Here is a 57,122-nt window from a genome sequence, read left to right as displayed (position 1 = left end):
CCTCAGCGGTTGGCGAAGAAGTGGTTGTAGGAGACAACCTGGCTTGCCTCGTAGCGCAGGAAGAAATTGCCCACGCGCCGGCACCACTCCCGCTGGCTGTCGCAGACCTTCTTGAAGAAGGGCCCGTTATTCGGGTTGGAGTTGTCGCCCTCCAGCCGTTCGATCACCTTGTTCCAGGCGGCGAGCTGCGCATCCAGCACCGGGCGGGGCAGGGGGCGCGCCTGCACGCCCTGGCGCTGGGTCATCTCCAGCAGGTCCTTTGAATAGCGGTCCTGCAGCTTCCAGGACATGTCGGCCGAGGCCGCTTCTGCCCCGTAGCGGAGGATCGCCTGCAGCTCCTGCGGCAGCCCTTCGTATTTTTGCCGGTTGAACAGGATTTCGAAGCTTTCCACGCGCTGGTGGTAGCTCTGAATCATGTAGTTCTTGGCGACGTCGGGAAAGCCGAGCACGCGGTCGGAGGAGGGGTTGTTGAACTCCGCCCCGTCGATCACGCCGCGCTCCAGCGCCGGCACGATCTCGCCGCCCGGAAGAGACACCACCGCCGCGCCCATTTCCGCCAACAGGTCTGCAGCTAACCCGACGGTGCGGTATTTCAGGCCCCGGATCTGGTCCGCCCGCTCGATCGGCTGCTTGAACCAGCCGAAGGGCTGGGTGGGCATCGGCCCGGAGAGAAAGCCGATGGCGTTCATCTTCAGGACGTCGTGCAGCAGCTCCCTGTACAGGGCCTCACCGCCGCCATGGTAGAACCAGCCCAGCATCTGGTTGGCATCGCCGAACCAGGGCGGGGTGGTGCCGAACAGGGAAAAGGCCTTGTTCTTGCCGAACCAGTAGGCGGCGACCCCGTGTCCTCCGTCGAGCGTACCGGCATGCACCGCATCCAGCACCTGGAAGGCACCCACCACCGCGCCCGCCGCCAGCAGCTCCAGCCGCAGCCTGCCGCCGGCCATGCGGTTCACCCGTTCCACATAGTCCTGGGCGAATTCATGGAAGATGTCGCGCTGGGGCCAGGTGGACTGGAAGCGGAGCGTGGTGGTCTGGGCCCGGCTGACGCCCGGCGTGGCGAGTACGGCAGCCCCGGTTGCGCCGACCGCAGCGGCGCGCAGCAGGCCGCGACGGCCTGCCTTTCCTTTCTCGGACATGAAAACTTCCCTCGTGACGCGACTCTGCCGGCCGCGTTCACGAGGACTCTGCCCTGATTCCTAACTTGTGGGCAACAATTTCGTCATCGGAGAATTATTTTTCGACGAAGGCCTTCTCGATCACGTAATGCCCGGGTTCATGCTGGCTGCCCTCCTTCATGCCCAGGGCATCGAGCCGCGCGCGCGTATCCACCAGCATCTCCGGCGAGCCGCAAAGCATCACGCGGTCATGCTCCGGAGAGAGAGGGGGCAGGCCGGTATCGGAATAGAGCTTCCCGCTATCCATCAACTCCGTGATCCGGCCGCGGTTCGGAAACTCCTCGCGTGTAACGCTGGGGTAATAGACCAGCTTCTCCTGGACCATCTCGCCCAGGAACTCGTGCTGCATCAGCTCCTTGGTGATGTAGTCGCGATAGGCCAGTTCCTCGATCTGCCGCACCGTATGGGTCACGATCACCTTATCGAAGCGATCATAGGCCTCGGGCTCGCGGATCAGGGACATGAAAGGGGCAAGGCCGGTGCCGGTGGAGAGGAACCACAGGTTCTTGCCCGGCAGCAGGTTGTCCAGCAGCAGCGTGCCCACGGGCTTGCGGTTGATCAGCACCGTATCGCCGGGCTGGATGTTCTGCAGCCGGGAGGTCAGGGGGCCGTTCTGCACCTTGATGGAGAGGAACTCCAGCGTGTCCTCCCAAGGGGGCGAGGCAACGGAATAGGCCCGCATCAGCGGCTTGCCTTCCACCATCAGCCCGATCATCGCGAACTGCCCGGCGGCGAAGCGGAATCCCGGATCGCGCGTACAGCGGAAGGAGAAGAGCCGGTCGGTCCAGTGCCGGACCTCCAGCACCGTCTCGTTCAGGAAGGCTGACATAGCCGGACGCTTCGGGTCCGCGCTCGGATGGACAGGGGTGGGTTCGGTCGCCATGGCCGGACGGTATGGGGTCGGTGCGCGTCTTGTGCAATGCGGCACGGTTTGGTCAGGCACCTTGAGGCCGCTGCCGCGTCCCGGCAGCATCGCCGCCATGCCCGATTCCGCTCCCCTCGGTCCTCCTTTGGGCCCCGAAGTCGATCCAACCCCCCGGCCGCTGCCGGCCCGCATTCCCTTGCGCGGGGCCAGCCTGGATCTGGAGCCGCTGCACACCAGCCACGCAGCCGAGCTCTGGCAGGCCGCCCAGGCACCAGGGGCGGAGCCGGGCTGGGCCTATCTGGGCTATGGACCCTTCGCGGATGAGGCTGCGATGCGCCGTCATGTCGCCGCCTTCGCCGCCCAGCACGACCCGATCGCCTGGGCCATCCGCCCCCGCCGCACCGGTACGGTGGATGGCTGGCTGACCCTGATGGAGATCTTTCCCGCCGATTCAGCCATCGAAATCGGCAATATCTGGTTCTCCCCCCGGCTCCAGCGCAGCCGCGCCGCCACGGAAGCCATGTTCCTGCTGATGCGCTACGCGATGGATGATCTCGGCTATCGCCGCTTGGTCTGGAAATGCCACGCGATGAACCAGCCCTCCCGCGATGCGGCCGCGCGGCTGGGCTTCCGCTACGAGGGCACCTTGCGCGCCATCAAGGTGGTGAAGGGAAGGCTGCGGGACACCGCCCAATTTTCCATCCTGGCTGATGAATGGCCGGCCCGGCGCGACGCCATCGCCGCCTGGCTGGACGATGCCAATTGGACGGAGGACGGGCGGCCCAGGGCGCCGCTCGCCCGTGCGAACCACCCCCCGCTGCCCTGGGTGGCCGCTGGCTGAACACCCTGCCGCAGGGCGGCACCGGAGGCCCGGATCGCGCTTCGCCTTGACCCGGCCGCCCCTTCCGCTGCGTATGGGCCCATGAGCGAGACCAACCCTCTCCTGGCCCCCTGGACCACCCCGTTCGGCCTGCCGCCCTTCGATCGGATCCGGCCGGAACACTTCGTCCCGGCCTTCGAGGGCGCCATGGCCCTGCATCTCACGGAGATCGCAGGCATCGGAAACAACCCGGAGCCGCCGAGCTTCGCCAACACCATCGAGGCCCTGCAGCGCAGCGGCCGCGTGCTGACGCGGGTGAGCGAGGTCTTTTCGAACCTCGTCGTCAGCCTGGGCGGCCCGGCGCTGGAGGCTCTGGACCGGGAGATGTCGCCGCGCCTCGCCCAGCACGGCATGCGCGTCTCGCTGGATCCGGCGGTCTTCGCGCGGGTCGATGCCCTCTATCGCCAGCGGGAGAGCCTGGGGCTGGAGGAGGACCAGATGCGGCTGCTGGAGCGCACCCATCTCGGCTTCATCCGCTCCGGCGCGGCGCTGGACGAGGCGGCCAAGGCCCGCATGACCGCCATTTCCGAGCGCTTGGCCGTACTGCACACCGCCTTCGGCCAGAATGTCGTCCATGACGAGGCCGCCTGGCAGCTGCCCCTTACGGAGGCCGATCTCGATGGCCTTCCTGCCTTCCTGCGGGACGGCATGGCCAGCGCGGCGGCCGAGCGAGGCGTGCCCGGCTTCGTCGTCACCCTCTCCCGCTCCCTGATCGAGCCCTTCCTCACCTTCTCCACGCGGCGGGACCTGCGGGAGGTGGCCTTCAAGGCCTGGATCGCCCGCGGCACCCATCCCGGGGAGCACGACAACCGCCCCCTGATCCCCGAGATCCTCGCCCTGCGCAACGAGCGCGCGCAACTCCTGGGCTACAGGAACTTCGCCGAGTTCCGCCTGGCCGATTCCATGGCCGGAACGCAGGAGGCCGTGCAGAACCTGCTGGCCGAGGTCTGGGAACCCGCCAAGCGCAAGGCCGCCGCCGAGCGGGACCGCCTGCTGGCCGTGGCCCGCAAGGACGGCTTCGAGGGCCCGCTCGCCCCCTGGGACTGGCGCTTCTACGCCGAGAAGGTCCGCCAGGCCGATTACGATCTCGATGAGGCCGAGCTGAAGCCCTACTTCGTCTTCGAGAACATCCAGCAGGCCGCCTTCGACACGGCGACGAGGCTCTTCGGCATCACCTTTGCCGAGATCCCGCAGGCGCCCGTCTATCACCCGGATGTCCGCGCCTATGAGGTGCTGGACGCGGAGGGCCATGTCGGCGTCTTCCTGGCCGATCCCTATGCCCGCGCGGATAAGCGTTCCGGCGCCTGGATGAGCAGCTATCGCGACCAGGAGAGCATGGACACCCCGGTCTCGCCGGTCATCGTGAATAACAACAACTTCGCGAAGTCCGACCCCACGCTGCTGAGCTTCGACGACGCGGAAACCCTGTTCCACGAATTCGGCCATGGGCTGCACGGGCTGCTCAGCAAGGTGCGCTACCCCAGCCAGTCCGGCACCTCGGTTCGCCGCGACTTCGTGGAGCTGCCTTCCCAGATCTACGAGCACTGGATCGCCCTGCCCGAGACCCTGCGCCGCTACGCCCGCCACCACGCCACCGGCGCCCCGGTGCCCGACGAGCTGATTGCCCGCCTGCTTTCGGCGCGGGGCTTCAACCAGGGCTTCGCCACGGTCGAGTACACGGCATCCGCCCTGATCGACATGGCGCTGCACAGCCACCCGGCGCCGGGGACGATCGATATCGACCGCTTCGAGGCCGAGTACCTCGCCTCGATCGGCATGCCCGCGGAAATCGGCATCCGCCACCGCCCCGCCCATTTCCAGCATCTCTTCGCCGGTGGCGGCTATGCGGCCGGCTACTACTCCTACCTTTGGGCGGAAGTGCTCGATGCCGACGGCTTCGAGGCCTTCACCGAAGTGCAGAACCCCTTTGACCCTGTCGTGGCCGCCCGGCTGCGCACCCTGCTCAGCGCCGGAGACACGCGCGATCCCATGCAACTCTATATCGACTTTCGCGGCCGCGCCCCCAGCACGGCCGCCCTGCTCCGCAGCCGGGACCTAGTGGCCCAGTGAACGCCTCCACCGGCCCCGTCCTTGCCACCCATAGCGGCAAGTTCCACTGCGACGAAGTCTTCGCCTATGCCGTCCTGCGCCTGGCGCTGGGCCTGCGCGAGCCGGGTGCCGACCACACCCTGCTGCGCACGCGAAAGCCCGATCTGATCGCGAGTGCCAATATCGTCTGGGATGTCGGCACCCAATACGACCCGGCGACCCAGCGCTTCGACCACCACCAGCGCGGCGCGCCGCTGCGCCAGGATGGCACGCCCTTTTCCTCGGCCGGGCTGGTCTGGCAGGTCTATGGCGAGCGCGCGGTTGCCGCGTTGCTTCCGCCCGAGGCTGCGGGCTTCGCCCTCGCCATCGCCACGGAGTTGGACACCAAGCTGGTCCGGCGGATTGACGAGCTGGACAACGGCGTCTCGGTCACCGGCCCGATGATTGATGACAATCTCAGCCTCGCCGCCCTGGTTGGCGACTTCAACCCGCCCTGGGATGACCCTGCCTCGACCGGCCCCACCGCGGGCGATGCCGCTTTCCTACAGGCAACCACCTTCGTGGAAGGCGTCCTGCGCCGCCGGGTGGAGGGGTTGCGCGCGCGCCACGCCGCCGAGGCCTTCGTCCTGGCCGCACACCGCGCCGGGGAAGACCCACGCATCCTCGTGCTGGACCGCGGCATGCCCTGGAAGAGCACGGTCTTCGCCCATGACCTGCCCGTGCTCTTCACCGTCAGCCCGGCCTCCAACGGCAACTGGATGCTGGACACCATGCCGCCCGAGCCCGGCTCCTTCGCCCAGCGCCTGCCGCTGCCGGAGGCCTGGGCGGGGCTGCAGGAGGAGGATCTGGCCCGGGAAAGCGGGGTGCCGGACGCTGTTTTCGTGCATCTGCGCCGCTTCGTCGGCGCAGCGCGGACGAAGGAAGGGGCGGTGGCCATGGCGAAGAAGGCGATGGGCGCCGGCTGACGGAACCAGGGGGAAGAACGAATTCTTCCCCCTGGACCCCCCATCATCTTTTTCTTCGCATTTGGGGTGCGCCGGTGACGCCGGCGCACCAGCGCAGGGGGATGTCTTCCCCCGGCTTTTCAGGCCTCCGCCACCTCTACCGCCCAGTGCAGCATCACAGCCGCCGCCTGCGCGAAGTCCTCCATCCGCATTGCTTCATCCGGATTGTGGCTCCCGTTCTGGTTCCGTACGAAGAGCATGCCGGAGGGGATGCCCGCCGCCGCGAAGTTCCCCGCGTCATGTCCGCCGCCGGAAGACATGCGCTTGCAGGGCACGCCCAGCGCCTCCGCCGCGCGCAGCAGGCCCTGTTGCACGCCGGGGTCCATGGGCGTGGGGCGGATGCTGTTCTGGTCATCCAGCCGCACCGTCACGCCGCGCTTGCGCCCCACTTCCTCGATCGCCGCATCCAGCACGGCATACATATGGTCGATCGCTGACTGCTCGGGGCTGCGGATATCCAGCTGGAAGTTCACTTCCCCAGGGATGACCGCCATGCCCGCCCGCTCGCCGGTGGAGAGGGTGCAGAAGGTGCAGACCAGCGGCACGCCCTCCGCGTCCAGCCGCTCCCACTCGGCATCCAGCCGCATCGCGAGTTCGGCCGCGGCCATCACCGCGTCACGCCGAAAGGCGCGGGGCGTAGCGCCGGAATGGTTGTACTCCCCGATCACCCGTCCGGCGCGCACGCGGCGGTTGCCCGGCAGGCCGGTGACAATGCCCACGGGGATCCTCTCCCGGTCCAGAACCGGCCCCTGCTCGATATGGATCTCCAGATAGGCGGCCACTTCGTCCGGTCGCAGGGCGGGCTTGCCGGCGCGCACCGCCTCCGGATCGAAGCCCAACGCGGCCATGTGCTCGGCAAGGGTCAGGCCACTATCCGGCCGCCGCTTTTCCAGGAATTCGGGCGGCAGGGTGCCCAGCGCGCCGCGACTGCCCGGATAACCCGGAAACCAGGCACCGCCCTCCTCCGCCCGGATCGCCATGACCGTCAGGTCGCGCCCGGGCGCGAATCCGGCCCGCCGCAGCCCCGCCAGCGTGGCCAACCCGGCCAGAACCCCGGCGGCACCGTCGTAATTCCCGCCCTGCGGCACGCTGTCCAGGTGGCTGCCCAGGATTACCCGGGGCAGGCTGCGGTCCCGCCCCGGCAAGGTCAGGTAGAGATTGCCGGCATGGTCCGTGCGGCTCTCCAGCCCCAGCGCCTTCCCCTCCGCCCGCAGCAGCGCATGGGCCATTTCCTCGCCGGGACCATAGGCTTCGCGCGTCACGCCCACGCCGTCGAAGCTGCGCTCCCGCAGCGTGTCGAATAGCCGGGTGGCCAGGGCCATGTCTGGCGCGAGGTTCGGTAGCATCGGTGCATCTCCGGCGGCGGGCCGGCACAGTTGCGGGCTGGCGCATGGCTGGCAATCCGGCCCGGCGCCATGGCACGGGCTTTGCGAAGCCGGGGCCGCAATTGACGGTTGGAATGCACGGGTCCATGGCCCGGGCCACACTCCGGCGTTCCGGCCATCCCCGAGATCAGGAATACCCGCATATGAATATCACGCGTCGCACGGCCCTCGGACTAACCCTTGGTGGCCTGGCCGGCACGGTGGCGGCCCCGCGGCTCTCGCTTGCCCAGTCCGATCGCGTGCTGCGCTTCGTCCCGCAGGCCGACCTCACCAACTTCGACCCTGTGATGACCACGCAGCAGGTGGTGCGCAATGCCAGCCTTCTCGTTTGGGACCAGCTTTACGGCATCGACAGCAAGTTCGAGCCGCAGCCGCAGATGGCCGAGGGGCATGAGGTCTCCTCCGACGGGCTGACCTGGACCATCCGCCTGCGGCCCGGCCTGAAGTTCCATGACGGCGAGCCGGTCCTGGCCAAGGATGCCGTTGCTTCCATCAAGCGCTGGATGCCGCGGGATGTCATGGGCATGCGGCTGCGCGCGGTGCTGAATGAGATCAGCACGGTGGACGACCGCAACTTCCGCATCCAGCTGAAGCAGCCCTTCCCGAAGCTGCTTTTCGCCTTTGCGAAGAGCACGACCCTGCTGCTCTGCATCATGCCGGAGCGCATCGCGAGCACGGACAGCTTCAAGGCCATCACCGAATATGTCGGCTCCGGGCCGATGGTGTTCAAGCGCGACGAGTGGGTGGCCGGCGCGCGGGCCGTCTTCCAGCGCTTCGATGGCTATGCGCCGCGCGACGGCGCCAATGATTGGCTGGCCGGCGGCAAGCGCATGAATTTCGACCGCATCGAATGGGTGACCATGTCCGATGCCGGTACGGCCGCCGCCGCGCTGCAGGCCGGCGAGATCGACTGGTGGGAGCAGCCGGTCAACGACCTGGTTCCGCTGCTGAAGCGGAACCGGCAGATCAAGATCGACGTTGCCGACCCGCTGGGCAATGTCGGCCTCCTGAAGCTGAACCACCTGCACGCCCCCTTCAACGATGCGCGCGCCCGCCAGGCGCTGCAGCTCCTGGTGAACCAGGAGGACTACATGCAGGCGGTCACGGGGGATGATTCCCTCTGGAAGCGCATGCCGAGCTTCTTCACCCCCGGCACTCCCTTCTACACCGAGATGGGCGGTGAGCGCCTGAAGGGCCCGCGCCGCGTGGATGAGGCGAAGAAGCTGCTCGAGGCGGCTGGCTACAAGGGCGAAACCATTATCCTGCCGGTCGCCACCGACGTGCCCCATGTGAAGAACCAGGGCGAGGTGACGGCGGACATGCTGAGGCGCGCCGGGGTGAATGTGGACATGCTGGCCATGGATTGGGGCACGCAATCCACGCGCACGATCAACAAGGGCGCCCCCACGCAGGGCGGCTGGCACCTGAGCCACACCTGGGTGGCGGGCGCGGAATGCGTGACGCCCGCCGGGCACAAGGCGCTGGATGCGGGCGGCGGCAGCTCGCTCTCGGGCTGGGCGAAATCGGACGAGGTACAGGGCGCGATCAGCGAGTGGTTCACTCTGACCGACGCCACGGCCGCCAAGGCCTCCATGGACAAGATCAACAAGATGTCCATGGACTTCGTTACGGTGATCCCGACCGGCTTCTTCGTTGGCAACACCGCCTGGCGGAGCAATGTCTCCGGCATCGCGAAGTCGCCCTACCCGCAGTTCTGGGGCGTCTCGAAGGGCTGAAGCAGCCGGGGGGCTTACGCTCCCCGTCTTCTTTAGGGCGGCGCTGGAAGCGCGCCTGAACCTTCTGCTGATCCTGAGTACTTGTGCGTTGCGGCAGCCCCGGCCGGGGCTGCCGAATGTAACTTGATGCTGCGCCGCCAAGGGCCGTCGCCGCATGCCGCACGGCTCTGGAGCCGGCTCCTCCCAGCGAGGCGCTGACCGGCCCTGTAGAAGCATGCGCCCGCGGAGCCGCCCCTCTCGCCCACATACTGATAAGACCGTCACCATCGTTTGGCAGTGTGCCGAATGGCACCGCAGCCGGCTGCCACGACTCGAAGCGCGCCATACGAATCGGCCATGGATGCCCTGCCTGGCCGATCATCCCGGCCAAACTGATCCATCACGGGTATGTTCCCTGTCCCGGATGAATGGCCCGGGCCTGATCCGGGCGCTCCCTGCCCGGGGTGCCAGTGCCCCCGTCACCCGGCACCGGACGAGGCGCCGGCCAGCGGATTCATAGGGTTGCCGGCACGCCACCCGGCCCGCGCCAGGGAATGCCAGGGCGGCGCCGGTCAGGGCGCTCGGACGAACTCGGGCCCGAGACCCCGGACGGGGCGCCCTCGGGGGCGGATGCCATGAAAGTAATTGATGAAGCGGGCAACGTGACTGCGTTAGGCTTCTGCAGGACGGTTGCCGTAGCGCGGTAGCCGGGAGCGAGAATGAGAGGGCATGCAATTGTAAACGCGGAAGTCAAAACCAATAGAACAGATAGAGAGAGCGGCGTCGATTTCGGCTTTGTCCCCGATGGGGTACGCACGGAGAGTGTCTTGATGGATGCTTCGGACGACATCTTCTCGCTACACGCCAGCATGCGCGAACGTACGCGCGCGGTGGAGATGAGCCTCGCCGAGTATCTGCGGGCCTGTCGCGAGGACCCGCTCTGCTATGCCAGCCCGGCCGAGCGCATGCTTCGCGCCATCGGGGAGCCGGAGGTCATCGACACGTCCCGCGATCCGCGCCTCGGGCGGATTTTCATGAACCGCACCATCCGGGTCTATCCCGCTTTTTCGGACTTCCACGGCATGGAAGAGACGATCGAGCGGATCGTGGCTTTCTTCCGCCATGCTGCGCAGGGCCTGGAGGAACGTAAGCAGGTTCTGTACCTCCTCGGCCCCGTGGGCGGCGGCAAGTCCTCCTTGGGCGAGCGTCTGAAGGCCCTGATGGAGCGCGAGCCGATCTATGCGCTCAAGCATGGCGACGAGATCAGCCCCATTTTCGAGAGCCCGCTCGGGCTGTTCGACCCGGACACGATGGGCGATATGCTGCAGGAGCGTTACCGTATCCCGCGCCGCGTCCTGACCGGCATCGCCAGCCCCTGGGCGCTGAAGCGCCTGGAAGAATCCGAAGGCGACATTGAGAGCTTCCGCGTCGTCCGCCTCTACCCGTCCCGCCGCAAGCAGATCGCCATCGCCAAGACCGAGCCGGGCGACGACAACAACCAGGACATCTCTGCCCTGGTCGGCAAGGTGGATATCCGCAAGCTCGAGAGCTTCAGCCAGAACGACCCGGATGCCTATGGCTTCTCCGGCGGGCTGAACCGCGCCAACCAGGGCCTCCTCGAATTCGTGGAGATGTTCAAGGCGCCGATCAAGATGCTGCACCCGCTGCTGACGGCGACGCAGGAAGGCAACTACATGGGCACCGAGAATATCGGCGCCATTCCCTTCCAGGGCATCATCCTCGCGCATTCGAACGAGGCGGAGTGGCAGAGCTTCCGGAACAACCGGACCAACGAAGCCTTCCTGGACCGCGTCAGCGTCGTGAAGGTGCCCTACTGCCTCCGCGTCACCGAGGAGCGGAAGATCTATGAGAAGCTGATCAGCAGCTCCGCCCTGGCGGAGGCGCCCTGTGCACCGCACACGCTGGAGATGCTGGCCCGCTTCGCCGTGCTGTCCCGCCTGAAGCCCCACGCCAATTCGCGCCCCTTCGCCAAGATGCGCGTCTATGACGGCGAGAATATCCGGGAGACCGATCCCAAGGTCCGGACCATGCAGGAGTACCGCGACGCCGCGGGCGTGGACGAGGGCATGGACGGCATCTCGACCCGCTTCGCCTTCAAGGTGCTGTCCGCGACCTTCAACTACTCCTCCGCCGAGGTGGCGGCCGATCCCGTCCATCTGATGTATGTGCTGGAGCAGGCAATCCGGCGCGAGCAGTTCCCGGCCGAGACCGAGCAGGCCTATCTCGCCACCATCAAGAACGAGCTGGCCTCCCGCTACGCCGAGTTCATCGGCAACGAGATCCAGAAGGCCTATCTGGAGAGCTACGGCGACTACGGCCAGAACCTCTTCGACCGCTACCTGGATTATGCCGATGCCTGGATCGAGGACCAGGACTTCAAGGACCCCGACACCGGACAGATGCTGGACCGGGAGCTGCTGAATGCCGAGCTGACGAAGATCGAGAAGCCGGCCGGCATCGCCAACCCGAAGGATTTCCGCAACGAGGTGGTGAAGTTCGCCCTTCGCGTCCGTGCCGCCAACAGCGGAAAGAATCCGTCCTGGACGAGCTACGAGAAGGTGCGGGATGTCATCGAGAAGCGGATGTTCAGCCAGGTCGAGGACCTGCTGCCGGTCATCAGCTTCGGGTCCAAGAAGGACAACGAAACCGCGAAGAAGCACAACGAGTTTGTCGCCCGCATGGTCGCGCGTGGCTACACCGAGCGGCAGGTCCGCCGGCTGGTCGAGTGGTACATGCGCGTCAAGCAATCCGCCTGAGCCCCGCCATTGGACATCATCGATCGCCGACCCAACCCACATGGCAAGAACCTGGAGAACCGCCAGCGCGTCCTCGCCCGTGCCCGTTCCGCGATAAAGCAGGCGGCGCGTAACGCGATCGACAAGGGCACGCTGCGGGAGGTTGGGCACGACCAAGCCGTCGTCATTCCCGCTGATTCGCTGCATGAGCCGAGCTTCCGTAAGGTCTTCTCCACGGGGAAGCGGGAGTTCGTGCTGCCGGGGAACCGCGAATTCTCGGCCGGCGACAAGATCCCGCGCCCGCCCGGCGGCAAGGGCGGGGGCGGCGGAGGCAGCGGCGCGGGGCAGGGCGGCGGCGATGGTGAGGACAGCTTCCGCTTCGTCCTCACCCGCGACGAGTTCCTCGACCTCTTCTTCGAGGATCTCGAGTTGCCGGATCTGACCAAGAACCAGATCACGGCAACGGAAACGGTGGTGCCCGTGCGCGCGGGTATCAGCACCGATGGTGCGCCTTCGCAGATCGACATGGCCCGCACCATGCGGCACTCGATGGCGCGCCGGATCGGCCTCCGCCGCCCGAAGCCGGCGGAGGTGCTGGCGCTGGAGGCGGAGATCGCCGCGCTGGAAGGGCGCGGCGACGATGCCGGGCGCCTGGCCGTGCTGAAGGCCGAGCTGGCCAATATCCAGCGCCGCCTGGCCCGCGTGCCGTGGATCGACCCGGTGGACCTGCGCTACCGCCGCTACGCCCAGATTCCCAAGCCCTCGGCACGGGCAGTCGTCTTCTGCCTGATGGACGTGTCGGGCTCCATGTCCGAGCACATGAAGGACCTGGCCAAGCGGTTCTTCCTGCTGCTGCATGTCTTCCTGGAGCGCCGCTACAAGCGCGTGGAACTGGTCTTCATCCGCCATACCGAGACGGCGGAGGAGGTAGACGAGCAGACCTTCTTCACCGACCCCCGTACGGGCGGCACCGTGGTCTCGACCGCCCTGGCCGAGCTGGTCCGCATCCAGCGGGACCGCTACCCCAAGGATTCCTGGAACATCTACGCGGCCCAGGCCTCGGATGGCGACAACTACAGCACCGACACGCAGCGGGCGCTGGCCTTGCTGGAGCAGGACATCCTGCCCATCGTCCAGCACTTCGCCTATATCGAGGTGGCCACCCCTGGCTCGATGATCCACTCCGAAACCGATCTCTGGCGCGGCTACAGGCCCCTGTCGGAACGGGTGCCGCGCCTTGCCATGCGGCGCGTCACCGACCGGCGTGAGATCTTCCCGGTCTTCCGCGACCTGTTCGGACGGAAGGAGGCGACGGCGGGATGAGCACGCTGATCCAACCCTCCCTGCTCTACAGCGGAACCGACTGGGATTTTCGCACCCTGCAGCGCAGCTACGACGCGATCGAGCGCATCGCGCTGGAGGAACTCGGGCTCGAGGTCTATCCGAACCGGATCGAGGTGATCACCTCGGAGCAGATGCTCGATGTTTACACCGCGCATGGCATGCCGCTGACCTACCGGCACTGGTCCTATGGCAAGCGCTTCCTGCAGCATGAATCCAGCTATCGCCAGGGTCTTTCCAGCCTGGCCTATGAGGTGGTGATCAATTCGAATCCCTGCATCAGCTATCTGATGGAGGAGAACACGGCCACGATGCAGGCGCTGGTCATTGCCCACGCCGCCTTCGGCCATAACCATTTCTTCCGCAACAACCACCTGTTCCGGCAATGGACCGACGCCTCGGCGATCCTCGACTACCTGGAGTTCGCCCGCTCCTACATTTCCTCCTGCGAGGACCGCTACGGCATTGCCGCCGTGGAGCGCGTGCTCGATGCGGCGCACGCCCTGTCGGCCAATGGTGTCCACCGGCATGACGGCGCCCGCCCGCTTAACCTGAGGACGGATCAGAAGCGCGAGCGCGAGCGGCGCGAATATGACGAGCTCATGTTCAACGATCTCTGGCGGACGGTGCCCAGCACGAAGGCTTCCGCAGGCCCGGACCAGACCGCCGAGCGCCGCCGCCGCCTCGGGCTGCCCGAAGAGAACCTGCTTTATTTCATCGAGAAGGTCTCGCCCCGCCTTCAGCCCTGGGAACGGGAGGTCATCCGCATCGTCCGGCTGATCGCCCAGTATTTCTACCCGCAGCCCCAGGTGAAGCTGATGAACGAGGGCTGCGCAACCTGGGTGCACCAGCGGATCATGACCCGGCTGCACGAAACCGGCCAGATCGACGATGCCGCTTTCCTGGAGGTCATCCACTCCACCAGCAACGTGATCACGCAGCCCGGTTTCGACCATCCGGCCGCGGCGGGCGGCTTCAATCCTTATGCGCTCGGTTATGCCATGATGACCGATATCGAGCGCATCTGCCTGGATCCCACGGAAGAGGACCGCGCCTGGTTCCCCGACATCGCCGGAAATGGCGACCCGCTGGGAACGCTGCGCTACGCCTGGGCGAATTTCCGGGACGAGAGCTTCGTCCTGCAATACCTCTCTCCCGCGGTGATGCGGCGCTTCCGCATGTTCCGGCTTCTTGACGACACCGCCGCCCCCACCCTGCTGGTGGACGCCATCCACGACGATGCCGGCTACCGGGAGATCCGGCGCAGCCTGGCCCGGAGCTACGACCCGGCCGAGAGCGACCCCGACATCCAGGTGGTGGATGTCGATCTCGCCGGCGACCGCCGCCTGATGCTCCAGCACCGCACCCGCCCCGGCCGACTGCTGGCCGAGCGCGATGCCCAGGCCACACTGGCCCATGCCGCGGCACTCTGGGGGTATGAGGTGAGGCTGGAGGAAATCGACGCGGCCACCGAGGCGGTACTGGCCACCCATACGGCGCGCGCACCCGCATCCCGCTGAGAATACCGCCTTTGGATCCTGGGGTGAGGCTATAGTAGCCTTCCCCAGCCCCTCCACCGGGGAGCCTTGAGGCTCCCCGGACCTCACTTTGCGCCAGGCCGCTTCCGCCCTAGCCGAAAAACTGAAGAGGCCAGAGCGCGATCTGTGGCCAGAGCAGGAGGAGGATGACCGCAGCCAGATAGACGGCCAGGAAAGGCATCACCCCCGCGAAGACATCGGTAATCGGCCCGCCCCGCGGCCGCATGCCCTGCAGCACATACATCACCGTTCCATCCGGCGGGCTGATGGCCGCGATCTCCACTAGCATGGTGACGACCACGCCGAACCAAACCGCGTCATAGCCAAGCGAGACGACGATCGGAAAGACCACGGGCACGGTGGTGATGATCATGGAGAAGCCCTCCATGAAAGTGCCCAGCGCGAAATACATGCCGATGATCGCCAGCATGATCGCCCAGGGTGGCACGGGCAGGTGTGAGATGGTCTCCGCCAGCGCCTGCGGAACATTGATCAGGGTCAGGATGTAATTGAGCAGATAAGCGCCGAGGATGATCAACCCAAGCAGTGCGGTGTTGCGCGCCGTCGCCTCGGCCGAGGCGTTGAGCATGGCGAAGGTGAGCTTGCCCTCTAGCGCCGCGAAGATCAGCGACCCCGCCACGCCCAGCGCCGCCGCCTCGGTCGGCGTGGCATAGCCGCCATAGATCGAGCCGAGCACCATGACGATCAGGACAATGGTTGGCACCAGCCCGACAAGTGAACGGAGCTTGATCGAGAGGGGCAGGGAGGGCGGCCGTTCCAGCGGATGGCGCAGCCCATGCCAGAGAATAACGGCGACGAAGAGAAGCGTGACGAGCACGCTTGGCAGGATGGCCGCGACATAGAGCGCCCCGACCGAAGTTTCGGTGATCAGCCCATAGACGATGAAGGTAATGCCGGGCGGAATGAGGTTGCCCATCGCGCCGCCGGCCGCGAGCGAGCCCAGCACCATGCGCTGATTGTATTTCGTGTCGTTGAAATAGGGCAGCGCCACTGATCCCATCGTGGCCGCCGTTGCGACCGAAGATCCCGAGATCGCCGAAAACAGCGCGCAGGATGCGATATTGGTGTGCAGCAGCCCGCCCGGCAGCCGGTTCAGCCAGACATTGAGCGACTTGTAGAGCCGGTCCGACAGCCCGGCCCGTAGCAGGATCTCGCCCATCAGCAGAAAGAGCGGCACCGCGATCAGCACGAAGTTGCTGGACGGCCCCCAGAAGGTCTGCCCGGCGAACAGCCAGAAGGGTCGGTCGGAAAAGAGCAGCCCCGTCAGCACGGCCAGGATGCCCAGCACCGCTGCCACATGCACGCCCGAGCCGAAGAAGACCACGAAAACCGCGATCAGGCCGAGGATCTCGCTGATCGGCAAGGATTGGCCCGTGCCGGCCGCCGCGAAGACCAGTACGCCCAGCAGCGCGAGGAGGAAGACGATCGCGATCATGCGCGGCTTCCCTCCCGCGCCATGGCCACTGCCTCCAGCGCCTCCCGCGTTTCGTCATCGACGGAGCGCGAGCCGAGCAGCGCGTCCACCTCCTCCAGCCGGCCCGTGGCCAATGCCAGGGTGGATTCCAGCAGCAGCACCAGCGTCATTGCCAGGAAGGCGAAGAGGCCCACCACCCAGATTCCCTGCGGGATGTCCATGGGAATGCGCAACGCGCTGTTGTCATGCGCGTCGAACAGCATGGATTCCTCCAGAACCTGCCATCCTGCCCAGGCGATGAAGCCCGCGAACCCCGCCAGCAGGGCGAGTGAGAGCACGTGCAGCCAGGCGCGCATCTGCATCGGCATTCGGCTGACCAGCACGTCCACCCGGATATGCGCGCGCCGCGCCAGGGTATGGGCCAGCGACCAGGCGATTCCGCAAGCCAGCATATAGCTGGAGATCTCGACGGTGGCGGCGCTCGACACCCCGAACAGACTGCGCCCGATCACGTCGAAGGTGATAAGGGCGGCGCAGGCCACATAGTTCCAGCCGGCGAGATAGGCCATGACGGTGGCGACCGCCGTCATCGCCCGGGTCAGGCCCCGTGCCGCCCGCAGTAGGCCCGGGGCCGACTGGTGCGCCGGCACCAGGACGGCCCCGCTCACCGCCGGTATTCCACACCGCTGATGGGGGCGACGGCCTGGTTGTAGACCTCGCCGCAACGCGCGCCGCAACGCTGCACCCAGTTCGGCAGGATGATGTTTCTGAAAGTGGTTTGCACCATCTCGCGGTCAGCCGCGCTCGCGCGCACCAGCGTCATCGGACGGGGGGCCAGCGGGTGCAGCTTGCACGCATCGGCACGGCCGGTGTTGCAGGCGATTCCGTCCTCCGTCGCCAGACGCCCAAGCTCCCACTGCTTGTCGTTCATCTCGCGGAAGGTGGCCTCAAGGAAGCTCCGAACCGCGGGATCAAGCCGGTTCCACCAGGCGACGTTCACCATATAGCCCGCGAGCGACCAGGAGAGCGGCAGGTCAGAAAGGTGGCTCGAAACCTCGGGCCAGCGCGCCGAGGCGCCGCTGCCGGTGCCCGTCACGGCACAATCCACCACGCCGCGCTCCAGGGCGCTGTAAACCTCGGGGAAGCCGATGCTGACTGGCTGCGCGCCAATGGTGGTGACGAGGTCGTTCAGCGAATTGCCGAAAGTCCGGATCTTGCGCCCGCGCAGATCGGTCAGCGTGGCGAAGGGCGCCCGGCAGAACAGCACCTGGGCGGGGAAGGGATAGATTTGCAGGATCCTTACCCCGAAACGCTCCAGGTCCTTGTTGGCGCCGGGCAGGATGGCATCGGCGATCTTCTTGGCCTGCTCGATATCCGGACTCAGCCCCGCCAGGTCGATCCCGTCCAGAATCGGCACATCGCCCGAGAGGGTGGAGAGCGTGCCCGCCCCGACATCCACCTGCCCCGAGCGCACGAGGCGCACGATTTCATTGCCGCCCAGATTACGCTCCGCATGGGTGCCGAGCTGCACGGTGATCCGCCCGCCCGTGCGCTGCGCCATCATCTCGCGCAGATAGGGCACGTCCACTCGCGTATATTGCGGCTGCGTCGGCAGGGGCTGCGTGACCGCGGACATTCGTACCGCAGGCCCTGCTGGCAGGCTCCCGGGCATCTGCGCCCGGGCGGGTGCCATCAGCCCGGCCAGCGGCGCCGATAGCGCCAGACCAAGGGCCAGTGCACGCGTCAAACCACAACGAAGCATCCGTCTCGGTCCTCCATAGCAGGGGCCGTGCGTGTGGCGTGGCCGGGCCGTCCTTCTGGCGGGCGATCCTGGCCGAAAGCGAGGGTGGCGGGGTGCCAGCCTTAAGATCAAATCGCGATTTCGAACGTCATTCCATCACGGCAGCTTATTCTCCGCTGCATAGGAACTCGACACATCGACCGCCATCTTGGCAAGGGTGGGCATCAGCGTGGCTTCCGGCGCCATGCGATAGGTGGCGGTAAAGCGGATAGGCGGCAGCTCCAGCCCCGCATCCACCAGATGCAGCTCGCCCCGCGAAAGCTCCGCCCGCATCACCGCCTCCGGAATCACGCAAATCCCGATGCCGTCCACCGCCATGCGGATGATGGTCGCGATCGAGGCACTGACATGGATGCGCGGTGCCTTGCGCGTCCGGTCCCGCAGCACCTGTTGCAGCTGGTGGAAGTTGGGCGTGTTGCGGGAATAGGTGACGAAGGACTGTCGCGCCAAGACCTCGGTGGGCAGCTTTTCCTGGCCCAGACCGAGTTGCGGGCTGCAGGCGAAGGCGTGTTTGAAGGGATACAGTTCCAGATCCACGAAATCCGGCTCCGAAATCGGGCCGGCGAGGAGTGCCAGGTCCAGCTCCTGCCGCAGCAGGCTGGCCTTCATACGGGTGGTCAGGTCCACCTCGATATCGAAGATCACGGAGGGATGGGCGCGGCTGACCCGCTCGATGAAGTCCGGCAGCCAGGTCTGGGCCACCGTCTCGGAAACCCCCAGCCGTACCGTCCCGCTGAAGGTCGCGGGCGCCGAGACGGCCTGCAAGAGCTCCGTCCGCATCTGCAGCAGCCGGTCGGCATGCTCCAGCAGCACCTTGCCCTTATGCGTCAGCACGGCCGCCCGCCGCGTCCGCTCCAGCAGCCGCCCGCCCAGCTCCTGCTCAAGCGCCGCGATGCGCTGCGAAACCGCGGGCTGGGTGGTGTAAAGCCGCTCCGCCGCGCGCCCGAAGCTGCGCAGCGTGGCCACCCAGTAGAACACCTCCAGGCTGCGGAACTCCACCAACCCGTCTGCCTCCTGTCGCCATTTTCCGACAGGATGAACCCTTTGCAGGCTGGGGGAAGAAGGAATTCTTCCTCCAGGCCGTCATCATCTTTTCTCCGAGGTCCGGCGCGCCAGCTTCAGCGGCGCGCCAGTGCCGCCTACATTCGTTCCGCCCGGTAAGGCGCCGGGTCCACGAAGGGCGTTTCTCCCGTCATTATCTCCGCCAGAAGCCGTCCCGTGGTCGGCCCCAGGGTCAGACCCTGGTGCCCATGTCCAAAGGCGCCCCACAGCCCCTCCTGCCCGGGAATGCGCCCGATGATCGGCAGCATGTCCGGTGAGCAGGGCCGCACCCCCATCCAGGGCATGTCCTCCACCCGATCCGCCAGGGGCAGCAGTTCGCGTGCGATGGGTTCCGCCCGCTCCAGCTGCACCGGGGTGGCCGGGGAGTCGATCCGAGCGAATTCCGCGCCGGTGGTCAGCCGGATGCCGGCCCGCATCGGCACCAGGCAAAAGCCGCTTTCCGAGTCGATGAAGGGCCGGTTCAGCACCGCATTGCCCTGCATGCGGTAATGCAGGTGGTAGCCGCGCTTGCCGAAAAGCGGCGGGGCGTAGCCAAAGCGCTTCGTAACCTGCGGGGAATGGGCACCGAGCGCCACCACCGCCTGCGCGGCCTCCACCGGCCCGTTCTCGGTCTCCACGCGCCAGCCCGCGCCGCTGCGGGTCAGCGTGGCCGCATCCCCCAAGGCCAGGGTTCCGCCCGCCTTGGTGAACAGGCGCGCATAGGACAGGGTGAGCGCATGCGGATCGCTGACCGAATAGGGATCGGTCCAATGGATGGCGCCCGCCCGCTCCACCTTCAGATGCGGCTCCGCGGCGGCCAGGGCCTTTCCGTCCAGCACCGCGTAATTCACCCCGTGATCCCGATGGGCGGCCTCCGCCTCGGCCCGCGCCTCCTCCAGCGCGGCGGTGGTGCTGTAGAGCCGCATCCAGCCGATGGGCCGCAGCAGATCGGCGGAGCCGGCCTCCCGCGCCAGGACCATATGTTCATCCAGGCAGGTCGCGATCAGGCGCGAATAGGCCAGCACGGTCTGCAGGTAACGCGTCGGCTCCGACTGCCACCAATAGCGGAGCAGGGGGGAAACGAAGCCGGGCAGGGCGAGCGGGTGGTAGTGCACATCGGTGGCCCGGTTCCGCGCGATCCGCGCCAGCTCCGCCAGGGCACGGGGAAAGGGGTGGGGATAGACCGCCTCGCGCTGGATCAGCCCGGCATTGCCAAAGGACGCACCCTCGCCGGGGCCCCGGCGGTCCACCAGCACCACGTCGCAGCCGCGCCGGCGCAGATGCAGGGCCACCGAGACGCCCACCATCCCGGCCCCAAGCACCACCACGGATTGTCGCATTCAGACCTTCCCCTTACCGCCCCGGGCATCTCTCCCGGGGCGCCACTTCCTTATGCCCCCACACCCGTGTCGATGGCGATGTTGCCATGGGCATCCAGCCGCGCGGATGTGCCGGGGGGCACGACGCAGGTGCAGTCATACTCCTCGATCACCGCCGGTCCCTTCCAGTCCCGGCCCACCAGATGGGCGCGTTGCAGGACCGGCGTCGCCATCCATCCATTCTCCGGGCCGAAATAGGCCTGGCGCTCCACCGGGGGCGCCTCGGCCGGTGCCGGCAGCCTGGCCTTCGCGCCGCGCAGTGTGTCGAGCTGCCCGCTGGCGACCAGATTGAGGCTAACCAGCTCCACCGGCTCGCCCGGCCCGGCGCGGTGGCCATAGGTGCGCTCATGCTCGTCACCGAAGGCCTGGTCCAGCCGCGCGGAAGTCTCCTCGGTAATCGGCCCGTCCGGCATGGGCACGGAGAGTTCATAGGCCTGCCCGCGATAATGCAGCTTGGCAAAGCGCCTCAGCCGCATCTGGTCGGGCCGGAAGCCATCCGCCACCAGCTTGTCGCGCGCCTGCGTCTCCAGCGCCTGCCAGGCTGAGACGAGACCCGCCAGGTCCAGCGCCCCGGTCAGCTGCCGGTAGGTGCGGGCGAGATGATACTCCACATCCGAATAGAGCAGCCCGACGGAGGAGAAGACCCCCGCCGAGGGCGGCACGATCACGCTGCGGATACCCAGGGACCGCGCCATCCCCGCCGCGAAGAGCGGCCCGTTCCCCCCGAAGGCCACCAGCGCATAATCCCGCGGGTCGCGCCCGCGCTCGGAGGACACCGCCTTGATCGCCCGGATCATGTTGGCCGCCGCGATCAGATGCGCGCCATAGGCCGCGCGCTCCACCGAAAGCCCCAGCGGCCCCGCCACCTTCTCCGCCAGCACGGCACGGGACTTCTCGGCATGCAGCTTCACCGCCCCGCCCGCCAGATGCGCCGGGTTGATATAGCCCAGCACGACATTGGCATCCGTCACGGTCGGCTCCGTCCCGCCCAGGCCGTAGCAGACCGGGCCGGGATAGGATCCCGCGCTTTCCGGCCCCACCTGTGGCGCGCCGCCCGCATCAAGCGCGATGATGGAGCCACCGCCCGCGCCCACCTCGGCCAGATCGATCGCCGGCACCTTCAGCACATAACCGGCGCCGGACATGAGCCGCGACCCGATCATGATCCCGCCGCCGACCGAATACTCCTCGGCCCGCGAGACCTCGCCGTCCTCCACCAGCGCGGCCTTGGCCGTGGTGCCGCCCATGTCGAAGGAGATCACCTTGTCGAACCCCGCGCGCCGAGCGAGGGACTGCGCCCCGATCACCCCGGCCGCCGGCCCGGATTCGATGATGTTGACCGGCATCTCCGCCGCCACCTCGGCCGGCGTCAGCCCCCCATTGGATTGCATGAGCAGCAGCGGCGAGGTGACGCCGATGCCCTTCAGATCCGCCGTCAACGACTTCAGGTACCGCCCCACCACCGGCTTCACATAGGAGTTGATGACGGTGGTCGAGGTCCGCTCATATTCCTTGATCTCCGGCAGCACCTCGGAGCTGATCGAGAGCACCATCTCCGGCGCCTTGGCGCGGATGATGTCGTGGATCATCCGCTCATGCGCCGGGTTGGCATAGGAATGCAGCAGGCAGACCGAAATCGCCTCCACCCCCTCCGCCAGCAACCGGTCCAGCACCGCCTCCACCTCCGCCGGGTCCAGCGCCTTCTCCACTTCGCCACGGAAGTTGACGCGTTCATCCACCTCCAGCCTCAACCGGCGCTCCACCAGTGCCGGCGGCTTCACCCAGTTCAGGTCATAGAGCCGGGGCATGCGCAGCAGGCGCAGCTCCAGAACGTCGCGGAAACCCTTGGTGGTGATCAGCCCGGTCTTCGCACCCTTGTGCTCCAGGATCGCGTTGGAGGCGACGGTGGTGCCGTGCAGGATCTCCGCTACATCGGCGGCGCCGATCCCGTGCTCCCCGAACACCTCCGCCAGCCCCTCGCTGATGGCACGGGCATAGTTGTCGACGGTGGAGGACACCTTCTTCGTGATGATGCCGCCCTCGGCATCCATGATGCAGATATCGGTGAAGGTGCCGCCGATATCGACGCCGACGCGAATGTTGCTCATCGCCCTCTCTCCTTCACTCGGCCGCCTGAGGGAGGACGGTAGGCTCCTCGCGCAGCGCATAGGGCGCCTCCCGCCAGCCCCGGCCTGCCCGGATGCGCGCGCGAAGCGCCTCGGTCGCCGGCAGGTCCACGGATCGTCCATCCGCCGCCAGTACGACACCGTAGAGGTCGTGCGCATTGGCCGGTGAGACGAACTCGTTCAGCACATCCTTGAGCACGCGCTCGGGGTCGCGCTCCAGCGGATCGCCCCAGCCGCCACCCGCCGCCGTCTCATGCACAAAGCGATCGCCATAACGAAGCTGGCCATAGAACTTGGCCGGATAGACCTCCGGCTTCCCACCCGCGCGGGTGAGGACATTCATGGAAGGCGCGCCGGGATAGCCGCCATAGAGTCCATAAGGCCGGATAGCCCGCCGGTCCGAACGGACGGAGATCACGGCCTCGTCGCCCAGGAAGCGATAGGCCCGGCGATAAGGCGCACCGCCGCGGAACTTGCCCGCCCCGCCCCGGTCGCCCAACAGCTCGTAGCACTCGACGGCCAGAGGCTGCTCCGCCTCGATCACCTCGCTGGACTGCCCGGCCATGTTGGCGAACATGTGGGAATTGCCGTCCAGCCCATCCGCGAAGGCACGGCCGCCCCAGGCGCAGCAGGTGAAGTCGCAGAAGATATAGGGCTTGCGGTTCCGGTCGTAGCCACCGATGGAGATGTTGGTATTGCCGCCATCACCAGCCGCCGTGACCTTGCCCGGCACCATCTGCGCCAAGGCGCCGAAGACGGTATCCACCATCCGGAACCCCGTCAGCCCGCGCGCAGCGACGGAGGCCGGGTGCACGCAGTTCACCACCGTTCCTTCCGGCGCAACCACCTCGATCGCGCGAAAGGCGCCCTCATTGTTCGGCACCTTGTTCTCCATGATGGAGAGCACGCCGCAATAGGAAGCCGATTTGGTGAAGGACAGCGTGGCATTCAGCGCCCCCCTCACCTGTGGGGAGGATCCCGTCCAGTCGAACAGGATGCCGTCTCCCTTCTTGGTGACGGTCACCTTGAGCAGAATCGGCTTGCCCACATCGATGCCGTCGTCGTCGAGGTAATCCTCGAAGGCGAAGGTTCCGTCGGGCAGCCGCGCGATCTCGGCCCGCGCCAGCCGCTCCGAATGGTCGAGCATGGCATCGACCAGCCGCCGCACCTTGGCGACGCCATAGGAGCCGCACATCTCGACAAAGGCCTTCTCGGCCACATGGCAGGCCGCGAGCTGGGCACGGAGGTCGCCGCCCACCATGTCAGGTACGCGCACATTGGTCAGCAGCAGCTCGAAGAAGGTCTCGTTCCGCTTGCCGCTGTCGAAAATCCGCATCGGCGGGATGCGGACGCCTTCCTGGTAGATCTCGATCGAGTCCGGCGCGTTGGACCCGGCCACGCGCCCGCCGACATCCGTGTGATGCGAAATGGTGCCGGCGAAGGCCATCAGCTCGCCATCGACGAAAATGGGCTTGAAGATGAAGATGTCCGGCAGATGCATGCCGCCATGGAACGGATCGTTCAGCGCATAGACATCGCCAGGCCGGATCTCGCCGCCAAAGCGCGTCAGCACCGCCCCCAGCGCGGTGGGCATCGAGCCGAGATGCGCGGGCAGGGAGAAGCCCTGCGCGATCATGCGCCCCTGCGGATCAAAGAAACCGGTGGAGTAGTCGAGATTGTCGCGAAGAACCGCGGAATAGGTCGTGCGGTGCACCGTCAGCGCCATTTCGTCGGCCACCGACAGCAAGGCGTTCCGGAACAGCTCGAATTCGAAGGGATCGAAGGACGCTGCTTCCATCGTGGGAACTCTCCTTGACCAGATTCGGGCACGGAAGGCCGGACAGGCCGCCGATCCGGGGTTCAGATCATCGAAAACCTGGAAAACTGTCCAATCCGCAAGGAAGAAGCTCTGGCATTAGCGGCGCTTATGCTGCGCTGGCCAAGGCCGCGCCATGCGCCCTGGTTTTGGGCATACTCGCCAAATCTTCGCCGTGATCCCGTCCGATGGTCCGGCCCGCCAAACCGGGAGAGACCTGAATGATTCGCCGGCTGACTTTGTTGCTATCCGTCCTCACCCTGCCTGCCCTGGGCGATGAGTTGCCCATCACCGGCGTCGTCATGTCCTCTGGCGGGTTGATGCAGGTGGAGCGGCGGGCGAATCTGGCTCCGGACGCTCCAGCCAGCTTCCGCGTGCCCCTCGGCGCCGTGGACGACGTGCTCAAGAGTCTCCTCGTGCGCGACCCCGCCGGCACGATCGAGGGTGTGCGCCTGCCTGCGCGCGACCTGGCCGAGGAAGCCTTCCGCGGCCTGCCGCTGCGCCCCGCCGATTTCGAAAGCCGTGCCGCCCTGCTGAACGCCCTGCGCGGCCAGATGGTGGAAGCCGCCGGCACAACCGGCCGCGTCGCCGAGGCCGCGGAGACGGAGCAGGGACTCCGCCTGACCCTGGTGACGCCCACGGGCCTGACCACGGTCCTGCTGCGCGACGGCGCCGAGGCCCGGCTGCTGGATTCCACACTCGCCGCCCGTGTCAGCCGTGCGGCCGAGGCGCTGGCCACCGCGCGCAGCGACGGCGAACGTCTGGTCGAAGTGATGCTGCGCGGCACCCGCGAGCGCGAGGTGAGCGTGGTCAGCGTCATCCCCGCCCCGGTCTGGAAACCCTCCTGGCGGCTCGTGGTGCCGGCGGGCAAGGCAACGGCCGGGCTACAGGGCTGGGCAACCGTGGAGAACCTCTCCGGCGCGGACTGGGACGGCGTGCGGCTGACCCTCGTCTCGGGCGAGGCGGCCAGCTTCCAGCAGGCGCTTTACGCGCCAATCACCGTGCCCCGCCAGAACCTGCCGGTGCGCGTGGCCGAACAGGTGCAGGTCACCGCCGATACCGGCGCGCGCCCGCCGCCGCCCGCGCCCGCCTTCCGCCAGCGCACGGGCGAGATGGCGGCCATGATGGCCGCGCCGGCCCCCGCACCGATGGGGCAGGCGGCAGCCCCGGCCCTGGCGGCCGCCTCCGCCGGGCGTATCGCCTTCACGCTGCCTGAGCCCGTCAAGCTCCAGGCCGGCATGACGGCCAACCTTCCCTTCCTCGATGCCCAATTACCTGCGGAGCGCGTCTGGTGGATCCAGGACGCAGGCGCGCGGCACCCGCTGCAAGCCGTCAGCCTCGTGAACAACACGCCGAACACGCTGCCCGATGGTATCGTGACCGTCTTCGGTGCGGAGGGCGCGGAAGCCGGCTCCTGGCTGGGCGATGCGGAACTTCGCGCCCTGCCGCCCGGCACCACCCGCCTGCTGGCCTTTGGCCGCGACCGCGACGTGCTGGTCACCTCCGCCATCCATGACAGCACCCGCCCCACCGCCGCCGCACTGCGCCCTGGCCAGGTGGTGCTGAAGACCCTTTCCACGGAGGAGGCGACCTTCGCCATCGACCCGCGCGGCGCGAAAGGCTCCGTGCTGATCGACCTGCCCCGCCGGCCTGGCGCGACGCCGCGCTTCGCGGTCGAAGCCGAAGGCGATTTTGGCCTGCGTCACCGCGCCACGCTGGACGGCACCAGCACCACGCTCCGCCTCGCTTTCGAGCGGGAAGGGGAGCAGACCATCACGCTCTGGGATGCCGGGCTGGGCGATCCTCTGTTGCTGAACTGGCGCAGCCTGGACGTGCAACCGAGTCTGCGCCGCCTTCCCGGCGGGCCGGGCACGCTGGAAACCCTGCGCGAAAGCCTCGACCAACTGCCTGCCGGGGCGCCGGGGCGTGACGCACTGGCCCGGCTGGCTGGCAACCTGGCCCAGGCGCGCCAACTGCTTGATACCTTCACCACGCAATGGCGCGCCTACGTCACGGCCGAGGCCGCGCTCAACCGCGCCCGCAGCGCGGCCGAGGATCGCAGCGGCGCGGCGAAGGAAGCGGCCCGCCAGGCCCTGAACCGCGCGAGCCTGGAGGCGGAGCAGGCTGGTGCCCGGGCCGACGCGGCCTGGGAAGCCTGGCAACGGTCCGTACAGGCCGTGCTGGCGGCGGCGCCGGGCTAGGTCGTTCTCCACTGTCCCGGTGTAAACGGCGCGGGTCCGTCTGTGCAGAAACTCGCCGCTGAGAACCCGGACACAGGCTGATGCGAGAGAGGAGCAAGCTGAGCCGCTCAGCTCGCTCCGGTCAGCTTCCCTGTTCCGGCCGTGCTCATCCCGCCTCCGCAGCTTCGCCGAACCAGCGTGACGTGGCCTTGGAAACTTCTTCCTCGTCAAAGGCGACCTCACCGGCCCAGGCAACGAAACCATCGGGGCGCACCAGCACTGCGCTCACGCCCAGCCGCGCCTTGGCGTCGCATGCGACATAGAGGATACGGTCACTCCAGCGGCTCGCGAGTGCTTGGAGTGGTCCGCGAGCGTCAAAGTCGAGCAACAGGCCTTTGCCCTCCCGTAGAAGCTCGCCGAGCTTCCTCCCGTCGACCAGCTCGAAGTCGGGAGCGCTGCGCCCCACCAAGGGGTGGCTGTCGCCCAGATCATAGCGCAGCGAGACACCCCATACGCGCTCGGCGAAGTAGGTCGCGCCGTCGCGCGTGTCGATGAGATCGCGGATGATCGCTTCGAGCGCTCGCGAACTCCGGCTCGGCCGCATCAGCGCGACCTGCGCGCGCGACCAGTCGAGGACCTGCGCACCCACCGGATGCCGTTCGCCCGAATAGGTGTCGAGCAAACCGGCCGGCGCATCGCCACGAATAGTGGCGGCAAGCTTCCATCCCAGGTTCATCGCGTCGCCAAGCCCAAGATTGAGGCCCTGGCCACCCAAGGGGGAATGGATGTGCGCGGCATCGCCCGCGAGCAGCACTCGCCCCTTGCGGTAGGTCGTCGCCTGGTAAGCACGATCCGTCCAGGTGGTGGCAAGCTTGAGGGACGTCACGGTGACGTCTGCACCAGAGATATGACGTAACACCGCCTGCACGTGCTCGAGCGTGACAGGCTGGGTTCGGTGGAAGGTGCCTCCGTCGAAGTCGGTCATCGCGATCGTTCCGGGCGGGGTGTAGGTATACATGCCGGCCGGGGTGTAGTGCCTACCCAAGCGGAGCTTATCCGGATCAGCCATCTCCACTTCGACGGAATAGCCGGTGAATTCGGCATCAGTGCCGACAAACTCGAAACCGCCAGCCCTGCGGACCGTACTGCGGCCGCCATCACAGCCGACGAGCCAGCCGCCACGAAAGGCCTCCCCGCCAGCGCGAATGGTGACGCCTTCATCCGACTGATCAAACTCCCTGATGGCAAGGCCGCGCCTGATCTCAACCCCCATCGCGCCTGCCCGAGCGGCCAGGACGGATTCGAGGAACTCCATATCCACCATCATGCTGGTGCCGGCCGGACTTGGCAGGCGATACGGCCACTTCGAGTTGTCGATCTTGTCGTGGTAGAACTGGATGCCGGCGAAATGGCCGCCTGGGCGGCGCGGCTGCTGCATCCAATGTGCGGCAGTCGGAGCAACCCCGCCAGCTGAGCCATCCTTCGTGTGTCGCGGCGCCGCGATGTCGTTCAGCAATCCGCGACGGTGGAAGGCGTCAAGGGTAGGCGCCGAAAGGCCGCGCATGCCGAAGGGAAGCCGCTTCAGAGGAGAGCGCGGGTCTTCGGCTTGCTCCAGCACCACCACCGCGAGGCCCGCGAGACGCAGTTCGCAGGCCAGGAACAGGCCGACAGGGCCGGCGCCGGCAATCACGACATCATAGGAAGCCGGGTGGCGGTTGGGCATGAACTACTCCTGTGTCGATGTTCGACCGGAGCGGTTCGTCGGTTTGAGAACCACACGGACGAACAAACGGCGCCTGGGCGGCGTCCGGCGTTCGTCGTGGGGCTCTCATGCACGAGGCCAGATCTTTCGTTTCCGAAAGGACTTGGGCTTACCAAACCAAGTCTGCCTTTTCCGACACAAGCCGTATAGCGATGTGGCGATTGATCTGCAACGACACGGCTGTGAAGGTAGCCAAAGGCTGTTTGCCGTTGAGCGAGTTCAGGAGCGCTGGGCGTTCGAACAGCCTGGGGCTTTGCCCCGGCATACACCGTGACGAACATGCCCTCGCCAAACCTGACGGAGCCACACCCATGCCCCACGCGAACACCGATGATGGCGTGCAACTTTATTTCGAGGAAACCGGCTCCGGCACTCCGATCATTTTCGTTCATGAATACGCCGATGACCTGTATGGCTGGGAGGCGCAGCTCCGCCATTTCGGGCAACGCTACCGTGCCATCGCCTATAATGCGCGGGGCTACCCGCCCTCCGACGTGCCGCCGGATCCGGCCTCCTATTCCCAGGCGCGGGCGGCGGATGACATCGCTGCCGTGCTGGATCATCTGGGCATCCGGAAGGCCCATGTGGTCGGCCTTTCCATGGGTGGCTTCGCCACGCTGCATTTCGGCTTCCGCCACCCGCAGAAGGCCCTGTCGCTCACCGTCTGTGGCTGCGGCTATGGCGCGGAACCGGCGAAACGCGAGCAGTTCCGCGCCGAGGCCGATGCGATCGTCGAGACCATCCGCAGCCAGGGCATGGCCGCCTTCGCGGAGCGCTACGCCCACGGCCCCACGCGCGTGCAGTTCGAGAACAAGGACCCGCGCGGCTTTGCCGAATTCAAGAAGGCCTTCGTCGCGCATGATCCGGTGGGCGCCGCCAATACCCAGCTCGGTGTGCAGCGCGAACGTCCCTCGCTTTATGACCTCGTGGAGGACATGCGCGCGCTGCGCGTCCCGACCCTGGTGCTGACCGGCGATGAGGACTGGCCCTGCCTCCTGCCGGGCATCCTGATGAAGGAAAACATCCCGACCGCGGCGCTGGCCGTGATGCCAAATTGCGGCCATGGCATCCACCGCGAGGATCCCGACCAGTTCAACCGCATCCTCGGTGACTTCGTCACGCGGGTGGATTGCGGCCGCTGGCCCGGGCGCGACCCCCGCGCTTCCGTGAAGTCCATCACCGGCATGAAGTAGCGGCCCGCGCCCTGGTCACGGCAGCAGCACGATCTTCCCGAAATGGCGGTTGGCCCGCATATGGGCCAGCGCCTCCGCCGCTTGCTCCAGCAGGAATTCAGCAGAGATGGGCAGATGTAGCCGTCCCGCCTCCAGCGCGCCCCAGAGATCAGCGCGCATGCGCCGGTTGATTTCGCGCACCTCCTCCACGCTGCGTGTGCGGAAGGTCACGCCGACATAGGTGATGCGGCGCAGCGCATGCAGGTCGAAGTCGAAGGGCGATACCTGCCCACCCAGCCGCCCGACATTGACGATGCGCCCGAGGATGGCGGTCGCGCGCAGATTGGCGTTCATCATCGGGCCGGACACCTGGTCCACGATCAGCTGCACGCCTTCACCGCCCGTCGCCGCCAGCACGACTTCGGGCCAGGCCGGATCGCTGCTGTCCACCGCCAGATCGGCACCGAATTCTGTCAGCCGCGCCCGCCGCCCGGCATCGGTGGAGGTGCCGATCACCAGCCGCGCGCCCATCTCCTTCGCGATTTGCAGCCCCATCAGCCCGACGCCTGTGCTGGCGCCCTGGATCAGCACGGCCTGCCCCCGCTCCAGCCGCCCATTGGTCACAAGGGCGTCGTGCATGGTCTGCAGCGCGATCGGCAGCGTCGTCGCCTGCGCGAAACTCAGATTGCTGTCGGGCAGCCGCGAGACGCGCCCCCGGTCGGCCAGCGCATATTCCGCATAGCCGCCGCTGCCCGAGCACATCACGCGGTCGCCCGGCGCGACCTCCGTCACCTCAGCCCCGACCGCCTCCACCTCGCCCGCCCATTCAAGCCCCAGCACCGTGCCGGCGCCGCCCTGCGAACCATGCTGATGGCCCGCCGCCACGCCCAGATCCGCCCGGTTCAGGCTGGCCGCGCGCACGCGCACCAGCACCTCGGACGGGCCGGGGGAGGGGATCGGAACCTCCCGCAGCGCCGGCCCCTGTTCCGTCACGACGATGGCTCTCATGCCCGATTTCCTCCCCTGTTCGACAACCCGGTGCAGCTTGCACGACCCGGCCGCCTCACGTCACCAGGATGTGGGCCCTCCAGCAATCCACTCTGGCCGCATCCGACCCGCCCTGGACATGCGGCCTGCGAATTGCCCTGCTTTAGTGCAGCCGGTTCCAGCCACCCTTACCTCACCAAGGTGACGAGGAGGACGGGATGCAGGACAAGAGAGGCAGTCGCGAGCGTTCCCACACCGCCAGAGAGCAGCAGGCACGGCCCGGCGGGCAGCATGAGGAGCTTGGGCCCCCGGCCGGGCGCAAGCTCACGGATGAAAACCCCCGATCCGGGCAAACGGACCTCTCCGCCGGTATGAACGATCCGGGCTGCGATGATGCCGGCCCTCTTCGGCCCCCTTCCGCCATGGAGGCTTTCGAGCACGAGCGCGCAAAGGCCGTCGGGTATCGTGCCGCCGCTGCGGACCGGGCCGCCGCGTCGCCCACCGTCACCGCCCCGGATGGTGGCGGAGCGTCGCCCGCCGAAATAGCGGCGGCGGTCGCCGCCATGGGGGCCGGACCCAAGCGCGGGAAGAAGAAGGCCGGCCGAGCGGAGGAACAGTCCTGAACGGCGAGAGATGGACCCGCCGGTGTTCTTCCCGGCGATGGCCAGGGCCGGCCCGAGCTCCCGCACGGCGCCGGAGAGGCGCGCCGGCGCGACAACCCAGCCTGAAACCATCCTCCTCCTCCGCCGCTGCACCCGCAGCCGCGAGGGAGCCCTCCGTCATGTCCGCCACGACCGCACACACCACCCCGGCCGAGGGCCGTTTCCGGATCATTCGTGCCCTGGCCAGCGGGTGGTGGCTCCTTCTTCTGCGGGGGATCGTCTCCATCCTCTTCGGAATCTACGCCTTCCTGGCCCCGGGCCTCGGCCTGGCGGTGATCCTCGGCGTCCTGGCCGCCTGGCTGGCGCTGGATGGCGTGTTCACCCTCTGGCAGGCAATCACAGGCCGCCCGGCCATGCTGGGCATGCCGCGGTCAGGCACCGGATGGCTCTGGTTCGACGGCCTGCTCTCCCTCGTCGCGGCCGCGGTGCTGCTGATGATGCCCATCGCCTCCGCCATCGTGCTCGTCCTGCTGGTCGGCGCCTGGTCCATTGCGACGGGCATCTTCCGCATGGCTCTCGCCTGGCGCAGCGGAAGCTGGCTGATGGGCCTTTGGGGCCTGATCGGCGTGCTGGTCGGGCTCTGGCTGGTGGCCGCCCCGGGGCCAGGACTGCTGGCGTTGATCTGGGTGGTGGCCATCCAGGCCGTGGCCGGCGGCATCGTGCTGATCGGCTTGGCCTTCCGCCTGCGCCGCGTCCACCACGACCCCACCCCCGGCTGAGCGCCCCCACCCCCGTTGCGCGACCCGGCCGCCCGGCGTTTCCATGCGCCCGCGCCGGGCGGCGATTCGCCCGCAACACCAGGGGATCACCGTGCCCGCCACCCAAGCCCGCCACGCCGGAACCCGCGCGGCATGACCGCCTACTGGCTGGTGAAGAGCGAGCCCGACGCCTTCTCCTGGAACCAGCAGGTCCAGAACGGCGTCGAACCCTGGACCGGCGTGCGCAACGCCCAGGCTGCCAACAACCTCCGCGCCATGAAGCAGGGCGACCAGGCCTTTTTCTACCACTCCAATGAGGGCCGCGAGATCGTTGGCATCGTCGAGGTGGCGCGCGAGGCCTATCCCGATCCCACCGATGAGTCCGGCCGGTGGTGCTGCGTGGACATGCGAACGGTGAGGCCGGTTCCGAAACCCGTCACCCTCGCCGCCATGAAGGCCGAGCCGCGGCTGGAAGGCCTGGCCCTGATCCGCCAGTCCCGCCTCTCCGTCGTCCCCGTCTCGCCGGAACACTGGGCGCTCATCAGCGCCATGGCCGGGCTTTGACGGAAACCCGCATCCTCTGCCGGCTGGAGGAAATCCCGGATGGGGAGGCCCGCGGCTTCCCGCCCGCGCCCGGCGGCTTCCTCAGCCTCGTCGCCGTGCGGCGGGGCGAAGCCGTGCATGTCTATGTCAATTCCTGCCCCCATATCGGCATTCCCCTGGAAAGCCTGCCGGACCGCTTCCTGGATGGCGCCCGCCGCCACCTCGTCTGCACCGCCCATGGCGCGCGTTTCCGGGTGGAGGACGGCTTCTGCGTCTCCGGTCCCTGCGCCGGCGACTCCCTGGAAGCCGTGGAGGCGCGTGTGGAGGACGGGTCGGTCATCATCTCCGCCGATGCCGGACTCTGATCCCACGCGGCCGTGATCGCCTGGTCACGCTTCGAGACGATCCGCCCCGGCCCTGCCGCAATCCGGTCGCGACCCTGCCCGCTTCCAGGCGTTCTCTTGCATAGTCAAAGGGCCCAAGGCCCGCCGCAAAGAAGAGGACGCCACCATGCGAGAAGCCCTCGCCAGATTCGGTTCCCTGGGCCGAAAGGCCCTCATCCTCGGCGCGCTGATCGGCGCTCCCGCCCTGGCCACCGCCCCGGCGGCCCAGGCTGCACCCAACCAGCCCGCCATCGCCGTCGCCACGCCGGAGGTGCAATTCGTCCCCGTGCAATGGGGCCCGCCGCGCCCCCATTACCGCCCGCATCGCCACTGGCACCGGCCGCCGCCGCCCCCGCCGCGCCACTGGCACCGCCGCTACGCCTATGGCTATCCGCCGCCCCCGCCGCGCTACTACCGGCACCCGCGGCCCTACTACTACCGGTGATCCGGTGCGGCCCGAGGGAAGCTGAAAGTTCCCCCGGGCCAGATCGAACGCCGATATGCGATGTCCCGGCGCGCCAGCCTTACTGGCGTGCGGGACAAATATGAGGGGGACGGCGGGGACTCCTCACCCCGGCCTTGACGCCTCCCGGCAGGCAGCGACGATGTTCCCAGAAAGGGCCCAGCCCGGAGGACCGCCGCCATGACCGATCACACACTGATTCCCGTAAAGCCCGAGATCGCCGCCGGCAGCCATGTCGATGCCGAGCGGTTCAAGGCCATGGTCGCCCAGGCCAAGAGCGACCCGGAGGGCTTCTGGAAGCGCGAGATGAACCGCATCGCCTGGATGCGCGCACCAACGAAGATCAAGAACACGAGCTTCGAGGGCAACGTCTCCATCAAGTGGTTCGAGGACGGCGTGCTGAACATCAGCGAGTCCTGCCTCGACCGCCATGTGGAGGGTGGCCGCGGCGACCAGGTCGCCCTCATCTGGGAAGGCGACGACCCCAAGGCCGACGCCCACATCACCTATCGCCAGTTGCTGGAGCGCGTCTGCCGCCTGGCCAATGCCATGAAGCATCTGGGCGTGCGCCGTGGCGACCGGGTGACGATCTACCTGCCGATGATCGTCGAATCCGCCGTCGCCATGCTCGCCTGCGCCCGCATCGGCGCCATCCACTCCGTCGTATTCGGCGGCTTCTCGCCCGACAGCCTCGCCAGCCGCATACAGGATTGCGAGAGCACGCTGCTTATCACCGCTGATGAGGGCCGCCGTGGCGGCCGCACCGTGCCGCTGAAGGCCAATGCGGATGTGGCGCTGCAATCCTGCCCGACCATCAAGTCCGTCATCGTCGCGAAGAACACTGGCGGCAAGGTCGCCATGATGGAAGGCCGTGACCACGACTGGACTACGCTCTGCAATGCGCAGTCCGCCGAATGCCCGCCCGAGCCCATGGGCGCGGAGGACCCGCTCTTCATCCTCTACACCTCCGGCTCCACCGGAAAGCCCAAGGGCGTGCTGCACACCACCGGCGGCTATGGCGTCTGGGCCGCCTACACGCACCAGCTCGTCTTCGACTACCGCCCCGGCGAGATCTACTGGTGCACCGCCGATGTCGGCTGGGTCACCGGCCACACCTATATCGTCTACGGCCCCCTCGCGAACGGCGCGACCTCGCTGATGTTCGAGGGCGTGCCGAACTGGCCGGATTCCTCCCGCTTCTGGCAGGTGGTCGACAAGCACAAGGTCAACATCTTCTACACCGCGCCCACCGCTATCCGCGCCCTGATGCGCGAAGGGGAGGGGCCGGTGAAGAAGACCAGCCGCAAATCCCTCCGCATCCTCGGTACGGTCGGTGAGCCCATCAACCCCGAAGCCTGGCTCTGGTACTACCGCGTGGTCGGCGATGAACGCTGCCCAATCGTGGACACCTGGTGGCAGACCGAGACCGGTGGCCATCTCATCACCCCGCTTCCCGGCGCCACGCCGCTGAAGCCCGGCTCCGCCACCTTCCCGCTTCCCGGCGTCTTCCCGGCACTGGTGGATAATGATGGCAAGGTCCTGGAAGGGGCGACCGAGGGCAATCTCGTCATCACGGATTCCTGGCCCGGCCAGATGCGCACGGTCTTCCGCGACCACGAGCGCTTCGTGCAAACCTATTTCTCCACCTTCCCCGGCACCTATTTCACCGGCGACGGCGCGCGGCGTGATGAGGACGGCTACTACTGGATCACCGGCCGCGTGGACGACGTGCTGAACGTTTCCGGCCACCGCATGGGCACGGCGGAAATCGAGAGCGCGCTCGTCGCCCATCCGAAGGTGGCGGAAGCCGCCGTCGTCGGCATGCCGCATGAGATCAAGGGCCAGGGCATCTACGCCTATGTCACCCTGATCGCGGATGAGGAGCCGACCGAGGAACTCCGCAAGGAACTTGTCGCCTGGGTCCGCAAGGAGATCGGCCCCATTGCCAGCCCGGATGCCATCCAATGGGCGCCCGGCCTGCCCAAGACCCGTTCCGGCAAGATCATGCGCCGCATCCTCCGCAAGATCGCTGCGAATGAGACCGACAGCCTCGGCGACACCTCGACGCTCGCGGATCCGACGGTCGTGCAGGATCTGATCAGCAACCGCGTGGGTTAGGGGTCACGCCGCGGCACCTCCTGCGTGGGACGGCGGAAACAGAATGTGGGGCCGGGAATGTGATCCCGGCCCCCATTTTTTTACCCCCGTGGCGGCTCGGCCAGAGGAGGAACCTCATCCATGGCGGGCTCGTTGCGGGTCTTCCACAGCGACAGCGCGATGGACCCCGCGATGATCACGGAGGTCAGCGCCAGCGCGTATTCCACCGGCACCGCCTTGCCGCCGGCGAACCAGTTGGCCAGCATCTTGGCGCCGACGATCATCAGCACGATCGCAAGCCCATGCTTCAGGTATTTGAAGCGATGGATGATGCCAGCCAGCGCGAAATACATGGCACGCAGGCCCAGGATCGCGAAGACATTGGCCGTGTAGACGATGAACGGGTCCGTCGAGACCGCGAAGATCGCGGGGATGCTGTCCAGCGCGAAGAGCAGGTCCGTCAGCTCGACGAAGATGAGCACCAGGGCGAGTGGCGTTACCATCCACTTGCCCGCTTCCCGCACTGTGAAGGCATTGCCACGGAAGCCGTCCGTCACAGGCAGGCGGCGGCGCAGCCAAGCCAGCACGGGGCTTTCAGTGGGATCCTCCTCTTCCTCAGCGGAACGCAGCATCTTCCAGCCGCTCCAGATCAGGAACAGCCCGAAAAGGATCATGATCCAGTCAAATTCCCGCATCAGCGCCGTGCCGACCAGGATCATGATGCCACGCATCACCAGCGCGCCCAGGATGCCCCAGAACAGCACGCGGTGCTGATAGGCGGCCGGAACACCGAACTTCGCGAAAAGCAGGATGAAGACGAAGATGTTGTCGACCGAAAGCGACCACTCGATCACATAGCCCGTCAGGAACTCCAGGCTCCTGGCGCTGCGTTCCTCGGGCGTGACGCCGTAGCTCATCCGGAGCCAGCCGAAGAACAGCAGGGCAAGGCCGATATAGGCGGCCGATTTGACCAGCGCGGTACGCACCGGCACGGGGGCCGGGTCGCCATTCGCGTCCTTCCTGGCGAAGACGCCAAGATCGAGCAGCAGCAGCGCGAGAACGGCTGCGTTGAAGATGATCCAAAAGGATATTGAAGCTTCCACCCGGTACGGCTCCTCCGTAAGGGGGCCCGGCCGGCGGAACGCAGCACGGCTGCGTACACAGGGGAAAAACGCGCCGGGCCCGATTGCACGAGAAGTCGATCCGACATCGCGACGGCGGCGAAGTATCCGGGCACGCCGAGGCGGGCACGGAGCCGCCGGGTCGCCAGAGGGGCCCGGATCCGGGCGGGAACATGGATGAACGTCCATGTTTCTGCAAGGGGGGATCTGCGGCAGCCGCAGCGGCTTCGTAAGAACACCGGCCGATTGACAAACAGGGGCGTAGCGGCAGGCTTGATGCCAAGCAGGCGGCTCGGGATATCCCGGGAACCGCCGCACCGGGACCGTCCTCCCCGCCCGACAGTCTGGCGTGGCCGGCCCCCGGATCAGGAAACCGTCCGGAAAGGCACTCGGAACCATGCACGGCACAATCGGCCGACGCACCACGCTTGCAGCCCTCGGCGGTGCGGCGCTCGCCGCTGGCGCCAACCCCGCGACGGCACAGCCGGGGCGCACGGGGCGCGCCATCGTCGGCTTCCCGCCCGGCGGCACCGCCGATACCGTCACCCGCCTCTATGTCGAACGTCTTCGCGCCCAGGGCGCCGCGCAGATGGTGGTGGACAACCGCCCCGGCGCCGGTGGCCGCCTGGCGCTGGAGTTGCTGAAGCCCCTCGCGCCCGACGGCACCTCCTTCATCGTCACGCCGGCATCGATGATGACGATCTACCCGCACCTCTACCCGCGCACGCTGCGCTACGATCCGCTGAAGGATTTCACCCCCGTCGCGCCAATCTGCCTCTTCCCCTTTGGCCTCGCGGTCTCGGCACGCCACCCCGCGAAAACGCTCCAGGAATTCGTCGCCTGGGGCAAGACGCAACCGGCGGTGGACTGGGCCTCGCCCGTCCCCGGTTCCATGGGCCATTTCATCGGTTCGGAGCTGGCGCGCCTCTCCGGTATCACGATGAACCACGTTCCCTATCGCGGCTCCGCTCCCGCCGCCGCCGATTTGCTGGCGGGCACGTTGCACGCGGTGATGCTGCCCCTCGGCGATCTCACCGCCTTCCACCGCTCCGGCGACGCCCGGCTGCTCGCCGTGTCCTCCCCCCAGCGCCCGGCGCGCGTCGCCGAGCTGCCGACCTTCGCCGAATCCGGCTACCCCGACCTCGTGCATCAGGAATGGTATGGCGCCCTGCTGCCCGCCAATGCCGCCCCCGCGACCGTTTCCGCCCTACATCAGGCGCTCGCCACCGCCGCCGCCAGCACGGAGGTGAAGGAGACGCTGACGCGCATCGACCTTGAACCCACGATCATGGAACCCGCCGCCTTCCGGGACCGCATCGCGCGCGAAATCCAGATCTGGGGACCGATCGTCGCTGCCTCGGGCTTCAAGCCGGACGAGTAGAGGGCGGCTCCCCGGTGACGAAGCATGGGGGATGAGACCTTCCCCATCCATGCCGGCCTTGCCATCTTCGTTCCACGGAGGAAGCAACCATGCGCGTCATCATTTCCGGCGGCGGGATCGGCGGCCTGACCCTGGCCATGGCGCTGCACCAGGCCGGCATCGGCGTGGAGGTGCATGAGGCCGTCCCCATGCCCAAGCCCCTCGGCGTCGGCATCAACCTGCTGCCCCATGCCGTTCGGGAACTGACCGAACTCGGCCTGGGCGACCGCGTCCTGGCCGCCGGCGTCCCCACCCGGGAACTGCTCTACGCCACCCGCCGCGGTGAGGAGGTGTGGCGCGAGGATCGCGGCCTCGCCGCCGGCTATCGCTGGCCCCAGGTCAGCATCCATCGCGGCACGCTCTTCATGCTGCTGCTGGAAGCCGCGCAGGAACGGCTGGGCGATGCCATCCATCTGGGCTCGCGCGGCGTCGGCGCGGAATCGGATGCCGATGGCGCCACGCTGCATCTCGAAGGCGGCCGCACGGCGCGCGGCGATGTGGTCGTGGCCGCCGATGGCATCCACAGCGCCATCCGCGCCGCCTGGCACCCGTATGAAGGCGCGCCGCGCTGGAATGGCAGCCTCATGTGGCGCGCGGTCGCGGAGCATCCGGGCTATCTCACCGGCCGTACCATGGTGCAGGCGGGAACCAGCGATCTGAAATTCGTCTGCTACCCCATCCGCGAGGCCACGGCGGACCGCCCCGCCCTGGTCAACTGGATCGCCGAGCGCCGGATCGATCCCTCCACCCCCTGGGCGCGCGAGGACTGGAACCGCCCTGGCCACATCGAGGACTTCCTGCCCTTCTTCGCCGCCTGGGAATGGCCCTGGCTTTCCGTTCCTTCCCTGATCCGCGCCGCCCCGGCGGTCTGGGAATTCCCGATGGTGGACCGCGATCCGCTGCCGAGTTGGACCCATGGCCGGGTCACGCTGCTCGGCGATGCCGCGCATCCGATGTACCCCATCGGCTCTAACGGTGCCTCCCAGGCCATCCTCGACGCCCGCACCCTGGCCTTCCACCTCGCGACGGAAGGCGAGGCCCTGGCCGGGCTGCGCGCCTATGAGGAGGCCCGCCGCCCCGCCACCTCCGCGCTGGTGCAGGCCGCACGCGGCCAGGGCCCGGATCGCGTGCTGGACTTGGCGGAGGAACGGGCGCCCCAAGGCTTCGAGGCCGTCGGCGGGCGCGAGGCCGTGCTGCCCATGGCCGAGCTGGAGGAAATCGCGCGCAGCTACAAGCGCGCCGCGGGCTTCGATCCCGTGCTGCTGAACGCCCGCCCGAGCCTGTCGGCGCGTCTGGGTTCCTCGGCGGTCGCGGGCTCCTGAGTCAGGACGCGCACCAGACCACCGCTCCGCTCCCCGGCCGCGCATAAGCACGGGGGCCGATTGCACCGGCAACACCAAAGGGAAACGTCACGGCATGGCCACCTACCTCATCTGCCACGGTGCCTGGTCCGCCGCCTGGGCCTGGAAAAAGGTGCGCCCGCTGCTCCGCGCCGCAGGCCATGAGGTCCTCACCCCAACCTATACCGGCCTCGGCGAGCGCGCCCATCTCGCCCATCCCATGGTCGATCTCGAAACCCATATCCAGGACATCCTGGCCGTGATCGACTGCGAGGACCTGCGCGACTTCATCCTCGTGGGCCACAGCTATGGCGGCATGGTCGCCACCGGCGTCGCGGACCGCCTGCCCGACCGGGTGCGCCATCTCGTCTATGTCGATGCCTTCGTTCCCAATGATGGGCAATCGCTCAACGATCTCACCGGCCGCAAGCCGGAGACCGTTGAGGGCTGGCTGATGCCGCCCAATCCCTCGCCGCCCGACACCTCGCCCGAGGACATGGCCTGGATCACGCCGCGCCGCCGCTATCAGCCCGCGCGCTGCTTCAGCCAGAAGCTTCGCCTGTCCCTGGCGGCGCCGTCCTTCCCGCGCAGCTACATTCACTGCACGCGGAAGAATGGTCCCGATAACTTCCGGCAATTTGCTGATCGCTTCCGGGACGATCCGGCCTGGCATTTCCACGCCATGGATGCCAGCCACAGCCCGAATGTCACCGCACCGGAGGCCCTGGCGGCGCTCCTGCTCGCCACCGCCTGAACCGCGCCGGCCAGGGCCGCCCCGCAAGGCCGTGAACGGCCCGGCGAGGCGCCCCTGCGAGTCCGGTATTCAGGCAGCCAGCAATTCGTCCGCCGGACCGAAGAACTCGTAATGGATCCGCGCCGGCGGAGTGCCCAGTGCCACGAGCCCGGCCGTGAAGGCCCGCAGGAACTCGCGCGGGCCGCACAGGTAATAATCCGCCTCCGCGATCGGGGTGTTGGCGCGTAGCCAGTCCAGGGTGATCCGGCCGGCCAGATCGTAGTCCTGGCCCTTCCGGTCCTCCGGGCGCGGGCACTCGTGGAAGGTGGTCACGGTGATCCGGCCAGCCGAGGCGGCGGCCAGGGCCCGGGCCTCGGCGCCCAGGGCATGGGTGGCGCCAGATAGCGTGCCATGAACGAAATGCACGGGCACCTCCGGCCGCATCTGCGCCGCAGCCTGCATCATGCTCATCAGTGGCGTCTGGCCCACACCGCCGCTGAGCAGCACGACCGGCCTCTCGGGGTGGCCGGGCAGGAAGAATTCGCCGGCAGGGGCGGCCACCCTCAGGCGCGCCCCGGGCCGCACCGTGTCATGCAGCCAGTTCGAGGCGATACCCTGTGGCTCACGCTTCACCGTGATTCGGTAATAGGCGTCGCTGGGCGCGGAGGAGACGCTGTAGTTCCGCTTCAGGGGCGGGCGGTCCGGGATCTCCAGCCAGAAGGTCAGGTACTGGCCGGGCTGATGCCGCAGTACCGTGCCGCCATCAGCGGGAACCAGGGTGAGGGAGGTGATGATCTCACTCTCCTTCGTCCTCTCCATCACGATGAAGTCGCGCCAGCCGCTCCAGCCGCCCGGCGCGGCGGCGTGCTCGTCATAGATTTGCTTCTCGCGCCCGATGAGCAGGTCGGCGAGGAACCAGTACGCCTCGCCCCAGGCCGCCAGGATCTCAGGCGTCGCCGCCTCGCCCAGCACATCCCTGATGGCGCCGAGCAGGGCCTCGGCCACATGGGGATAGTGTTCGGGCAGGATGTTCAGCCCGACATGCTTCTGCGCGATCCGCTCCACAGCGCTGGTAAGCACGCCGAGATTGTCGATGTTCTGCGCATAGGCCAGCACGGCAACCGCCAGGGCCTTGGGCTGGGAACCGGTCTCCCCGTGATGAGACTGGTTGAACAGGTTCTGGATGGCCTGGTTCTCGAACATCCGCTCATACATGCGGCGCGTAATGGCGAGGCTATGGGCCTCTAGGGCCGGGACCGTGGCCTTCACCACCGAGATGGTCTGGGCGCTGAGCTGGCGGGGCATCTTCGCCTCATAAGATATATGAACGATGCACCTTATGCGCGTCTGGCGAAAAGGTGTAAAGATGCTACATCTTATGGATGCGACTGACGCTCTACACGGACTACGCCCTGCGGTCCTTGATCTATCTCGGCCTGCGGCCGGACCGGCGCGTCTCAATCCGGGAAATCGCGACGGCACACCGCATCTCGGAAAACCATCTGGTGAAGGTGGTGCATCAGCTCGGCCGTGGTGGCTTCGTCGAGACCACGAGGGGCAAGGGGGGCGGCCTGCGTCTTGCCCGGCCGCCCGGTGAAATCCGCATCGGCGACGTCGTGCGTTTCACTGAGGAGGACATGGCCCTGGTCGCCTGCTTCCAACCCTTGGCGGAGGGCGGCGGCTGCGCGCTGATCAATGTCTGCCGGCTTCAGTCTCTGCTGGGGGAGGCGCTGGCCGCCTTCATGGCCGTGCTGGACAGCCGGACCCTGGCGGATCTGCTAACCGGACCGAACCGGGACGCCATGGCGGGGCGGCTCGGGCTTGGCCCGGCCGGAAGCGAGCAACAGGGCATGGGCGCCAGCGAGGCCGCCATCGTATGATCCGTGATTGGTTGGGGGCCTTTCTGCCGGCCCCGATGAGCGCCAGCATGGCGGAGCGGCTGCGCGGCTGCTGTGGCGCCCTGGCCGGGCTCCTGGTCACCGGGCTGATAGGCGCCCAGCTGGCAGGCCAGGGGGCGACCTCCCCGATGCTGATCGCGCCGCTGGGCGCCTCCGCGGTCCTGCTTTTCGCGGTGCCGGCCAGCCCCCTCGCGCAGCCCTGGTCGATTATCGGTGGCAACACCGTCTCCGCCCTGATCGGCGTGACCTGCGCGCAGTGGATCGCGGACCCGCTGCTGGCCGCCCCGCTGGCCGCGGCTCTCGCGATCGGCGTGATGTTCGCCCTGCGCTGCCTTCACCCACCCGGCGGGGCGATCGCGCTGACCACGGTGCTTGGCGGGCCGGCGGTGACCGCGGCCGGGTATCAGTTCGCCCTCTCGCCGGTGCTGCTGGACTCGGTGGTGCTCATGCTGGCGGCGATCGTCTTCAACAACGCCACCCGCCGTCCCTATCCGCATCGCCAGCGGGCAGCCCATAGCAATCCGCATCAGACCGCCGACCTCACTCCGACACGTCGCCTTGGTGTGCAGGCGGAGGATCTCGATGCCGTGCTACGGCAATATAACGAGGTTCTCGATGTCAGCCGAGACGACCTGGAGAACCTGATGCAGCAGGCGGAGATGCATGCCTACCGGCGCCGCTTCGGGGAGATCACCTGTGCGGAGATCATGTCGCGGGACGTAATCTCCGTGCAGCACGACACGCCGCTCGCGAAGGCCTGGCAGTTCCTGCGCCGGCACGACATCCGGGCTTTGCCCGTGGTCGATCCGGCAGGACGCGTGATCGGCATGGTGTCGGACGTGGATTTCATGAAGAGCCGGGAACTCGACCCTCATGACGGGCTCGGGGTGCGGTTCCGGTCCCTCGCTCGCCGGCTGACCACGGTGCGTGCCGACCGGCCCGAGGTCGTCGGGCAGATCATGCCCCGCGCGATCCGCACGGTGGCTGAGAATACGCATGTCGCGGAACTGGTGCCGCTGATGGCCGATGCGGGCCTGCGGCACGTTCCGGTCGTCGACAGCAACCGGCGGCTCTCCGGCATCATCTCCCAGTCCGACCTGATCGCCGCTCTCTACCGCGGCAGTCTCATCTCCGACGACGCGAAGAACCGCAGCCGGGCTGCCTGATATCGGCGCGGCGCCTTTCTCTGGCGCCGGGGCCGGGCAGGCTTGCCGGAGGCAGTGCCCTCCCGCAAGTCATGCCCGGAGTTGAACCTACGCGAAGCGCACGCCGTCGGCCCGCTCTGCCCTGATGGCGCGGCGCCGCACGGCAAGGGTCGAGACAAGGCCGAGCAGGGCGGCAAAGGACAGCCACAGACCGGGAACGGCGCGGTTATCCGTCACATGGATCAGCCAGGTGCAGATCAGCGGGGTGAAGCCGCCGAACAGCGCGGTGGCCAGGCTATAGGCCAGGGAAAAGCCGGCGGTGCGAACTTCCACGGGCATGATCTCCGTCAGATAGACGACCATGGCGCCGTTATAGATGCCGTAGATGAAGGACAACCACAGCAGCGCAAGCAGCAGCCGCGTGAAGGACGGCGCACTCACCAGCCAGGAGATAACGGGATAGGCGGTGAGCAGGGCGAGTACGCAGCAGCCCACCAGCACGGGGAAGCGCCCGATACGATCCGAAATCACGCCGCCAATCGGCAGCCAGATCAGGTTGGAAATCCCCACGCAGAGCGTCACGATCAGCGCATCATTGCCTGCCAGATGCAGCACCTGCTTGCCATAGGTCGGGGTATAGGCGGTGATGAGGTAGAAGGAGACGGTGGTCATCGTCACCAGCATCATCCCCAGGATCACCAATCCCCAGTTCTGTGCCAGGGAACGGAAGATCATGCCCACCGATGGGCGCTGATGTTGCTCGGTGCGCCGTTTGAAGTCCTCGGTCTCACTGAGCGAGCGGCGGATCCAGAAGAGCAGGGGCACGATGAAACTGCCGATGAGCAGCGGGAGGCGCCAGCCCCAATCCGCCATCTGCTCCGGTGTGAAGCGTGACGCGAGCGCGACGCCAAGCAGCGCGGTGAAGATCACGGCAACCTGCTGGCTGCCCGACTGCCAGGAAACGTAGAAGCCCTTGTTCCCCGGCGTCGCGATCTCCGCGAGGTACACGGAGACTCCGCCCAGTTCGGCACCGGCGGAGAAGCCCTGCAGCAGCCGTCCGAGCAGCACGACGACCGGCGCCAGCACCCCGATCGTCGCGTAGCCCGGCGTGACAGCGAGCGTTAGCGTGCCGAGGCCCATCAGCGCCAATGTCAGCATCAGCCCGGCACGGCGGCCATGGCGGTCGATATAGGCGCCAAGGATGAGGCCGCCGAGAGGACGCATCAGGAAGCCCACGCCGAAAGTGGCGAAGGAAGCCATCAGGGAGGCGAACTCGTTGTGGCTCGGGAAGAAATTCTGGCCGATGGCCGCAGCGTAATAACCGTAGACGATGAAATCATACATCTCGAGGAAGTTCCCCGAGGCAACGCGGAAGATGGCTTTCACCTTCTCGCCGCGCGACATGTCGCTGGTTTCCAATTTTTCATGATTCCTGCGATGGGGGCGATAAGCATTCAGCCGATCCGCGCCCGTCTTTGACATGGCTCGGGCTATAGACCCGGGCCGCGGCACTTCACAGGTGAGCGCGAGCGCCATGGACGGCGAAAGCGCGGTGCAGGCATTCACGGTATGCGGCGTGCGACACGTTCTCGCGCTATCGCGATGGAATGCGACCCTGCACGGATAGGTTTTGGCGGGCGGACGTGTCGTTCGGCTTTCTCGGAACACAACGCATCGCGCGTGAGGTCGCCCCGACTGGACGCCGCCCATCCCGCGGCGCAGCATGACGCCGTTTTCCTCCTGAAGGTCCTGCTTCCGCCCGATGACCGATCGCACCCCCCAGGAACTTCCCCGTGTCGCGGGTGACCGCCTCCTTCCCGCGGAGCCCGAGGCCTTTCCGCTCCTGCCGTCCCGCACCGCCCTGATCGTGGTGGACATGCAGAACGCCTATGCCTCGGAGGAAGGCTATCTCGACAAGGCCGGCTTCGACCTTTCCGGCGCGCAATCCGTCATCGGCAAGGTCACGCAGGTCGTCGCGGCCGCCCGGATGCTCGGCATCCCCGTCGTCTGGTTCCAGAACGGCTGGGATCCCGAGGGCATCGAGGCCGGCGGCCCCGGCTCCCCCAATTACTGGAAATCCAACGCCCTCCGCCTGATGCGGGAACAGCCGGAACTCGCCGGCACCATGCTGGCGAAAGGGACCTGGGACTACGCCCTGGTTCCCCAGATGCAGCGCGCCCCTGGCGACATCCTCATCCAGAAGCCGCGCTATGGCGGCTTCAACGGCACGCAGCTCGAAATGATGCTGCGCGCCCGCGGCATCCGCGACATCCTTTTCTGCGGCGTCGCCACCAATGTCTGCGTCGAAAGCACGGTGCGCGAGGCCTTCCACCGGGAGTTCTGGCCCGTCCTGGTCGAGGATGCCTGCTGGCAGGCCGGCCCCCGCTATGCCCATGATGCGGCCGTGTTCAACACCCGCACCTTCTTCGGCTGGGTGACGACCACCGCCGCGCTGATGGAACTGGCCCAAGCCGGCTGAGCCACGCCGCCTTCAGAGGTGGACCACCGCCTGACCGGTCCGCTCGCAGATCATCTCCGCCAGGATGCGCCGGTGGCAGAAGCGGTGATCCGCCTCGAAGCACAGCAGGCAGGCCCGCTGGCGCCCGGCGCGCTCCATCGCCTCGGTCAGCGCCGCCTGGGCCGGGGCTGTTTCCATATGCGCCCGGAAGATGCGGTCCAGTCCCGCCGCATCCCCCGCCCGCGCCGCTTCCCGCCCCGGCTTCGGTGTCCCGAGATCCCGCAAATGGAGGTAACCGATTCCCGCCGCCTCCAATGAGGCGCCCAGCAGCCGCTTGGAAAAACCGGGCTTGCGGGACTGCGGGATCGCCCGCACATCGATCAGCAGCTGAACGCCCGCGCCCTGAAGCCGCGCGAGCACCGCATCCTGCGTCGCGCCCTCATAGCCGGTGGTCAGCAACTCGCCGATTCCGCTCATCCATGCCCCGTCCATAGGTCCGGTCCAGGGGGGCCAGGCCCGTCACCGCGATCCGCCCGGTGTTGAGCCGCATCCCAGCTCCGCGCGGCCAGGACTGGCGTCCATTCGGCCTGCACTCCACCATGGCGCCGCATGTCCGAAACGCCAAATGAACAGGCCGCCCGAACCCGTCGGCTGATCCTCCTCTATGGCCTGACAGCCCTCACCACCAATCTGGCCGCCCGCAGCCTGGACCCGATCCTGCCGGAAATCGCCCGCGACTTCGCGGTTTCGGTGGACCGGATCGCCCTCCTCGCCTCGGCCTTTGCGCTGCCCTACGCACTGATCCAGCCCGTCCTCGGGCCAGTGGGCGATGCCCTGGGCAAGCGGCGGGTCATCGCCGTAGCCACCGCGATCACCGGCCTGGCCCTGGTGGCCTGCGCCCTGGCCTCCAACCTCGGCCTGCTCTTCATCTTTCGCGCCGTCGCGGGGGCTGCGGCCGGCGGCATCTACCCCCTGGTCATCGCCACCTTCGGGGACCGCGTTCCGGCGGCCCAGCGCCAAGTGGCCCTGAGCCGATTGCTGGCCCTGAGCATCACCGGCCAGATCGGCGGCGGCCTCTACTCCGGACTGGTCCACGGAATTCTGGACTGGCGTGGCATCATCGGCACCGGGGCGCTCGCCGTCTTCGCCATGGCCCTGGTCCTGTGGTGGGATCTCCGGCGCGAGCCCGAACCGCCCACCGGCCGTCTGGACATCGCCACGGCTGCGCGCCGCTACGGCGAGATCCTGCGTATTCCCATGGCCCGCTATCTCTTCGGTGCGGTCGCGGTGGAAGGCCTGTTCGTCTTTGGTTTCCTGCCCTTCCTCGCCGCCACTATTGAGCAATGGCGTCTGGGCGGGCCGGTGCAGGCCGGGCTGGCGATCGGCGCCTTCGGCGCGGCGGGGGTGGCCTATGCGACGATCTCCGCCTTCCTGCTGTCGCGCCTTGGTCTGCCCGCCATGCAGCGCCTGGCGGGGGGGCTGGCGGCGCTGGGCTTCCTCCTTATCGCCTGGACGGGCTGGCAGGCCGGGAAAGGCGATGTGGCGCTGGGCGTCGCGCCCGTCGTCGCGGGCATGTTCATCATCGGCCTCGGCTACTTCACCACGCACAACTCGCTGCAGAACCGGGTGACCGAGGTCTATCCCAAGGCCCGTGGCTCCGCCGTGTCACTGCACGCATTCTCCTTTTTCATCGGGCAATCGCTGGGGCCCGCCCTGTTCGGGGTGCTCTTCACCCTGCTCGGGCCGGGCATTGCCCTGGTGGTTTGCGCGGCGGTCATGCTGGCGCTGGGCCTGGCGCTGTCCTGGGTGATGCGGCGGCCTGCCAGGAGTTAAGCCGAGCCGCGTTACCAGCCGATACCATCCTTGATTTCGGTGCCCAGCCGCTTTGGGCTAAGGGGCGCCCCATGCCGCAAGATGCTTCCACGCTCCCCCCCATCGGCCTGTTCGATGTCCGCGCCCAGCAGGCGCTGATCCGGCCCGAGATCGACCGACGTATCGCCGCCGTGCTCGATTCCGGCCGGTTCGTGCAGGGCCCGGAGGTGGAGGAGCTGGAAGAGGCCCTGGCTGCCTTCGCCGGGGTCGGCCAATGCGTCAGCGTCTCCTCCGGCACCGACGCCCTCCAGATCGCCATGATGGCCGAGGGCATCGGCCGTGGTGACGCCGTCTTCCTCCCCGCCTTCACCTACACCGCCACTGCCGAGGTTCCCCTGGTCCTTGGCGCCACCCCCGTCTTCGTGGATGTCGATCCGAAGACCTTCAATCTGGATGTGGAGGACCTGCGCCGCCGCCTCGCCCTGGTGAAGGCCGAGGGCAAGCTGCGTCCCCGCGCCGTGGTCGGCGTGGACCTGTTCGGCCTGCCCGCCGATTGGCCAGCCATCGAGGCCATCTGCGCGGAAGAGGGCATGTTCGCTCTGGACGACGCCGCCCAGGCCTTCGGCGGCGCGTTGAACGGCAAGCGCCTCGGCAACTGGGCCGGTGCCGCCGCCCTGTCCTTCTACCCCACCAAGACCCTCGGCTGTTACGGCGATGGCGGCGCGCTGCTGACCAACGATGCCGAGAAGGCTGATCTCTACCGCTCCCTCCGCACCCATGGCGAAGGCAAGACCCGCTATGAGGTCATGCGCACCGGCATGAACGGCCGCCTGGACACGATCCAGGCCGCCATCCTCCTCTGCAAGCTTCCCCTGATGGAGCAGGAACTGGCCGCCCGCGCCCGCATCGCCGCCCAGTACGACGCTGCCCTCGCCGGCAAGGTCCAGATTCCAGCCAGGCCCGAGGGCGCCGAGAGCGCCTATGGCCTCTACTCCATCCTGCTGGAGGACGAGGCCCAGCGGAGCCGCGTGCAGGATGCCTGCAAGGCGCGCGGCGTCCCCACCGCCGTCTATTACCCGCTTCCCCTCCACCACCAGCCGGCCTATCGCGCCGCCCATGCCGCCGCCATCGGCCAGGCCCCACCGCTGCCGGTCAGCGAAAGCCTCTGCAAGCGCATCCTGGCCCTGCCCATGCACCCCTATCTGGACGAGACCCAGGCAGCCCGGGTGACAGAGGCGGTGATCGCGGGGCTGTAGCAGCCGCTGAACTGTTCAGGTGGTTGCCCCAGGAAGGCGCGGCCTCCCTGGACCCTTCGCCGGGGAGCATGATGCTCCCCGAACCCCATCATCTGTTCGCGGTTGAGATGGATTCCGCCGAAGGTCTTGGACCTCGGCGACGGCCAGCGCCCCTCGCGGCCTGCGTTAAGCCCGCGGCGCCTCCCGGGGCCGCTCACCCCCGCTTCCGCAGGAAAACCGCCCGCTCCGCCGGATCCGCGATCCGCTCCGCCAGCCGGTTCCACAACTCCTCCACGCTCGGCGCCGAGGCCGCCTCCCGCTGCACCATCACGCGGCTGATCGGCCCCAGATGCGGCAGCAGCGCGGCTGTCGCCGTGGCCAGGGCTTCGGGTGGCAGACTCGCGGGCGGCGGCGCGGCGCCGCTGGCCGATCCCGCCGCCATGGAGCCCGCCGTGGACCCGGCCCCCGTCTCGCGCAGCGCCTCCTGCCGGAAGCGCTGCCGCTCCGTCTCCTCGCCGATATTGCGCGCCAGGCTGTCGCAGAGCGCCTCAAGATTGCCGGCCCCCCGCGCCGCGCTCGCCACCAGCCGTGGCGCGATCGGCCCGACATAGGGGGTAAGCCGGCGGGCAAGCCGGTTCAGTATCGCCTCGTCGAAAACTGGCGCGAAGCTGGCCGGCGCGACCACCGCGCGTGGCGCCAGCACGGTCCCGTCCTCCTGCGCCGCCTGCAGTGCATCACGCAGCGCCTCGGCCATCGCTTCGGCGCTCGGGAAGCGGTCCTCCCGGTCCCGTGCCAGGCTGCGCGCGATCACGGCAGCCAGCCCCGGCACCTCGGCCAGCACGGCATCGGGCAGGGTAGGGCGTGGCGCGTCCAGGATCTTGCGCGTCACCTCGATCTGGCTGCGCCCCTCGAAGGCGCGACGCCCCGCCAGCAGCTCAAACAGCAGCGCACCCGTGGAGAACAGGTCCGCGCGCGCATCCACCTGCTCGCCCAGGCACTGCTCGGGAGACATGTAGTTCGGCGTTCCCACGACTTCGCCGACCTGCGTGACATCCGAGCCCTCGATCCGCGAGATGCCGAAATCCGCTACCTTGGTCGCCCCTGTGCGGGCCAGCAGGATGTTGGCCGGCTTGATATCCCGGTGCACCACGCCATTCGCATGGGCGCAGGCCAGCGCGGCCAGAACGGTCTGCACAAGCACCACCGCTTCCGGGATGCTCGGCCGCAGCCCACCCCGCAGCGCCTCCTTCAGGCTCGTCCCCTCCACGAACTCCATCACAAGGAAGGGGTGGCCTTCGTGCAGCGCATAGTCATGCACGGCGACGATGTTCGGATGGCTGCACCGCCCCGCCGCCTGCACCTCATGCTCGAAGCGCCGCAGGAAATCCGCGCGCTCCGCCGAATCCAGCAGCTCGGTCGAGACAAGCTTGATCGCGACCACCCGGCCGATGACGGGGTCGCGCGCCTTGAAGATCAGCCCCATCGCGCCACGCCCCACCTCGCCCTCGACGAGGTAGCGGCCGATCTGGCGCGGCGGGGTTCCGGACTCGCTCAAGACGGCGTCACGGCGTTCCGAGCATCCGCATGGCGTTGTCCAGGCTGCGGCGCATCAGGTTGAAGGATCGCGCCAGGGAGGAGATCTCGTCATTCCCCGGCGGCTGGTATTCCGGCACGTTCTCCTCACCCTCCGAAACCGCCTTCGCCAGCATCGCGATGCGCCGGACCGGCCGCACGATCATCATGTGCAGCATGATGTTGAGCGCGACCAGCATAAACAGGAACACGCCGGAAAGGCTGATCAGGAAGGTCCTCAGCGAGGCATTCGCCCGGTCCAGCGCGACCTTCAGCGGCACCGAGACGATCTGCGCCCCGATCACGTCATTCATCTGCCAGCCGAAGCCGTTGGACGGCCCGTACAGGTCCACCATCGTGCGCGGCGCATTGGCCGGGGTGGAATGGCAGGTCAGGCAGGCCTGGTCGGTGATCCGGAACGGCTTGGCAAAGGTCAGCACCGGGCCGGAAACGGTGTCGCGCTGTCCCACCAGCTCCGTCAGCTTCTCATCCCGCTTGAAGGCGTTGATGATGTCGGTTTCCCAGTCGGTCGCGCGGTCCGCGGGGTTGGTCGGGTTCAGCGCGGCTTCCTTATAGGCATAATCCGGATAGTCGCCGCGCAGGCCCCGGAATACCGTCTGCGCCGCGAAGGACGGCACGGTATGCGGCATGAAGCGCACCGCCATCTGGTCCGCCAGCAGCGGGCTCAGCTCCGTGGAGGTATAGCCGCGCACCGCGCTGGCATTGCGCATGATCATCAGCGCCTCGTTGAAGGTGCCGCGCCGCGCCTCCTCCACCGCAATCTGGTGGAAGACCACCGAGGCGATGCCAAGACCGGCGGCGAAGGTGCCGATCATGACGAGGTTGAACTTGGTGCGCAGCTTCACCGGAGCCTCCCTTTCCCTACCCCGCCGGGGCAGGTCTTCTGCTTTGGGCTAGCGCGCATGGCCGAGCAGCGCGGCGATCTCGGAAGGTGTCAGGCGGCCGCTGACATCGGCGCCCGTCGAAGCCTGGTAGCGCCGGATGGCTGCCCGGGTCTCCGGCCCGAACTGCCCGTCCACACGCCCGTTGTAATGACCGAGCACCCCGAGGCTGGCCTGGATTCGCCGGCGCTGCACCTCAATCAGTCCTGCTTCCTCAAGGGCCGGCGAGGATGGCGCAGGGGGCGCGGCGCCCGATGCAGAGGGCGGCGCAGCAGCGGCAGCGGGCGGGGCAGGGGGCGCGGCCACCACGGGCGGCGGCCCTCCCGCCAGATGCCGTGGCCCGTCCGGCGCCACCACGGCCAGCCGGGCGGATTCCGGCAGCCGGGCGCGCAGCGCGCTGACCAGGGACGCCAGCTCCACCACAGGCCCGGCCAGTTCGGCTCGCAGGGCAGCCGCCATGGGCGTGACCGGCAGGTTGGCGGCCGTGCCGGAAGCGGCAACCAGGGCCGCCCGCGCCGCCGTCGCGCTCTCAGCCGCGGCGGCGAAGCCGGCCGGACTCAGCGCCGGCCCGCCAGGCCGGGCTGTCAGGTCCAGCAGCACCAGGCTGGGCCCGGTCGCACCCCGTGCGGCCGAATCCGCCGCGTTGCGCGCCAGGATACCTTGGGTGAGCGCGTCCGTATCGCGTGCCAGAACGGCTGTGCTGGGCACCAGGAAAGCCCGGTTGTTCCACTCCGTCGCCAGGCCGCAGACATAGACCACGGCCGGTGCCTCGGGCGCCGCGGCCCGGGTACGGCCGAAACCCGCCAGGGTGGCGTCGAACTCGCCCCGTGTCGGGTCCTGGCGTTCCGTCACCTTGAAGCCCAGGCCGCGCAGGGCGCCGGCGACGGCCTCGGCCGCCCCGCGGCAGGCCGGCACCGCAGGCTGGGACGTATAAGTGCTGGTTCCGATCACCAGAGCCAGCCCTTGCGGCGCGCCGGCGGGCTGGCTGCTTGCCGCGATTGGCCCGGCGGCAAGCAGAAGCGCGGCGAGGCCGCATGCGGCGCGCGCCCTGGTCCGGGTACGGGAAAGCGGGTTGGTTTGAAAATCCGGCATGGCGATCGATTCAACTTACGTTGCTTCTCCTCCGCAGGGGAGTCGTGCATCAGTCCCGGCCCCCGGGGATCATGCCGGTGTGGCGTTTGCGCTATGCTGCCCCTTCCACGGCCCGGGATTCCCGATGCTCGAGATCCAGAACCTCACCCGGCGCTTCGGTGCCCGCGCCGCCGTGGATGGCGTCACCCTCTCCATCCCGGCCGGGCAGATGGTGGGGATCATCGGCCGCTCCGGCGCCGGCAAGTCCACCCTGCTGCGGATGATCAACCGTCTGACAGAGCCGAGCTCCGGCCGCATCCTGCATGACGGCACGGATGTCACCGCCCTGCGCGGCAAGGCGCTGCGTGACTGGCGCACGCGCTGCGCCATGATCTTCCAGGGTTTCAACCTCGTGCAGCGGCTGGATGTGCTGACAAATGTCCTGGTCGGCCGCCTGAACCACCGCCCGGGTGTTTTGGGCACCCTCAGCTCCCTCTTCCTCCGCTTCACGCCGGAGGAGCGCGCCATGGCGCTCGACGCGCTGGATCGCTTTGACCTGGCCGAACAGGCCCTGCAGCGCGCCGACACCCTCTCCGGCGGCCAGCAGCAGCGCGTCGCCATTGCCCGCGCCATGCTGCAGGAGCCCCGCCTTCTCCTTGCCGACGAACCCATCGCCTCGCTCGACCCGCGCAACGCCCGCGTGGTCATGGAGGCGCTGCGCGATGTGAACCGGCGCGACGGCCTGACCGTGCTGGTCAACCTGCACCATCTCGATACGGCCCGCCGCTACAGCGACCGCATCATCGCGATGCAGGCCGGCCGGATCGTCTTCGACGGCCCGCCCCAAGCCCTGACGCCGGACGAGGTCCACGCCATCTACGGCGTGCCGGAGGAGGCGCTGGAGGCCGAGACCCCCCATGCAGCCCCAGGCGCCCCCGGCCCTGTTCCCGCCTGAACGGATTTTTCATGCCGACACGCCGTACCCTTCTCCTCGCCGCAGCCTCCGCGCCCCTCGCCACCTCCACCCTGGCCCAGACCACGCCTCGCCGCAGCGTCGACCCCGGCATCGCCTTCCCCACCCCCGGCCGCCGCCCCTGGGCCGACGCCATCCCGGTGCTCCGCATCGGCATCTCCGGTGGAGAGAACGAGACGGACCGCCTGGCCCGCAACGAGCCCTATCGGCAGTTGCTGGAGGACACCTTCAAGCTCCCCGTCCGCCTCTATCCCAGCCCGGACTTCGCCGGCGTCGGCCAGGCCTTTGCCTCCGGCATGATCGAAATGGCGCAGATGGGCGCCGCCAACTACGCCGGCACCTGGATCGACACGAAGGGCGCCATCGAGGCCCTGGTCGCCGCCGAGGGCGATGACGGCTCCCTCGGCTATGTCTCCGTCATGGTGGTGCGCGCCGATTCCGGCATTACCGACCTTGCGGGCATGCGCGGCAAGTCGCTCGCCTGGGCCGACCCCGCCTCCACCTCCGGCTACTTCGCCCCGCGCGCCGCCCTCCGCGCCGCCGGCATCGAACCCGCCACCTATTTCTCCCGCACCGGTTTCGCCGGCGGCCACGAACAGGCCGTCGTCGCCGTCCTGCACCGCCAATACGATGCAGGCTGCACCTGGGCCTCTGGCCAGGGCGACCCCGCCGCCGGCTTCTCCCGCGGGGCCCTGAAGGTGATGGTGGACAAGGGCATGCTCGACATGCGCGAGCTCCGCGTCATCTGGCAGAGCGACCCCATCCCCGCCGGCCCTATCGCCTGCCGCGCGGACCTGCCTGAAGCCTTCAAGGAGGACATGCGCCAATTCTTCCTGGCCATGCCGAAGTTCCACCGTGCCGTCTATGAGGGCATCGAGCGTGGCGGCGGCACCGGCTTCCGCACCGTCACACATGCCGATTACGCCCTGGTGGTGAAGCTGCGCGAGGAAGAGGCGGCTGAACGCCGGCGGCGGCGTTGAGAAAGGGTTGGAAGAGAGAACTCTCCCGGACCCTCTCCTTTTTCCTCACAACGCCGGCCGCTTGAGAGATCTCCGATGAAGCGCCGCACCGCCCTCGCATTGCTGCTTGCCTCCCCGGCCTACGCGCAGCGCCGCAGCACCGATTCCGGCATCGCGTTCCCCGCGCCCGGCCGCCGCGCCTGGGCCGCGCAGGTCCCGCAGATCCGCATCGGCCTGATCGGCGGCGAGAACGAGGCCGACCGCCTCGGCCGCTACGAGGGCTACCGCAAGCTGCTGGAGGAAACCTTCGCCGTCCCCGTCCGCCTCTTCCCCGCCAGCGACTATGCCGGGGTGGTGCAGGCCTTCGCCGCCGGCCAGCTCGACCTCGCCGCCGTCAGCCCCGCCGTCTATGCCGCCGCCTGGCTGGAGACGAATGGCGGCGTGGAACCGCTTCTGGTGGCGGAACAGGAGGACGGCTCGATCAGCTATGTCGGCGTCATGGTCGCGCGGGCGGATTCCGGCATCACGGACATCCAGGGCATGCGCGGCAAATCCCTCGCCTGGCCAGACCCGAACTCCGCCTCCGGCTATCTCATTCCCCGCTTCGCGCTGCGCCGCGCAGGCATCGACCCCAACACCTATTTCTCCCGCACCGGCTTCGCCGGCGGCCACGAGCAGGCCGTGATCGCCGTCCTGCAGAAGCAATACGACGCCGCCTTCACCTGGGCCTCCGGACAGGGCGACCGTGACGCCGGCTATTCCCGGGGGAACCTGCACACCATGGTGGAGAAGGGCATGATCACCATGCGCGACCTCCGCATCATCTGGCAGACCGAGCCGGTGATCTACGGCCCGCTCATGGCCCGCAAGGCGCTCCCGGACTCCTTTAAGGAGGACATCCGCCTTTTCCATCTCGCCTTGCCCAAGGCCCATCCCGACATCTACCGCGCCATCGAGCGCGGCGGCGGCACCGGCTATCGCGAGGTGTCCCACGACGCCTTCCAGCTCCTGATCGACATGCGGCGCGAGGAGGCGGCGGAACGCCGCAAACGCAACTGAGCGCCACCACCATCTCCCCCGCCGTCACCCGTGGCGAGGCCGCCTTCCAGGCCGCCCGCCGCGCCAAGCGCGCGCGCGCTCTGCTGGGCCTCGCCTTCTTCCTCGCCGCGCTCCTCGCCAGCGCCTGGATGAGCGAGTTCCACCCCGCCGCCCTCGCCGCCGGCCTGCCACGCGCGGGCGACTATTTCCTGCGTCTCCTTCCCGAACTCCGCTGGGCCACGCTCTTCGGCGGGTGGGAGACGGAAGGCAGCCTCGCCTTCTGGTTCTACCGCCTCGACAAATGGGCGCTGCTGCTGCTGGAAACCGCCAACATGGCCGCGCTCGCCACGTTGGCCGGCGGCCTCCTCGCCCTGCTGCTCTCCTTCCCGGCCGCGCGCAACACCACGCCCAGCACCTGGTCCTACACCCTCGCCCGCCGTGGCCTGGAAGCGCTGCGGACCGTGCCGGAAATCGTCTACGCCCTGATCCTCGTCTGGGCTTTCGGTGTCGGCCCGCTGGCCGGCATCATCGCCATCGCCGCCCACACCACCGGCGCCCTCGGCAAGCTCTTCGCCGAAGCGATCGAGAACGCGGACATGCGCCCCTGGGATGCCGTGCGCGCCGCCGGCGGCACCTGGGCCCAGGCCTGCCGCTTCGCCATGCTGCCGCAGGTCGCGCCCAATATGGTCAGCTATTTGCTGCTGCGCTTCGAGATCAATGTCCGCGGGGCCAGCGTCATTGGCTTCGTCGGCGCCGGTGGCATCGGGCAGGAACTCTACCTCGTCATCTCCCAGAACTACTACGAGGAGATTTCCGCCATCATCGTCCTCATCGTGATCGTGGTCGCGATGATCGACCTGACCTCCGACGCCCTCCGCCGCCGCCTGTCCGGAGATTCCCGGGCATGAGCGAAGCGCGCCCGCATCCTGACGTCGCGCGCTGGAAGGCTGCGCTGCCCGCCGCCTTCGCCCTCTCCCCGCGCCAGCGCGCCTTTCGCATCGCGGGCGGCACGCTGTTCCTGGCCTGGCTGATCTGGGCGCTCTGGCTCTTTGACATCACGCCCGCCCGCCTCTGGAACGGCCTCTCCGGCCTCTTCACCATCATCCGCCTGATGATCCCGCCCTCGCCGGGAGAGCTATGGCAGGACATCGTGAAGGGCATCGCCGAAAGCGTCGCCATGGCCTTCCTCGGCACCACCCTCGCCGCCGTCTGCGCCATCCCGCTCGGCTTCCTCGGCGCCCGCAACATCGTCACCACAACCCTGCTGCGCTTCTCCCTCCGCCGCGTCTTCGACGGCGTGCGCGGCGTGGACCAGCTCATCTGGGCCCTGGCCTTCGTGCGCGCCGTCGGCCTCGGTCCCCTCGCCGGCGTGCTCGCCCTTTTCGTCTCCGATCTCGCCACCCTCTCCAAGCTCTATGCCGAGGCGATCGAGAATGCTGAGGCCCGCCAGGCCGAGGGCGTCACCGCCGCGGGCGGCTCCCGCCTGATGGCCATCCGCTTCGGCATCCTTCCGCAGGTCCTGCCAGTCATGCTCGCCCAGGCCCTCTACTTCTTCGAGAGCAATACCCGCTCCGCCTCCATCCTCGGCGTCGTCGGCGCGGGCGGCATCGGGTTGCAGATCGCCGAGCGCATCAAGGTCCGTCACTGGGACGAGGTGGCCTTCATCATCCTGCTGATGGTCGTCACCGTGGCCATCATCGACTGGATCGGCGGCAAGCTGCGGCGTCGTCTGATCGGCGGGCGGGAATAAGCGGGTCACCATTTTCGCCTGAATTTCCGTCAGGGGAAACGCACCCGCTTCATGACAATTGACTTCCCGCAGACACCCCGCCTATCACGCGCGCCCTGCGCAACACCATTCGTTACGCGAGACGGAGAGATCCATGTCGGAGCCCACGGTCACTCTCTGACCGTCCTGCCCACGGGCGGGGTCGGTCCCAGCACCCGCCACCCGTGAGTCACGCTCCCGCCATCGGGCCGCAATCCCGGCCCAGGATCATTGCCCCATGCCGTTTCTGTCTTCTGCCGGCCGCAGGGCCGCGCTTGTTTTCATCCTCGTCTCCGCCGTCCTTGACATCGTCGCGATGGGAATCGTCATCCCCATCCTGCCGAAGCTCATCGAGGAATTCGCCGGCTCCAATGCCCGCGCGGGCATCATCAACGGCGCCTTCGTCGCGCTCTGGGCGGGA

The 57,122-nt window shown here is 67.9% G+C and carries 48 protein-coding genes (1 of these 48 cut by a window edge); 28 read left to right on the top strand and 20 right to left on the bottom strand.

Annotated elements, in window-relative coordinates:
* Positions 1-2: 2 nt before the first annotated feature.
* Both ACO1BU_RS12985 and ACO1BU_RS12980 read right to left on the bottom strand, forming a co-directional pair.
* The gene (locus tag ACO1BU_RS12985; RefSeq protein WP_424136374.1) at positions 3-1,139 is read right to left on the bottom strand and encodes a TRAP transporter substrate-binding protein; all 1,137 of its coding nucleotides are present in this window, start codon (positions 1,137-1,139) and stop codon (positions 3-5) included.
* Between the two features lie 94 nt (positions 1,140-1,233).
* A complete protein-coding gene (locus ACO1BU_RS12980) occupies positions 1,234-2,007 on the bottom strand; it encodes a ferredoxin--NADP reductase (RefSeq protein WP_424136415.1) in 774 nt (257 codons plus the stop codon).
* A gap of 115 nt (positions 2,008-2,122) precedes the next feature.
* On the opposite strand from ACO1BU_RS12980, the gene ACO1BU_RS12975 reads away from it, so the two are divergent.
* From ACO1BU_RS12975 to ACO1BU_RS12965, 3 genes are all read left to right on the top strand, one after another.
* On the top strand, positions 2,123-2,884 hold the full coding sequence (locus ACO1BU_RS12975) for a GNAT family N-acetyltransferase (protein ID WP_424136373.1): 762 nt from the start codon (positions 2,123-2,125) through the stop codon (positions 2,882-2,884).
* Positions 2,885-2,965: 81 nt separating this feature from the next.
* On the top strand, positions 2,966-4,993 hold the full coding sequence (locus ACO1BU_RS12970; RefSeq protein ID WP_424136372.1) for a M3 family metallopeptidase: 2,028 nt from the start codon (positions 2,966-2,968) through the stop codon (positions 4,991-4,993).
* Positions 4,990-5,937 carry an MYG1 family protein gene (locus tag ACO1BU_RS12965; RefSeq protein WP_424136371.1) on the top strand — a complete coding sequence of 316 codons (948 nt, stop codon included), beginning with the start codon at positions 4,990-4,992 and terminating at the stop codon, positions 5,935-5,937. The genes ACO1BU_RS12970 and ACO1BU_RS12965 overlap by 4 nt, the downstream gene beginning before the upstream one ends.
* Positions 5,938-6,056: 119 nt before the next feature.
* Here the strand turns inward: ACO1BU_RS12965 and ACO1BU_RS12960 are convergent, their stop codons facing one another.
* Positions 6,057-7,322 carry a Zn-dependent hydrolase gene (locus tag ACO1BU_RS12960; protein WP_424136370.1) on the bottom strand — a complete coding sequence of 422 codons (1,266 nt, stop codon included), beginning with the start codon at positions 7,320-7,322 and terminating at the stop codon, positions 6,057-6,059.
* A gap of 182 nt (positions 7,323-7,504) precedes the next feature.
* Here ACO1BU_RS12960 and ACO1BU_RS12955 point away from each other — a divergent pair, with 182 nt between their 5' ends.
* From ACO1BU_RS12955 to ACO1BU_RS12940, 4 genes are all read left to right on the top strand, one after another.
* Positions 7,505-9,097, top strand: a complete 1,593-nt coding sequence (locus ACO1BU_RS12955; protein ID WP_424136369.1) for an ABC transporter substrate-binding protein — start codon at positions 7,505-7,507, stop codon at positions 9,095-9,097.
* Between the two features lie 809 nt (positions 9,098-9,906).
* A complete protein-coding gene (locus ACO1BU_RS12950; RefSeq protein ID WP_424136368.1) occupies positions 9,907-11,853 on the top strand; it encodes a PrkA family serine protein kinase in 1,947 nt (648 codons plus the stop codon).
* 9 nt (positions 11,854-11,862) lie between these two features.
* Positions 11,863-13,155: a YeaH/YhbH family protein gene (locus ACO1BU_RS12945; protein WP_424136367.1), complete on the top strand. Its 1,293-nt coding sequence runs from the start codon at positions 11,863-11,865 to the stop codon at positions 13,153-13,155.
* Complete coding sequence (locus ACO1BU_RS12940; protein WP_424136366.1) at positions 13,152-14,693, top strand: SpoVR family protein; 1,542 nt, start codon at positions 13,152-13,154, stop codon at positions 14,691-14,693. Before ACO1BU_RS12945 ends, ACO1BU_RS12940 begins: the two co-directional genes overlap by 4 nt.
* Positions 14,694-14,802: 109 nt before the next feature.
* Here the strand turns inward: ACO1BU_RS12940 and ACO1BU_RS12935 are convergent, their stop codons facing one another.
* The 7 genes from ACO1BU_RS12935 to ACO1BU_RS12905 form a co-directional block, all read right to left on the bottom strand.
* The gene (locus ACO1BU_RS12935) at positions 14,803-16,167 is read right to left on the bottom strand and encodes a TRAP transporter large permease (protein WP_424136365.1); all 1,365 of its coding nucleotides are present in this window, start codon (positions 16,165-16,167) and stop codon (positions 14,803-14,805) included.
* A complete protein-coding gene (locus tag ACO1BU_RS12930) occupies positions 16,164-16,814 on the bottom strand; it encodes a TRAP transporter small permease subunit (protein ID WP_424136364.1) in 651 nt (216 codons plus the stop codon). The genes ACO1BU_RS12935 and ACO1BU_RS12930 overlap by 4 nt, the downstream gene beginning before the upstream one ends.
* A complete protein-coding gene (locus tag ACO1BU_RS12925) occupies positions 16,811-17,782 on the bottom strand; it encodes a TRAP transporter substrate-binding protein (protein ID WP_424136363.1) in 972 nt (323 codons plus the stop codon). Before ACO1BU_RS12925 ends, ACO1BU_RS12930 begins: the two co-directional genes overlap by 4 nt.
* A gap of 261 nt (positions 17,783-18,043) precedes the next feature.
* Entirely contained in the window at positions 18,044-18,946 is a 903-nt protein-coding gene (locus tag ACO1BU_RS12920) for a LysR family transcriptional regulator (protein ID WP_424136362.1), read from the bottom strand.
* Positions 18,947-19,086: 140 nt separating this feature from the next.
* Positions 19,087-20,328, bottom strand: a complete 1,242-nt coding sequence (locus tag ACO1BU_RS12915; protein ID WP_424136361.1) for an NAD(P)/FAD-dependent oxidoreductase — start codon at positions 20,326-20,328, stop codon at positions 19,087-19,089.
* 50 nt (positions 20,329-20,378) lie between these two features.
* Positions 20,379-22,475, bottom strand: coding sequence for a hydantoinase/oxoprolinase family protein (locus ACO1BU_RS12910; RefSeq protein WP_424136360.1), 2,097 nt, complete (start codon positions 22,473-22,475; stop codon positions 20,379-20,381).
* Positions 22,476-22,488: 13 nt separating this feature from the next.
* The gene (locus ACO1BU_RS12905; RefSeq protein WP_424136359.1) at positions 22,489-24,291 is read right to left on the bottom strand and encodes a hydantoinase B/oxoprolinase family protein; all 1,803 of its coding nucleotides are present in this window, start codon (positions 24,289-24,291) and stop codon (positions 22,489-22,491) included.
* 239 nt (positions 24,292-24,530) lie between these two features.
* Between ACO1BU_RS12905 and ACO1BU_RS12900 the strand changes: the two genes are divergently transcribed.
* The gene (locus ACO1BU_RS12900; RefSeq protein ID WP_424136358.1) at positions 24,531-26,510 is read left to right on the top strand and encodes a hypothetical protein; all 1,980 of its coding nucleotides are present in this window, start codon (positions 24,531-24,533) and stop codon (positions 26,508-26,510) included.
* A gap of 145 nt (positions 26,511-26,655) precedes the next feature.
* Here ACO1BU_RS12900 and ACO1BU_RS12895 read toward each other — a convergent pair whose 3' ends face one another.
* On the bottom strand, positions 26,656-28,212 hold the full coding sequence (locus tag ACO1BU_RS12895) for an FAD-dependent monooxygenase (protein WP_424136357.1): 1,557 nt from the start codon (positions 28,210-28,212) through the stop codon (positions 26,656-26,658).
* Positions 28,213-28,562: 350 nt separating this feature from the next.
* On the opposite strand from ACO1BU_RS12895, the gene ACO1BU_RS12890 reads away from it, so the two are divergent.
* On the top strand, positions 28,563-29,444 hold the full coding sequence (locus ACO1BU_RS12890) for an alpha/beta fold hydrolase (RefSeq protein WP_424136356.1): 882 nt from the start codon (positions 28,563-28,565) through the stop codon (positions 29,442-29,444).
* 15 nt (positions 29,445-29,459) lie between these two features.
* Here the strand turns inward: ACO1BU_RS12890 and ACO1BU_RS12885 are convergent, their stop codons facing one another.
* Together ACO1BU_RS12885 and ACO1BU_RS12880 are read right to left on the bottom strand one after the other, a co-directional pair.
* Positions 29,460-30,431 carry a quinone oxidoreductase family protein gene (locus tag ACO1BU_RS12885; RefSeq protein ID WP_424136355.1) on the bottom strand — a complete coding sequence of 324 codons (972 nt, stop codon included), beginning with the start codon at positions 30,429-30,431 and terminating at the stop codon, positions 29,460-29,462.
* 167 nt (positions 30,432-30,598) lie between these two features.
* Positions 30,599-31,144 carry a hypothetical protein gene (locus ACO1BU_RS12880; RefSeq protein WP_424136354.1) on the bottom strand — a complete coding sequence of 182 codons (546 nt, stop codon included), beginning with the start codon at positions 31,142-31,144 and terminating at the stop codon, positions 30,599-30,601.
* A 47-nt stretch (positions 31,145-31,191) separates the two neighbouring features.
* Here ACO1BU_RS12880 and ACO1BU_RS12875 point away from each other — a divergent pair, with 47 nt between their 5' ends.
* The 5 genes from ACO1BU_RS12875 (at position 31,192) to acs (ending at position 35,277) form a co-directional block, all read left to right on the top strand.
* Positions 31,192-31,791: an HdeD family acid-resistance protein gene (locus ACO1BU_RS12875; RefSeq protein ID WP_424136353.1), complete on the top strand. Its 600-nt coding sequence runs from the start codon at positions 31,192-31,194 to the stop codon at positions 31,789-31,791.
* Between the two features lie 132 nt (positions 31,792-31,923).
* The gene (locus tag ACO1BU_RS12870) at positions 31,924-32,334 is read left to right on the top strand and encodes an EVE domain-containing protein (RefSeq protein ID WP_424136352.1); all 411 of its coding nucleotides are present in this window, start codon (positions 31,924-31,926) and stop codon (positions 32,332-32,334) included.
* On the top strand, positions 32,331-32,678 hold the full coding sequence (locus ACO1BU_RS12865) for a Rieske (2Fe-2S) protein (RefSeq protein WP_424136351.1): 348 nt from the start codon (positions 32,331-32,333) through the stop codon (positions 32,676-32,678). Before ACO1BU_RS12870 ends, ACO1BU_RS12865 begins: the two co-directional genes overlap by 4 nt.
* A 145-nt stretch (positions 32,679-32,823) precedes the next feature.
* Positions 32,824-33,141: a hypothetical protein gene (locus tag ACO1BU_RS12860; protein WP_424136350.1), complete on the top strand. Its 318-nt coding sequence runs from the start codon at positions 32,824-32,826 to the stop codon at positions 33,139-33,141.
* 198 nt (positions 33,142-33,339) lie between these two features.
* A complete protein-coding gene (gene acs / locus ACO1BU_RS12855; RefSeq protein WP_424136349.1) occupies positions 33,340-35,277 on the top strand; it encodes an acetate--CoA ligase in 1,938 nt (645 codons plus the stop codon).
* A gap of 80 nt (positions 35,278-35,357) precedes the next feature.
* On the opposite strand, the gene ACO1BU_RS12850 is transcribed toward acs, so the two are convergent.
* Positions 35,358-36,359: a TerC family protein gene (locus ACO1BU_RS12850; RefSeq protein ID WP_424136348.1), complete on the bottom strand. Its 1,002-nt coding sequence runs from the start codon at positions 36,357-36,359 to the stop codon at positions 35,358-35,360.
* A gap of 415 nt (positions 36,360-36,774) precedes the next feature.
* Between ACO1BU_RS12850 and ACO1BU_RS12845 the strand changes: the two genes are divergently transcribed.
* The 3 genes from ACO1BU_RS12845 (at position 36,775) to ACO1BU_RS12835 (ending at position 39,891) form a co-directional block, all read left to right on the top strand.
* A complete protein-coding gene (locus ACO1BU_RS12845; protein ID WP_424136347.1) occupies positions 36,775-37,758 on the top strand; it encodes a tripartite tricarboxylate transporter substrate-binding protein in 984 nt (327 codons plus the stop codon).
* Between the two features lie 89 nt (positions 37,759-37,847).
* The gene (locus ACO1BU_RS12840; protein ID WP_424136346.1) at positions 37,848-39,119 is read left to right on the top strand and encodes a flavin-dependent oxidoreductase; all 1,272 of its coding nucleotides are present in this window, start codon (positions 37,848-37,850) and stop codon (positions 39,117-39,119) included.
* A 94-nt stretch (positions 39,120-39,213) separates the two neighbouring features.
* Complete coding sequence (locus ACO1BU_RS12835; RefSeq protein WP_424136345.1) at positions 39,214-39,891, top strand: alpha/beta hydrolase; 678 nt, start codon at positions 39,214-39,216, stop codon at positions 39,889-39,891.
* A gap of 69 nt (positions 39,892-39,960) precedes the next feature.
* On the opposite strand, the gene hmpA is transcribed toward ACO1BU_RS12835, so the two are convergent.
* Positions 39,961-41,175: an NO-inducible flavohemoprotein gene (gene hmpA, locus ACO1BU_RS12830; RefSeq protein WP_424136344.1), complete on the bottom strand. Its 1,215-nt coding sequence runs from the start codon at positions 41,173-41,175 to the stop codon at positions 39,961-39,963.
* Positions 41,176-41,252: 77 nt separating this feature from the next.
* On the opposite strand from hmpA, the gene ACO1BU_RS12825 reads away from it, so the two are divergent.
* Both ACO1BU_RS12825 and ACO1BU_RS12820 read left to right on the top strand, forming a co-directional pair.
* Entirely contained in the window at positions 41,253-41,750 is a 498-nt protein-coding gene (locus ACO1BU_RS12825; RefSeq protein ID WP_424136343.1) for an RrF2 family transcriptional regulator, read from the top strand.
* A gap of 35 nt (positions 41,751-41,785) precedes the next feature.
* Positions 41,786-42,934, top strand: a complete 1,149-nt coding sequence (locus tag ACO1BU_RS12820) for an HPP family protein (RefSeq protein ID WP_424136342.1) — start codon at positions 41,786-41,788, stop codon at positions 42,932-42,934.
* An 87-nt stretch (positions 42,935-43,021) separates the two neighbouring features.
* Here ACO1BU_RS12820 and tcuC read toward each other — a convergent pair whose 3' ends face one another.
* Complete coding sequence (gene tcuC / locus ACO1BU_RS12815; protein WP_424136341.1) at positions 43,022-44,638, bottom strand: MFS transporter; 1,617 nt, start codon at positions 44,636-44,638, stop codon at positions 43,022-43,024.
* A gap of 37 nt (positions 44,639-44,675) precedes the next feature.
* On the opposite strand from tcuC, the gene ACO1BU_RS12810 reads away from it, so the two are divergent.
* A complete protein-coding gene (locus ACO1BU_RS12810) occupies positions 44,676-45,392 on the top strand; it encodes an isochorismatase family protein (RefSeq protein WP_424136340.1) in 717 nt (238 codons plus the stop codon).
* Between the two features lie 12 nt (positions 45,393-45,404).
* Here ACO1BU_RS12810 and ACO1BU_RS12805 read toward each other — a convergent pair whose 3' ends face one another.
* Complete coding sequence (locus tag ACO1BU_RS12805) at positions 45,405-45,848, bottom strand: DUF488 domain-containing protein (protein WP_424136339.1); 444 nt, start codon at positions 45,846-45,848, stop codon at positions 45,405-45,407.
* 132 nt (positions 45,849-45,980) lie between these two features.
* Between ACO1BU_RS12805 and ACO1BU_RS12800 the strand changes: the two genes are divergently transcribed.
* Positions 45,981-47,204 (top strand): MFS transporter, encoded by a 1,224-nt coding sequence (locus ACO1BU_RS12800; RefSeq protein WP_424136338.1) that lies wholly within the window; start codon positions 45,981-45,983, stop codon positions 47,202-47,204.
* 71 nt (positions 47,205-47,275) lie between these two features.
* Entirely contained in the window at positions 47,276-48,439 is a 1,164-nt protein-coding gene (locus tag ACO1BU_RS12795; RefSeq protein ID WP_424136337.1) for a DegT/DnrJ/EryC1/StrS family aminotransferase, read from the top strand.
* Between the two features lie 193 nt (positions 48,440-48,632).
* Here ACO1BU_RS12795 and ACO1BU_RS12790 read toward each other — a convergent pair whose 3' ends face one another.
* From ACO1BU_RS12790 to ACO1BU_RS12780, 3 genes are read right to left on the bottom strand one after another with little or no spacing between them, the layout of a single operon-like run.
* Entirely contained in the window at positions 48,633-49,973 is a 1,341-nt protein-coding gene (locus ACO1BU_RS12790) for a serine/threonine-protein kinase (RefSeq protein ID WP_424136336.1), read from the bottom strand.
* Between the two features lie 7 nt (positions 49,974-49,980).
* A complete protein-coding gene (locus tag ACO1BU_RS12785) occupies positions 49,981-50,856 on the bottom strand; it encodes a Tll0287-like domain-containing protein (protein ID WP_424136335.1) in 876 nt (291 codons plus the stop codon).
* 48 nt (positions 50,857-50,904) lie between these two features.
* Positions 50,905-51,984, bottom strand: coding sequence for a peptidoglycan-binding protein (locus ACO1BU_RS12780; RefSeq protein ID WP_424136334.1), 1,080 nt, complete (start codon positions 51,982-51,984; stop codon positions 50,905-50,907).
* A gap of 124 nt (positions 51,985-52,108) precedes the next feature.
* On the opposite strand from ACO1BU_RS12780, the gene phnC reads away from it, so the two are divergent.
* The 6 genes from phnC to ACO1BU_RS12750 all read left to right on the top strand — a co-directional run.
* Complete coding sequence (gene phnC, locus ACO1BU_RS12775; RefSeq protein WP_424136333.1) at positions 52,109-52,918, top strand: phosphonate ABC transporter ATP-binding protein; 810 nt, start codon at positions 52,109-52,111, stop codon at positions 52,916-52,918.
* A gap of 11 nt (positions 52,919-52,929) precedes the next feature.
* Positions 52,930-53,916 carry a phosphate/phosphite/phosphonate ABC transporter substrate-binding protein gene (gene phnD / locus ACO1BU_RS12770; protein ID WP_424136332.1) on the top strand — a complete coding sequence of 329 codons (987 nt, stop codon included), beginning with the start codon at positions 52,930-52,932 and terminating at the stop codon, positions 53,914-53,916.
* A 75-nt stretch (positions 53,917-53,991) separates the two neighbouring features.
* The gene (gene phnD / locus ACO1BU_RS12765) at positions 53,992-54,954 is read left to right on the top strand and encodes a phosphate/phosphite/phosphonate ABC transporter substrate-binding protein (protein ID WP_424136331.1); all 963 of its coding nucleotides are present in this window, start codon (positions 53,992-53,994) and stop codon (positions 54,952-54,954) included.
* The gene (gene phnE, locus ACO1BU_RS12760; protein ID WP_424136414.1) at positions 54,951-55,841 is read left to right on the top strand and encodes a phosphonate ABC transporter, permease protein PhnE; all 891 of its coding nucleotides are present in this window, start codon (positions 54,951-54,953) and stop codon (positions 55,839-55,841) included. Before phnD (ACO1BU_RS12765) ends, phnE (ACO1BU_RS12760) begins: the two co-directional genes overlap by 4 nt.
* Positions 55,838-56,683: a phosphonate ABC transporter, permease protein PhnE gene (phnE, locus tag ACO1BU_RS12755; protein ID WP_424136330.1), complete on the top strand. Its 846-nt coding sequence runs from the start codon at positions 55,838-55,840 to the stop codon at positions 56,681-56,683. Before phnE (ACO1BU_RS12760) ends, phnE (ACO1BU_RS12755) begins: the two co-directional genes overlap by 4 nt.
* Before the next feature lie 256 nt (positions 56,684-56,939).
* A protein-coding gene (locus ACO1BU_RS12750) for a TCR/Tet family MFS transporter (protein WP_424136329.1) crosses the window boundary here: on the top strand, positions 56,940-57,122 show its 5' end (the start). 1,053 nt of this gene lie beyond the right edge of the window; 183 of the gene's 1,236 nt are visible here — the first part of the coding sequence; its start codon is at positions 56,940-56,942; its stop codon lies beyond the right edge, outside the window.

Origin of the sequence: Roseomonas chloroacetimidivorans, assembly GCF_049629625.1 — a bacterium.
GTDB classification, from domain to species: domain Bacteria; phylum Pseudomonadota; class Alphaproteobacteria; order Acetobacterales; family Acetobacteraceae; genus Roseomonas; species Roseomonas chloroacetimidivorans.
The sequence above is the reverse complement of the archived record's forward strand: the minus strand, read 5'-3'. Positions and strand labels throughout refer to the sequence as shown.

What these genes read in the sequence shown, in the direction of transcription:
- ACO1BU_RS12915 (WP_424136361.1), bottom strand. Translation starts at nt 20,328, where the DNA reads ATGCGACAATCCGTGGTGGTGCTTGGGGCCGGGATGGTGGGCGTCTCG.
- ACO1BU_RS12950 (WP_424136368.1), top strand. Translation starts at nt 9,907, where the DNA reads ATGGATGCTTCGGACGACATCTTCTCGCTACACGCCAGCATGCGCGAA.
- phnD (WP_424136332.1), top strand. Translation starts at nt 52,930, where the DNA reads ATGCCGACACGCCGTACCCTTCTCCTCGCCGCAGCCTCCGCGCCCCTC.
- acs (WP_424136349.1), top strand. Translation starts at nt 33,340, where the DNA reads ATGACCGATCACACACTGATTCCCGTAAAGCCCGAGATCGCCGCCGGC.
- tcuC (WP_424136341.1), bottom strand. Translation starts at nt 44,638, where the DNA reads ATGCTGCGCCGCGGGATGGGCGGCGTCCAGTCGGGGCGACCTCACGCG.
- ACO1BU_RS12795 (WP_424136337.1), top strand. Translation starts at nt 47,276, where the DNA reads ATGCCGCAAGATGCTTCCACGCTCCCCCCCATCGGCCTGTTCGATGTC.
- ACO1BU_RS12880 (WP_424136354.1), bottom strand. Translation starts at nt 31,144, where the DNA reads ATGGTTTCAGGCTGGGTTGTCGCGCCGGCGCGCCTCTCCGGCGCCGTG.
- ACO1BU_RS12820 (WP_424136342.1), top strand. Translation starts at nt 41,786, where the DNA reads ATGAGCGCCAGCATGGCGGAGCGGCTGCGCGGCTGCTGTGGCGCCCTG.
- ACO1BU_RS12905 (WP_424136359.1), bottom strand. Translation starts at nt 24,291, where the DNA reads ATGGAAGCAGCGTCCTTCGATCCCTTCGAATTCGAGCTGTTCCGGAAC.
- ACO1BU_RS12800 (WP_424136338.1), top strand. Translation starts at nt 45,981, where the DNA reads ATGTCCGAAACGCCAAATGAACAGGCCGCCCGAACCCGTCGGCTGATC.
- ACO1BU_RS12895 (WP_424136357.1), bottom strand. Translation starts at nt 28,212, where the DNA reads ATGCCCAACCGCCACCCGGCTTCCTATGATGTCGTGATTGCCGGCGCC.
- ACO1BU_RS12825 (WP_424136343.1), top strand. Translation starts at nt 41,253, where the DNA reads ATGCGACTGACGCTCTACACGGACTACGCCCTGCGGTCCTTGATCTAT.
- ACO1BU_RS12900 (WP_424136358.1), top strand. Translation starts at nt 24,531, where the DNA reads ATGATTCGCCGGCTGACTTTGTTGCTATCCGTCCTCACCCTGCCTGCC.
- phnC (WP_424136333.1), top strand. Translation starts at nt 52,109, where the DNA reads ATGCTCGAGATCCAGAACCTCACCCGGCGCTTCGGTGCCCGCGCCGCC.
- ACO1BU_RS12885 (WP_424136355.1), bottom strand. Translation starts at nt 30,431, where the DNA reads ATGAGAGCCATCGTCGTGACGGAACAGGGGCCGGCGCTGCGGGAGGTT.
- ACO1BU_RS12970 (WP_424136372.1), top strand. Translation starts at nt 2,966, where the DNA reads ATGAGCGAGACCAACCCTCTCCTGGCCCCCTGGACCACCCCGTTCGGC.
- ACO1BU_RS12960 (WP_424136370.1), bottom strand. Translation starts at nt 7,322, where the DNA reads ATGCTACCGAACCTCGCGCCAGACATGGCCCTGGCCACCCGGCTATTC.
- phnD (WP_424136331.1), top strand. Translation starts at nt 53,992, where the DNA reads ATGAAGCGCCGCACCGCCCTCGCATTGCTGCTTGCCTCCCCGGCCTAC.
- ACO1BU_RS12925 (WP_424136363.1), bottom strand. Translation starts at nt 17,782, where the DNA reads ATGTCCGCGGTCACGCAGCCCCTGCCGACGCAGCCGCAATATACGCGA.
- ACO1BU_RS12940 (WP_424136366.1), top strand. Translation starts at nt 13,152, where the DNA reads ATGAGCACGCTGATCCAACCCTCCCTGCTCTACAGCGGAACCGACTGG.
- ACO1BU_RS12890 (WP_424136356.1), top strand. Translation starts at nt 28,563, where the DNA reads ATGCCCCACGCGAACACCGATGATGGCGTGCAACTTTATTTCGAGGAA.
- ACO1BU_RS12860 (WP_424136350.1), top strand. Translation starts at nt 32,824, where the DNA reads ATGCGAGAAGCCCTCGCCAGATTCGGTTCCCTGGGCCGAAAGGCCCTC.
- ACO1BU_RS12955 (WP_424136369.1), top strand. Translation starts at nt 7,505, where the DNA reads ATGAATATCACGCGTCGCACGGCCCTCGGACTAACCCTTGGTGGCCTG.
- ACO1BU_RS12875 (WP_424136353.1), top strand. Translation starts at nt 31,192, where the DNA reads ATGTCCGCCACGACCGCACACACCACCCCGGCCGAGGGCCGTTTCCGG.
- ACO1BU_RS12780 (WP_424136334.1), bottom strand. Translation starts at nt 51,984, where the DNA reads ATGCCGGATTTTCAAACCAACCCGCTTTCCCGTACCCGGACCAGGGCG.
- phnE (WP_424136330.1), top strand. Translation starts at nt 55,838, where the DNA reads ATGAGCGAAGCGCGCCCGCATCCTGACGTCGCGCGCTGGAAGGCTGCG.
- ACO1BU_RS12910 (WP_424136360.1), bottom strand. Translation starts at nt 22,475, where the DNA reads ATGAGCAACATTCGCGTCGGCGTCGATATCGGCGGCACCTTCACCGAT.
- ACO1BU_RS12985 (WP_424136374.1), bottom strand. Translation starts at nt 1,139, where the DNA reads ATGTCCGAGAAAGGAAAGGCAGGCCGTCGCGGCCTGCTGCGCGCCGCT.
- ACO1BU_RS12810 (WP_424136340.1), top strand. Translation starts at nt 44,676, where the DNA reads ATGACCGATCGCACCCCCCAGGAACTTCCCCGTGTCGCGGGTGACCGC.
- ACO1BU_RS12935 (WP_424136365.1), bottom strand. Translation starts at nt 16,167, where the DNA reads ATGATCGCGATCGTCTTCCTCCTCGCGCTGCTGGGCGTACTGGTCTTC.
- ACO1BU_RS12845 (WP_424136347.1), top strand. Translation starts at nt 36,775, where the DNA reads ATGCACGGCACAATCGGCCGACGCACCACGCTTGCAGCCCTCGGCGGT.
- hmpA (WP_424136344.1), bottom strand. Translation starts at nt 41,175, where the DNA reads ATGCCCCGCCAGCTCAGCGCCCAGACCATCTCGGTGGTGAAGGCCACG.
- ACO1BU_RS12870 (WP_424136352.1), top strand. Translation starts at nt 31,924, where the DNA reads ATGACCGCCTACTGGCTGGTGAAGAGCGAGCCCGACGCCTTCTCCTGG.
- ACO1BU_RS12805 (WP_424136339.1), bottom strand. Translation starts at nt 45,848, where the DNA reads ATGAGCGGAATCGGCGAGTTGCTGACCACCGGCTATGAGGGCGCGACG.
- ACO1BU_RS12980 (WP_424136415.1), bottom strand. Translation starts at nt 2,007, where the DNA reads ATGTCAGCCTTCCTGAACGAGACGGTGCTGGAGGTCCGGCACTGGACC.
- ACO1BU_RS12840 (WP_424136346.1), top strand. Translation starts at nt 37,848, where the DNA reads ATGCGCGTCATCATTTCCGGCGGCGGGATCGGCGGCCTGACCCTGGCC.
- ACO1BU_RS12835 (WP_424136345.1), top strand. Translation starts at nt 39,214, where the DNA reads ATGGCCACCTACCTCATCTGCCACGGTGCCTGGTCCGCCGCCTGGGCC.